General features: G+C 39.2%; 59 protein-coding genes (2 of these 59 only partly in view). 36 read left to right on the top strand and 23 right to left on the bottom strand.

What is annotated here, in order from left to right; translation table 11 throughout:
* The 11 genes from B3600_RS05710 to B3600_RS05660 form a co-directional block, all read left to right on the top strand.
* Positions 1–66, top strand: the end of a protein-coding gene (locus B3600_RS05710) for a YceD family protein (protein ID WP_046672268.1). Its footprint begins 471 nt before the window's first position; the window shows 66 of its 537 coding nt (coding positions 472–537); its start codon lies beyond the left edge, outside the window; its stop codon occupies positions 64–66.
* 14 nt (positions 67–80) lie between these two features.
* Positions 81–272 carry a 50S ribosomal protein L32 gene (rpmF, locus tag B3600_RS05705; protein ID WP_046672269.1) on the top strand — a complete coding sequence of 64 codons (192 nt, stop codon included), beginning with the start codon at positions 81–83 and terminating at the stop codon, positions 270–272.
* Positions 273–378: 106 nt separating this feature from the next.
* On the top strand, positions 379–1,317 hold the full coding sequence (plsX, locus tag B3600_RS05700; protein WP_046672270.1) for a phosphate acyltransferase PlsX: 939 nt from the start codon (positions 379–381) through the stop codon (positions 1,315–1,317).
* Positions 1,318–1,324: 7 nt separating this feature from the next.
* A complete protein-coding gene (locus B3600_RS05695) occupies positions 1,325–2,314 on the top strand; it encodes a beta-ketoacyl-ACP synthase III (protein ID WP_046672271.1) in 990 nt (329 codons plus the stop codon).
* A gap of 74 nt (positions 2,315–2,388) precedes the next feature.
* On the top strand, positions 2,389–2,868 hold the full coding sequence (gene accB / locus B3600_RS05690) for an acetyl-CoA carboxylase biotin carboxyl carrier protein (protein ID WP_046672272.1): 480 nt from the start codon (positions 2,389–2,391) through the stop codon (positions 2,866–2,868).
* Between the two features lie 73 nt (positions 2,869–2,941).
* Positions 2,942–4,297 carry an acetyl-CoA carboxylase biotin carboxylase subunit gene (gene accC, locus B3600_RS05685; protein WP_046672273.1) on the top strand — a complete coding sequence of 452 codons (1,356 nt, stop codon included), beginning with the start codon at positions 2,942–2,944 and terminating at the stop codon, positions 4,295–4,297.
* 76 nt (positions 4,298–4,373) lie between these two features.
* Entirely contained in the window at positions 4,374–5,234 is an 861-nt protein-coding gene (gene tatC / locus B3600_RS05680) for a twin-arginine translocase subunit TatC (RefSeq protein ID WP_070566223.1), read from the top strand.
* A 12-nt stretch (positions 5,235–5,246) separates the two neighbouring features.
* Positions 5,247–5,693 (top strand): ribose 5-phosphate isomerase B, encoded by a 447-nt coding sequence (gene rpiB, locus B3600_RS05675; RefSeq protein WP_046672275.1) that lies wholly within the window; start codon positions 5,247–5,249, stop codon positions 5,691–5,693.
* 179 nt (positions 5,694–5,872) lie between these two features.
* Positions 5,873–7,447 (top strand): M28 family peptidase, encoded by a 1,575-nt coding sequence (locus B3600_RS05670; RefSeq protein WP_159332736.1) that lies wholly within the window; start codon positions 5,873–5,875, stop codon positions 7,445–7,447.
* A 154-nt stretch (positions 7,448–7,601) separates the two neighbouring features.
* Complete coding sequence (locus tag B3600_RS05665; protein ID WP_286752354.1) at positions 7,602–8,534, top strand: J domain-containing protein; 933 nt, start codon at positions 7,602–7,604, stop codon at positions 8,532–8,534.
* Positions 8,535–8,538: 4 nt separating this feature from the next.
* Entirely contained in the window at positions 8,539–8,829 is a 291-nt protein-coding gene (locus B3600_RS05660; protein ID WP_046672278.1) for a chaperone modulator CbpM, read from the top strand.
* A gap of 23 nt (positions 8,830–8,852) precedes the next feature.
* On the opposite strand, the gene B3600_RS05655 is transcribed toward B3600_RS05660, so the two are convergent.
* The 5 genes from B3600_RS05655 to B3600_RS05635 all read right to left on the bottom strand — a co-directional run bounded on the left by B3600_RS05655 (position 8,853) and on the right by B3600_RS05635 (position 13,164).
* A complete protein-coding gene (locus B3600_RS05655; protein ID WP_112373758.1) occupies positions 8,853–9,743 on the bottom strand; it encodes a hypothetical protein in 891 nt (296 codons plus the stop codon).
* A gap of 16 nt (positions 9,744–9,759) precedes the next feature.
* Positions 9,760–11,493: an energy transducer TonB gene (locus tag B3600_RS05650; protein WP_286752353.1), complete on the bottom strand. Its 1,734-nt coding sequence runs from the start codon at positions 11,491–11,493 to the stop codon at positions 9,760–9,762.
* A 31-nt stretch (positions 11,494–11,524) separates the two neighbouring features.
* Positions 11,525–11,893: a BlaI/MecI/CopY family transcriptional regulator gene (locus B3600_RS05645; protein WP_046672281.1), complete on the bottom strand. Its 369-nt coding sequence runs from the start codon at positions 11,891–11,893 to the stop codon at positions 11,525–11,527.
* A gap of 150 nt (positions 11,894–12,043) precedes the next feature.
* On the bottom strand, positions 12,044–12,448 hold the full coding sequence (gene arfB, locus B3600_RS05640) for an alternative ribosome rescue aminoacyl-tRNA hydrolase ArfB (protein ID WP_070566211.1): 405 nt from the start codon (positions 12,446–12,448) through the stop codon (positions 12,044–12,046).
* Complete coding sequence (locus tag B3600_RS05635) at positions 12,445–13,164, bottom strand: DUF1003 domain-containing protein (protein WP_070566208.1); 720 nt, start codon at positions 13,162–13,164, stop codon at positions 12,445–12,447. The genes arfB and B3600_RS05635 overlap by 4 nt, the downstream gene beginning before the upstream one ends.
* Before the next feature lie 361 nt (positions 13,165–13,525).
* On the opposite strand from B3600_RS05635, the gene bshA reads away from it, so the two are divergent.
* The 4 genes from bshA to B3600_RS05615 all read left to right on the top strand — a co-directional run bounded on the left by bshA (position 13,526) and on the right by B3600_RS05615 (position 17,252).
* The gene (bshA, locus tag B3600_RS05630) at positions 13,526–14,668 is read left to right on the top strand and encodes an N-acetyl-alpha-D-glucosaminyl L-malate synthase BshA (protein WP_046672291.1); all 1,143 of its coding nucleotides are present in this window, start codon (positions 13,526–13,528) and stop codon (positions 14,666–14,668) included.
* 73 nt (positions 14,669–14,741) lie between these two features.
* The gene (pyrH, locus tag B3600_RS05625) at positions 14,742–15,446 is read left to right on the top strand and encodes a UMP kinase (RefSeq protein WP_046672284.1); all 705 of its coding nucleotides are present in this window, start codon (positions 14,742–14,744) and stop codon (positions 15,444–15,446) included.
* Between the two features lie 28 nt (positions 15,447–15,474).
* Positions 15,475–16,038: a ribosome recycling factor gene (gene frr / locus B3600_RS05620; RefSeq protein ID WP_070566206.1), complete on the top strand. Its 564-nt coding sequence runs from the start codon at positions 15,475–15,477 to the stop codon at positions 16,036–16,038.
* A gap of 230 nt (positions 16,039–16,268) precedes the next feature.
* Positions 16,269–17,252, top strand: a complete 984-nt coding sequence (locus B3600_RS05615) for a sugar phosphate isomerase/epimerase family protein (protein WP_286752352.1) — start codon at positions 16,269–16,271, stop codon at positions 17,250–17,252.
* Between the two features lie 35 nt (positions 17,253–17,287).
* Here the strand turns inward: B3600_RS05615 and purE are convergent, their stop codons facing one another.
* The 8 genes from purE to glyA all read right to left on the bottom strand — a co-directional run bounded on the left by purE (position 17,288) and on the right by glyA (position 25,451).
* Positions 17,288–17,797 (bottom strand): 5-(carboxyamino)imidazole ribonucleotide mutase, encoded by a 510-nt coding sequence (gene purE / locus B3600_RS05610; RefSeq protein WP_046674039.1) that lies wholly within the window; start codon positions 17,795–17,797, stop codon positions 17,288–17,290.
* Between the two features lie 8 nt (positions 17,798–17,805).
* Positions 17,806–18,948, bottom strand: a complete 1,143-nt coding sequence (locus B3600_RS05605) for a 5-(carboxyamino)imidazole ribonucleotide synthase (protein WP_286752351.1) — start codon at positions 18,946–18,948, stop codon at positions 17,806–17,808.
* A 31-nt stretch (positions 18,949–18,979) separates the two neighbouring features.
* Positions 18,980–19,483, bottom strand: coding sequence for an NADH-quinone oxidoreductase subunit B (locus B3600_RS05600; RefSeq protein ID WP_349676784.1), 504 nt, complete (start codon positions 19,481–19,483; stop codon positions 18,980–18,982).
* Positions 19,484–19,485: 2 nt separating this feature from the next.
* On the bottom strand, positions 19,486–20,076 hold the full coding sequence (locus B3600_RS05595) for an NADH-quinone oxidoreductase subunit A (protein WP_286752350.1): 591 nt from the start codon (positions 20,074–20,076) through the stop codon (positions 19,486–19,488).
* Positions 20,077–20,410: 334 nt separating this feature from the next.
* Positions 20,411–21,751, bottom strand: coding sequence for a signal recognition particle protein (gene ffh / locus B3600_RS05590; RefSeq protein WP_046674043.1), 1,341 nt, complete (start codon positions 21,749–21,751; stop codon positions 20,411–20,413).
* A gap of 133 nt (positions 21,752–21,884) precedes the next feature.
* Positions 21,885–22,580: a zinc metallopeptidase gene (locus B3600_RS05585; RefSeq protein WP_070562330.1), complete on the bottom strand. Its 696-nt coding sequence runs from the start codon at positions 22,578–22,580 to the stop codon at positions 21,885–21,887.
* Between the two features lie 460 nt (positions 22,581–23,040).
* A complete protein-coding gene (locus B3600_RS05580) occupies positions 23,041–23,637 on the bottom strand; it encodes an RNA polymerase sigma factor (RefSeq protein WP_286752349.1) in 597 nt (198 codons plus the stop codon).
* Between the two features lie 542 nt (positions 23,638–24,179).
* Entirely contained in the window at positions 24,180–25,451 is a 1,272-nt protein-coding gene (gene glyA / locus B3600_RS05575; RefSeq protein ID WP_286752348.1) for a serine hydroxymethyltransferase, read from the bottom strand.
* Between the two features lie 285 nt (positions 25,452–25,736).
* On the opposite strand from glyA, the gene B3600_RS05570 reads away from it, so the two are divergent.
* The 7 genes from B3600_RS05570 (at position 25,737) to B3600_RS05540 (ending at position 33,483) form a co-directional block, all read left to right on the top strand.
* Positions 25,737–26,087, top strand: a complete 351-nt coding sequence (locus B3600_RS05570) for a HesB/IscA family protein (protein WP_046674047.1) — start codon at positions 25,737–25,739, stop codon at positions 26,085–26,087.
* A 214-nt stretch (positions 26,088–26,301) separates the two neighbouring features.
* Positions 26,302–29,715 (top strand): isoleucine--tRNA ligase, encoded by a 3,414-nt coding sequence (ileS, locus tag B3600_RS05565; protein ID WP_204990946.1) that lies wholly within the window; start codon positions 26,302–26,304, stop codon positions 29,713–29,715.
* Positions 29,716–29,718: 3 nt separating this feature from the next.
* Positions 29,719–30,105, top strand: coding sequence for a TraR/DksA family transcriptional regulator (locus tag B3600_RS05560; protein WP_046674049.1), 387 nt, complete (start codon positions 29,719–29,721; stop codon positions 30,103–30,105).
* Positions 30,106–30,160: 55 nt separating this feature from the next.
* Positions 30,161–30,811, top strand: a complete 651-nt coding sequence (locus B3600_RS05555; protein WP_070562322.1) for a lipoprotein signal peptidase — start codon at positions 30,161–30,163, stop codon at positions 30,809–30,811.
* A gap of 88 nt (positions 30,812–30,899) precedes the next feature.
* Positions 30,900–31,844 (top strand): M20/M25/M40 family metallo-hydrolase, encoded by a 945-nt coding sequence (locus tag B3600_RS05550; protein ID WP_286752347.1) that lies wholly within the window; start codon positions 30,900–30,902, stop codon positions 31,842–31,844.
* A gap of 182 nt (positions 31,845–32,026) precedes the next feature.
* Positions 32,027–32,941, top strand: coding sequence for an SDR family oxidoreductase (locus tag B3600_RS05545; RefSeq protein ID WP_286752346.1), 915 nt, complete (start codon positions 32,027–32,029; stop codon positions 32,939–32,941).
* A 14-nt stretch (positions 32,942–32,955) separates the two neighbouring features.
* Entirely contained in the window at positions 32,956–33,483 is a 528-nt protein-coding gene (locus B3600_RS05540; protein ID WP_286752345.1) for an acyl-CoA thioesterase, read from the top strand.
* 110 nt (positions 33,484–33,593) lie between these two features.
* Here B3600_RS05540 and B3600_RS05535 read toward each other — a convergent pair whose 3' ends face one another.
* From B3600_RS05535 to B3600_RS05525, 3 genes are all read right to left on the bottom strand, one after another.
* Positions 33,594–34,001, bottom strand: coding sequence for an EVE domain-containing protein (locus B3600_RS05535; RefSeq protein ID WP_112373768.1), 408 nt, complete (start codon positions 33,999–34,001; stop codon positions 33,594–33,596).
* 27 nt (positions 34,002–34,028) lie between these two features.
* Positions 34,029–34,379, bottom strand: coding sequence for a gliding motility protein GldC (gldC, locus tag B3600_RS05530; protein ID WP_046674054.1), 351 nt, complete (start codon positions 34,377–34,379; stop codon positions 34,029–34,031).
* A gap of 357 nt (positions 34,380–34,736) precedes the next feature.
* Positions 34,737–36,107, bottom strand: a complete 1,371-nt coding sequence (locus B3600_RS05525; protein WP_070562365.1) for a DEAD/DEAH box helicase — start codon at positions 36,105–36,107, stop codon at positions 34,737–34,739.
* Positions 36,108–36,283: 176 nt separating this feature from the next.
* Here B3600_RS05525 and B3600_RS05520 point away from each other — a divergent pair, with 176 nt between their 5' ends.
* Together B3600_RS05520 and B3600_RS05515 are read left to right on the top strand one after the other, a co-directional pair.
* The gene (locus B3600_RS05520) at positions 36,284–38,422 is read left to right on the top strand and encodes a S46 family peptidase (protein ID WP_046674056.1); all 2,139 of its coding nucleotides are present in this window, start codon (positions 36,284–36,286) and stop codon (positions 38,420–38,422) included.
* A 118-nt stretch (positions 38,423–38,540) separates the two neighbouring features.
* Positions 38,541–38,720 carry a histone H1 gene (locus B3600_RS05515; RefSeq protein WP_070562307.1) on the top strand — a complete coding sequence of 60 codons (180 nt, stop codon included), beginning with the start codon at positions 38,541–38,543 and terminating at the stop codon, positions 38,718–38,720.
* Between the two features lie 60 nt (positions 38,721–38,780).
* Here B3600_RS05515 and B3600_RS05510 read toward each other — a convergent pair whose 3' ends face one another.
* The 7 genes from B3600_RS05510 to B3600_RS05480 all read right to left on the bottom strand — a co-directional run bounded on the left by B3600_RS05510 (position 38,781) and on the right by B3600_RS05480 (position 47,480).
* Complete coding sequence (locus B3600_RS05510; protein ID WP_286752344.1) at positions 38,781–39,572, bottom strand: GLPGLI family protein; 792 nt, start codon at positions 39,570–39,572, stop codon at positions 38,781–38,783.
* 1 nt (position 39,573) lies between these two features.
* Entirely contained in the window at positions 39,574–42,291 is a 2,718-nt protein-coding gene (locus tag B3600_RS05505) for an outer membrane beta-barrel protein (RefSeq protein WP_286752343.1), read from the bottom strand.
* 253 nt (positions 42,292–42,544) lie between these two features.
* Positions 42,545–43,333, bottom strand: coding sequence for a GLPGLI family protein (locus tag B3600_RS05500; RefSeq protein WP_070562299.1), 789 nt, complete (start codon positions 43,331–43,333; stop codon positions 42,545–42,547).
* Positions 43,334–43,351: 18 nt separating this feature from the next.
* A complete protein-coding gene (locus B3600_RS05495) occupies positions 43,352–46,075 on the bottom strand; it encodes an outer membrane beta-barrel protein (RefSeq protein WP_286752342.1) in 2,724 nt (907 codons plus the stop codon).
* Positions 46,076–46,242: 167 nt separating this feature from the next.
* Positions 46,243–46,614, bottom strand: a complete 372-nt coding sequence (locus B3600_RS05490) for a hypothetical protein (protein WP_286752341.1) — start codon at positions 46,612–46,614, stop codon at positions 46,243–46,245.
* Positions 46,607–47,158 carry an RNA polymerase sigma factor gene (locus tag B3600_RS05485; protein ID WP_070562291.1) on the bottom strand — a complete coding sequence of 184 codons (552 nt, stop codon included), beginning with the start codon at positions 47,156–47,158 and terminating at the stop codon, positions 46,607–46,609. The genes B3600_RS05490 and B3600_RS05485 overlap by 8 nt, the downstream gene beginning before the upstream one ends.
* A gap of 7 nt (positions 47,159–47,165) precedes the next feature.
* Positions 47,166–47,480, bottom strand: a complete 315-nt coding sequence (locus tag B3600_RS05480) for a hypothetical protein (protein ID WP_139144912.1) — start codon at positions 47,478–47,480, stop codon at positions 47,166–47,168.
* A gap of 107 nt (positions 47,481–47,587) precedes the next feature.
* Between B3600_RS05480 and B3600_RS05475 the strand changes: the two genes are divergently transcribed.
* The 12 genes from B3600_RS05475 to trpB form a co-directional block, all read left to right on the top strand.
* Positions 47,588–48,958, top strand: coding sequence for a dipeptidase (locus B3600_RS05475; protein ID WP_286752340.1), 1,371 nt, complete (start codon positions 47,588–47,590; stop codon positions 48,956–48,958).
* A 61-nt stretch (positions 48,959–49,019) separates the two neighbouring features.
* Positions 49,020–49,922: a LysR family transcriptional regulator gene (locus B3600_RS05470; protein WP_070562282.1), complete on the top strand. Its 903-nt coding sequence runs from the start codon at positions 49,020–49,022 to the stop codon at positions 49,920–49,922.
* A gap of 80 nt (positions 49,923–50,002) precedes the next feature.
* The gene (locus tag B3600_RS05465) at positions 50,003–50,983 is read left to right on the top strand and encodes a c-type cytochrome (protein WP_286752339.1); all 981 of its coding nucleotides are present in this window, start codon (positions 50,003–50,005) and stop codon (positions 50,981–50,983) included.
* Positions 50,984–51,014: 31 nt separating this feature from the next.
* A complete protein-coding gene (locus B3600_RS05460; protein WP_286752338.1) occupies positions 51,015–51,485 on the top strand; it encodes a DsrE family protein in 471 nt (156 codons plus the stop codon).
* Positions 51,486–51,489: 4 nt separating this feature from the next.
* Entirely contained in the window at positions 51,490–52,404 is a 915-nt protein-coding gene (locus B3600_RS05455; RefSeq protein ID WP_286752337.1) for a substrate-binding domain-containing protein, read from the top strand.
* A 66-nt stretch (positions 52,405–52,470) separates the two neighbouring features.
* Positions 52,471–53,262 carry a lysophospholipid acyltransferase family protein gene (locus B3600_RS05450; RefSeq protein ID WP_286710145.1) on the top strand — a complete coding sequence of 264 codons (792 nt, stop codon included), beginning with the start codon at positions 52,471–52,473 and terminating at the stop codon, positions 53,260–53,262.
* Positions 53,244–54,002, top strand: coding sequence for an ABC transporter ATP-binding protein (locus B3600_RS05445; protein ID WP_070562268.1), 759 nt, complete (start codon positions 53,244–53,246; stop codon positions 54,000–54,002). Before B3600_RS05450 ends, B3600_RS05445 begins: the two co-directional genes overlap by 19 nt.
* A gap of 122 nt (positions 54,003–54,124) precedes the next feature.
* Entirely contained in the window at positions 54,125–54,346 is a 222-nt protein-coding gene (locus B3600_RS05440) for a DUF2795 domain-containing protein (RefSeq protein WP_028072584.1), read from the top strand.
* A gap of 151 nt (positions 54,347–54,497) precedes the next feature.
* Positions 54,498–54,965 (top strand): hypothetical protein, encoded by a 468-nt coding sequence (locus tag B3600_RS05435; RefSeq protein WP_146752998.1) that lies wholly within the window; start codon positions 54,498–54,500, stop codon positions 54,963–54,965.
* Positions 54,966–55,325: 360 nt separating this feature from the next.
* Positions 55,326–56,315: an anthranilate phosphoribosyltransferase gene (gene trpD / locus B3600_RS05430; protein WP_070562080.1), complete on the top strand. Its 990-nt coding sequence runs from the start codon at positions 55,326–55,328 to the stop codon at positions 56,313–56,315.
* Between the two features lies 1 nt (position 56,316).
* Positions 56,317–56,943, top strand: coding sequence for a phosphoribosylanthranilate isomerase (locus tag B3600_RS05425; RefSeq protein WP_112373782.1), 627 nt, complete (start codon positions 56,317–56,319; stop codon positions 56,941–56,943).
* A protein-coding gene (gene trpB, locus B3600_RS05420) for a tryptophan synthase subunit beta (protein WP_070562076.1) crosses the window boundary here: on the top strand, positions 56,940–57,671 show its 5' portion. It continues 453 nt past the right edge of the window; the window shows 732 of its 1,185 coding nt (coding positions 1–732); its start codon is at positions 56,940–56,942; the stop codon falls past the right edge of the window. Before B3600_RS05425 ends, trpB begins: the two co-directional genes overlap by 4 nt.

Below are 57,671 nucleotides of genomic sequence, written 5' to 3'. Positions count from 1 at the left end.
GAACAAAAAGAAGAAGAAATTATCGACCCACGTTGGGAAGCATTGAGAAATATTAAAAATAACTAAAACAAGAATACGAGATGGCACATCCAAAACGTAAAACTTCTAAATCAAGAAGAGACAAAAGAAGAACACATTATAAAGCTGAAGCTCCAAGCTTGACAGTATGTAAAGAAACTGGCGCAGTTCATTTACCTCACCGTGCATATACTGTAGACGGAAACTTGTACTACAACGGTAAATTGATCATTGAAAATACAGCTGTTGTCTAAGGTAAACCTTTCATAACACCAAAACATCCCAGACAAGCACTATTTTAGAAATTTGCTTTACTTTGGGATGTTTTTTGCGTATTATTGATTTACTAAATAATAACGGATGAAGATTGGTTTAGATATTTTAGGAGGAGATTATGCTCCTAAAGCAACGATAACAGGTGCTATTGAAGCACAAAAACAGCTTACTGGAGACCAAAAAATAGTCCTTTTTGGTAAAACTGAAGAGACTAAACAATTAATCAATCAAGCCGGAGGAAATTCATCTGACTTTGAATATGTGGAGGCTCCAGAAGTCATTGCAATGGGTGAACATCCAACCAAAGCAATAACTCAAAAACCCAACTCAAGTATTGCGAAGGGATTTGAATATTTAAAAAACAAAGAAATTGACTCATTCGCTTCTGCTGGTAATACTGGCGCCATGCTTGTGGGCTCAATGTTCAGCGTTAAAGCTATCCCAGGCGTATTACGCCCTGCAATAGCATCCATTGTTCCCAAATTAAAATCAGGCTTCGGAATCTTATTGGACGTCGGCGCTAATGCAGACTGTAAACCAGAGATGTTGAACCAATTTGCAATCTTGGGAAGTGTCTTTGCCGAACATGTGTTTAATGTATCCAACCCTAAAGTGGGATTATTGAATATCGGAGAAGAAGAAGAAAAAGGAAACATCCTAACAACCTCTACCTACCCCCTACTTAAAGCCAACGACAAGATTAACTTTATCGGAAATGCAGAAGGCCGTGACCTGTTCAGTGACCATGCCGACGTTTACGTCTGTGATGGATTTACAGGCAACGTCGTCTTGAAACTCGCAGAATCATTTTATGTAGTGACGTTGAAAAAAGGTTTTAAAGATGATTTCTTCGACCGATTCAACTACGAGCAGTACGGCGGTAGCCCGATCTTGGGAGTTAATGCTCCTGTCATTATTGGCCATGGTATTTCGACACCTGAGGCCATTAAAAATATGGTTTTATTTTCAAGAGATATGATCGAGTCTAAGTTCATTGACAGCATCAGATCTATTTTCAATTAGAGTATTTATGTCAAAGATTCACGCCGCAATCACGGCTGTAAATGGTTACGTTCCGGATTATATCCTTACTAACAAAGAATTGGAAACAATGGTCGACACCAACGACGAATGGATTGTTTCCAGAACGGGAATCAAAGAGCGTCGCATCTTAAAAGGTGAAGGTCTTGCTACTTCAGATCTTGCTGTACCTGCAGTGCAAGGTTTATTGAAAAAAAGAGGTATAGCTGCTACAGATATTGACCTTATTATCTTTTGTACAAGCACACCAGATATGCTGTTCCCTGCGACTGCAAATATTCTGGCCGATAAAATCGGAGCTACAAATGCATGGGGATTTGATCTTCAGGCGGCTTGTTCAGGTTTCTTGTTCGGTCTGAATACAGGAACACAATTTATCACTGCTGGCACTCATAAAAAAGTCCTTGTTATCGGTGCCGATAAAATGTCTTCGGTCATCAATTACCAAGACCGCAATACCTGTATCCTATTTGGTGATGGTTGTGGCTGTGTATTATTGGAGCCAAATGAAGAAGGCATGGGTATACAAGATGCTATTTTAAAAACCGATGGTTCCGGAGGACAGTTTTTGAATATCAAAGGTGGGGGTTCGCTGAATCCGGCGTCGCATGCAACTGTAGATGCAGGATTACATTACGCTTACCAAGAAGGTCGTACGGTGTTTAAATTTGCAGTAACCAATATGGCTGATGTAGCACATGAGGTTATGGTCAAAAATAACTTAAAGTCAGAAGATATTGCTTGGTTGGTGCCTCATCAGGCCAACAAACGTATTATTGATGCAACGGCAGAACGTGTGGGGCTTCCGGAAGAAAAAGTGATGGTGAACATTCAAAAATATGGAAATACCACCAGTGGTACTATTCCTTTATGCTTGTGGGAATGGGAATCTCAATTGAAGAAAGGAGATAATCTTATCCTTGCTGCTTTCGGTGGTGGTTTCACTTGGGGATCCATCTATTTAAAATGGGCGTATTAGTTGTCCATTTTATGGTATAATTTATTACTTTTGACAGTTAGAATTTTTTAGAAACAAACAAAACCTAGAATACTATGGGTATGGATATCAAACAAATTCAGGACTTGATTAAATTCGTTTCAAAATCAGGTGTGAATGAAGTCTCAATTGAAGAGCAAGATTTTAAAATTACAATAAAAACAAATCAAGAGCCTACGTACGTAACAGCTACTGTTCCTGCTGTTGCTCCAATTGCTGCTCCTCAAGTTGCACAAGCAGCGGCACCAGCTCCAGTAGCTAGCCCTGCAGCACCAGCCGCAAGCGCTGAAGCAAACTTGATCACAATCAAATCACCAATGATCGGTACATTTTACCGTTCGGCTGGACCTGGTAAACCATCTTTCGTCAATGTTGGTGATGATATCAATACCGGTTCTGTACTATGCATCATTGAAGCAATGAAATTATTCAACGAAATTGAATCTGAAGTTTCAGGTAAAATCGTTAAGATTTTGGTAGAAGACGCTCAACCTGTTGAGTTCGACCAACCATTATTCTTAGTTGAGCCTAAGTAATTTACAATTACGTAAATGAATACATGTAGCCTCCAAAGGGCTACATTTTTTGCAAACTTCATAATTCAAGACAATGTTCAAAAAAATATTAATTGCAAATAGAGGCGAGATTGCCCTGCGCATTATCCGTACCTGTCGTGAAATGGGTATCAAGAGTGTCGCAGTATATTCCACTGCCGATCGCGATAGTTTACACGTAAGATTTGCGGATGAAGCAGTTTGTATTGGTCCTCCACCGAGTAGAGACTCTTACTTAAACATTCCGAATATTATTTCTGCAGCTGAACTAACAAATGCAGATGCGATTCACCCAGGATATGGTTTCTTGTCGGAAAATGCTCGTTTCTCAGCTATCTGTGCAGAGTACGGTATCAAATTTATTGGTGCAACTGCAGAGCAGATCGAGAAAATGGGTGATAAATCCCGTGCAAAAGATACCATGAAAAAAGCTGGTGTTCCTACTGTTCCAGGATCCGATGGTTTGATCTCAAACGTAAAAGAAGGTATTACCTTAGCCAATGAAATCGGCTACCCAGTTATCATCAAGGCTACAGCCGGTGGTGGTGGCCGTGGTATGCGCATCATTTGGAAAGACGAAGAATTTGAACCAGCTTGGGATTCTGCGCGTGTCGAATCTGCGGCTGCGTTCGGTAACGACGGTATCTACCTTGAAAAATATGTAGAGGAACCGCGTCATATCGAATTCCAAATTGTGGGTGACCAATTCGGTACAGTATGTCATCTATCTGAACGTGACTGTTCGATCCAACGTCGTCATCAAAAATTGATTGAAGAATCGCCATCACCTTTTATGACTCCCGAATTGAGAGCTGAAATGGGAGAGGCTGCTGTTAAAGGTGCTAAAGCTGTAAACTATGAAGGTGCTGGTACAATCGAATTCTTGGTTGACAAACACCGCAACTTCTACTTTATGGAAATGAACACACGTATCCAAGTAGAACACCCGGTAACGGAAGAAGTCATCAACTTTGATCTGATCAAAGAACAAATTAAGGTGGCCGCAGGAATTCCGATCTCCGGAAAAAACTACGAACCAGGAATGCATGCGATCGAATGTCGTATCAATGCGGAGGATCCTTTTAACAATTTCCGTCCTTCACCAGGTAAAATCACCAACTTCCACTCACCAGGTGGACATGGTGTACGTGTAGATACACACGTTTATTCTGGTTACTCAATTCCGCCAAACTATGATTCTATGATTGCTAAATTGATCACCGTTGCGCAAACACGTGAGGAAGCAATTTGTACTATGGAACGTGCATTGAGTGAATTCGTCATTGAAGGGATCAAAACAACCATTCCTTTGCATTTGAGATTGATGCGCGACCCTAACTTTAGAGCCGGCAATTTCACGACAAAGTTTATGGAAACTTTCGACCTAACGGAATATCCTGCAGAAGATTAAATAAAATTATCTTTACATACATAAAAAATACCATTCTTTACAATAAGAATGGTATTTTTGTTTCCAAACAATTTTTATGAGTACACCTAATTCGAAAGATCTAATACAAGCTATTAAAGATAAAGGGAAGAATATAGAAGCGGAAATGTCTTTTTTTGACCACCTTGAGGTTTTAAGATGGCATTTGGTCCGTTCAGCAATTGCGATCTGTATCTTTGCAGGTATTGCCTTTACATTCTACGATTTCGTATTCAACGATATCATCATGGGGCCAAAGAATCTAAATTTTTGGACCTATCGCATGATGTGTAAAGCCGCAGATGCTTTCAATTTAGCGGACTTCTGTGTCAAGAAAATTCCTTTTAATATCATCAATACCGAACTAGCAGGTCAATTTATGCTTCAGATAAACTCCTGTTTATTGATGGCTTTGATGATGGGATTCCCCTACCTCCTTTTTGAAATTTGGTTATTTGTAAAACCAGCACTGACCGATGTGGAAAGACGGTCTGCACGCGGGTTTGTTTTTTACTCTTCTTTATTGTTTATTTTAGGAGCACTCTTCGGATACTACATCGTTGTACCCTTATCCATCAACTTTCTAGCCAACGTATCCCTAAGTGATGAGATCGTGAACCAGATTACCATTGATAACTACCTTTCTACGATAGCAACGTTAACATTGGGCTGTGGAATTGTTTTCCTACTCCCGATACTGGTATTTATTCTCTCGAAAATAGGCATTATGACCCCTGAATTTATGCGGGCCAGCCGTCGTTATGCAACTGTAATTATTTTAGTGATAGCAGCTATCATTACACCGTCTGCAGATATCATCACCATGTTGACCGTTGCGGCACCAATGTTCTTATTATATGAGATAAGTATCATGGTTTCGGCCGATGTCAAAAGAAAAAAATTAGCACAAGAAAAATAAAATAACAATAAAATGAGCAGCGTAAAGAAAATTGCGATTGGAAGTGACCATGCCGGCTTTGAATACAAAACAGCTTTGGTAAGCTTTTTGAATGAACTGGGTTATGAAGTAACAGACTTTGGAACAAACTCTCCAGATTCAGTTGATTATCCAGATTTCGCACACCCAGTTGCATCAGCAGTAGAAAATAAAGAAGCTGATGCTGGAGTCTTAATTTGTGGAAGTGCAAATGGTGTTGCTATCACAGCTAATAAACACCAAAATATTCGTGCTGCTATCTGTTGGTTGGAGGAAATTTCGGCTTTAGCCCGTCAGCATAATGATGCGAACGTCGTATGTATACCTGCACGTTTTATCGACCTTGACCTCGCTAAAAAGATCGTCAACACATTTATAAACACGGAATTCGAAGGTGGGCGTCACGCTAACCGCGTAAACAAAATAGCTTGTAGCTGTTAGGTAAATTAACATATTTTAAGAAGCGGATGAAAAGCAAATTACACTTTTCATCCGCTTTTTTTTATATATTGTGCAGATAACGACACCTGTTATATCAATCAAGGAGATGATACGCAGCTGATCTGGTTAATTAAATTACAAAATAAGGTACTGAAAGTCACACTAGTAAAAAATAAACAATGAAGAAAATATACAACCTGCTTTGGATAGCATGCGCTCTGATGAGCTGTGCAAATGCACAGGACATAAACAGTAAATATGCCGATGAAATCACGGTAGAATCTACCCAGAAGCATCTGCGCACTTTAGCTTCTGTCGATTTTGAAGGCCGAGGAACCGGCCAAAAAGGCGGACGTCTGGCAGCAGAATATATTGCCAATGAATTTAAAAAATATGGACTTAGTGCACCTGTCAACGGATCCTATTTCCAACCCCTGCAACTAATTCGCAACAGCTTTAAAGTAAAGCAATTTAGTATTAACGACAGGCCCTTCCAGCATGGTAAGGACATTTTCGTCATTGGCAACAACGAGAACAAATTCTTCGAAAGCAATGAAATCGTGTTTATTGGTTATGGCATAGATGATCCCAAGTATTCGGATATCTCGGGCTTGGATCTCCACAATAAGATCGTTATGTTGATCAATGAGAATGAGCCAACAGATGAGAAAGGAAATTCATGGATTAGCAGCAAAAAGACTGCTTCGGACTGGGCAACAACCCGAAATAAAAAAGTCAAAGAGATCCTTAAACACAATCCCAAAATGGTGTTAGCGATCAATAGTCAGCTGTCCCAACTTTTGGAGGATGCGGGAGACCGTGCTATTGAGGGTCGTTACAATTTGGCGGTGGACCAACCAGCGCCGGAAAAGTCGCCAATGATCCCTGTAGTCAACATTACAGACCATGCCGCAAATTATATACTAAACCTGGCGAGAACTAACCTTGCTACTGTTGTTGCAAAGATTAATCGTACGGGAAAACCTAATTCCTTCGTTATTTCAACAAATTTTAAAGCTGAGTTTGGCACCAATGCGGCTGCTTTAGCTGATCCAAACATTCTTGGCTATCTGGAAGGAACAGATAAAAAAGACGAAATCGTTGTGATCGGAGGCCACTACGACCACGATGGAATGGATTCCAAAGGCAATATCTTCTTTGGGGCCGATGACAATGCCTCGGGCACAACAGCCGTCCTTGAGTTGGCACGCGCTTTTTCGAAAGCTAAATCAACAGGAAATGGCCCACGTCGCAGCATTTTGTTCATCACCTATGCTGCAGAAGAAAAAGGTTTACTAGGTTCCAAATTCTATACAGAAAATCCGATATTTCCATTGAAAAACACCGTTGCTTGCATCAATATCGATATGATCGGCCGTGTCGACGACAAGCATCTCAAAGGCAATCATGATTATATCCACGCTATCGGTTCAGATAAATTGAGCTCCGAGTTATATGAGATCAATAAAAATGAGAATGAAAAACATACGAAACTGGAGATTGACTATATGTATGACAATCCAAAGGATCCTATGCGTTTGTACTATAGATCCGATCATTATAACTTTGCCAAGAAAGGTATTCCTTCTGTCTTTTATTTTTCGGGCCTGCATCCGGACTACCACACGCCTGCAGATACCTATGACAAGATCGACTTTCCATTAATGGTAAAACGCGAAAAGCTCGCATTTTACACGGCATGGCAAATAGCCAATAGGGAAAATCGCCTGGTCATCGACAGTAATAAAGAGTAAGGTCAAATTATCGGCTTTATCAAGGATTATTTTGTACAATATAAAAAGCAAGTAAATGATTGTTTACTTGCTTTTTTTATGTACTAAAATGACCTTTAGCATAAACCTTTTATTCACAATTATTGTTATCTTTAATACAAAACAAGTATAATTTATGGCTTTTGTAGATTACTATAAAGTGCTTGGCATTGATAAAACAGCTTCTGCTGATGACATCAAAAAAGCATATCGAAAACTAGCCCGTAAATACCACCCTGATGTCAACCCCAATGACAATGAGGCCAAACAACGATTTCAGGAGATTAATGAGGCAAATGAAGTATTATCCGATCCCGAAAAGCGCAAAAAATATGACCAATACGGTGAACATTGGCAACATGGAGAGGAGTATGAAAAAGCGCAACAACAATACCGCCAGTCACAATCTAACGGAGGAAATCCATTCGGCGCTGGAGGAAATCCATTTGGTGGTGGCGGTTCCCATGAGTACACTGGAAACTTTGATGATGGGCAATTCTCTGATTTCTTCGAACAGATGTTTGGTAGCAGACGCGGAGGAGGCCGCCAAAGTACATTCCGCGGCCAGGACCTTAATGCGGAGCTCAGCTTAACCTTACCAGAAGCTTACACGACACATCAACAGACCTTCAATATCAATGGAAAAAGTATTCGCATCACGATTCATGCTGGCGTGGAGGATGGTCAGAAGATCAAACTGAAAGGTTATGGCGGAGAGGGCATCAACGGTGGTCCAAAAGGAGATCTCTATATCACCATCAACATCACACCTGATGCCCGTTTTAAACGTCAGAGGAATGACTTATACACAACACTTGATATAGACCTCTATACAGCTATTTTAGGCGGTGAAGCAACCTTAGATACATTCGGCGGCAAAGTTAAACTGAAGATTAAAGCCGAAAGTCAAAATGGTGCAAAAATGCGACTTAAAGGAAAAGGATTCCCCTTGTATCGCAAAGAAGGTGAATTTGGCGATCTGTATGTCACATTGAATATTCAAATGCCCAATAATCTATCTGCCGAAGAAAAGGCCTTGTTCCAACAGTTGAAGGATTTAAAACACTAATCTTATGGAAACGACACTCATTAAAGTCATCGACTTCTGCCAGTCCAGAAAGGTTGAAACAACATTCCTGCAAACCATGGAGGAATACGGACTCATACATATTGTCATTCAACAAGAAGAACAATATATTGATGAAGAAGAGCTCCAAAAATTGGAACGCTTTTCAAATCTCTACTATGATCTTGAAGTAAATCCTGCCGGAATTCAGGTTGCCAGTCACCTATTGGAGAAAGTTGAACAGCTCCAAAATGAAATTTCACATTTAAAGAATAAATTGAAAGCCCTGGATTATTGATCCAAGGCTTTCAATTTATTTCGTTAGAATTCGACATCCCGCTCTGTATTCACCTTGGTCTGCCAAACAATCTTGTCCTGCAATGTGGTATATAGAATTTCATAATCCCCTTTACAAGTCACAAAGGAACCATAAAAATCACCAGGCTTCATCACGCGGTAAACAACCAGTTTTCGTTCTCCGCCAACTTCACCATAAGCTTTCATTAACATGTAACCTGTTTTATTCACCTTTTCTTCCGGAATTTTATAATCTAAATGCGAACGGCTACTACCATCATCAGGACATAAAATCTCTGTGCGGCTCGGGGTAAATTTATAACGATCGCGATACATAGCAACATTAGACATCACTACATCCTTCGCCCACGCGATATCGGTAAAATCCTCCGGGAAAAGAAAGATCAGCGACACCATTTTCTCTTGCCAAAGGCGCCCATTAAACGGAATTACAAAATGAAGCAGCTTTTGCCCCTTAAAAGTTGTAGTCGTATAAAAATATCGTCCCTCCTTATTTTGCTCCCGTTGAAAAGAACTTAAATCAAGTAGGTGATTTTTTTTCCCTTTTACATTTGGCGAGTTGTTGACTACAGCAAGCATGTCATACTGATATTTTCCTTCCAGATGTCCAGAAAACAAAACCTGATACGCGGTATCTGAATAGCGTAAATGGCGTAATACACGACGAAATCGATTGTCAACCTGCTTTGCATTAATCGGATTAGTCTTACCTTGCCAATTTTTATCCTCCATAATATCATCCCCGAGGAATACGGTAAGCTCTTTGTTAATATTAACAAAATACTCATCACCTTGTACAGCAAAACCGTTGGGAACCACTTTATAGGACTTACAGGAAGAAAGCATGGCCAAAACCACAATAAAATAGAAAATTTGAATGAATCTGCTCTGCATATTTATGATCTAATCTTTACTTCTTTAAATTTAAACGAATAGGCAATGTGTAAGCCACGCGTACCGGTTTACCGTTAACTAATCCCGGTTTCCATTTTTTCGCACCTTTTAGGAGCTCCAATGCCGCCTCTTTGGTTCCATAACCAAGATCTTTTTTCACATCAACATGGGATAAACTGCCATCCTTTTCGACAATAAAAGCCACTTCAACAATGCCATTAACCTCCCGTTTAATTGCTGCTTCCGGAAAAACAAAATTATCGCCTACCCAGATCATAAAAGATCGCATTCCCCCAATAGGTGTTGGTTGCACCTCAACTTTATCAAAAGTTACTAAATCGGACTGAAAATCCAATGAAAGATTCCAGCGGTCGCTCTCATCTTCCGTCCTTATCGATTTTACTTCCTTGAGTTGTTTTTCCGTCTCTTCACCAGATTCAGCGCCCGGGAATGAATGAGATGACATCCGGACCTTTCTGCCCAATGTGTCAGTTTCCTCCCAATAGTACGTCGTTTTTCCGCCAACGGTAACGGGTAAGGAAAGCAGCGATCGAACGACTTTCCTATTGACGATTGCAGGTTTCCATTTCCCACTTGCTTTTACAGCATTTTCCACAGCGGATGCCAAGCCATAGCCCAAATCATTCTTAGCCTTTATATGGCTCAACTCACCATTTTTCTCCACGATGGCTGTGATGACAATTACCCCGATCATATTATTTTTGATTGCTTCATCACTCACGTGGATTCTACTGCTCAATCCCATGACATACTTTTTCATTCCTCCAACTGGAATAGCCATGATCTCAGGATCTTTGTAGACCTTACTGTCTTCATTTACCTGTCCATTTTTCAGCTCCTCAGACTGGCTCGGCAATGTCTGCTCATCAGTCACAGTTAAGCCATTAACGCTTTCTTCTACATCCGCTACCATAGCCTTGGCCCTACTCGTATTAAAGACCAACGTAGACCCCGCTACCACCAATAACATGGGCAGCACAATCACATATAACAAGCGTTGTCTTTGTACAGATTTATCTTTAAATAACATCGTGATGCGCTGCTTTAAAAAAGAATGATTGGAAAACTCATGTGAAAAAGCCAATTGATCTGTACGTAATGCATGAGCAACCAGCATTTCTGCATAAGCCACTTTATCGGTCGAGCAAATTTCATCTACAATATACTCGTGTTGAAACCTTATTTCCTTTTGAAAGAAATACACAACAGGATTGAACCAATTGAAAATTTTAAGTAGCTCAATCAACAGTAAATCATAGGAATGTCCCTGCTCAGCATGAACCTGCTCATGCCATGCAATATTCTTCTTGTTTTTAATCGATTTCCCAATCACAACCCGATTAAAAAAAGAAAAACTCAGGTACTCAGGAGAAGAACGCAATACCCGAACAAGTTGCCTGATCCGTATCGCCAGGAAAAAAAAGGCGATTCCCACTCCTATCCAATAAATCTTGGCAAGAATATCCAACAGAAAAAGAGGTTTTTTTTCGATCGGGCTCCCGATTTCGACATCCATATATGTTCCTAAGTCGACCTGTGGAATATGATTGGAAATCATTTCCGTCTTGGGTAATTCAATAAAAATACCCACAGGAGCTAATAAGGAAAATACAACCATTCCAATCAGATAGATCCGGTTCCATTGAAAAAAAGTAAGTTTTCTAAAAATCAGTTTGTAGAGCACAAAACTGATAATCAATGAAATATTGACAATCAATAAGTAAATCATAATCAAAAAGTTTATAAAAGGGTATTGGTTGTTATTTATTACGTTCGATGATCGATAAGATGTCATCAAGTTCTTTGATGTCCAGCCTATTCTCTTCCAAAAAATAAGAGAGCATACGCTTGGGCGAATTGTCAAAATAATTCGTTAATAACTTTCCTGTGATACCTTTCTTATATTCCTCTTTTGAAATCTTTGGTAAATATTGATGACTTTTACCAAAAGATTCATGCCTTACAAAGCCCTTTGTTTCGAGAATACGAACGATGGTCGAGACCGTGTTATAGGCCGGTTTCGGCTCCGGAAGTCGATCAATAATTTCTTTGACAAAGCCACGGCCCATCTCCCAGAGCTCTTGCATAATCTGCTCCTCAGCTTTCGTTAACTCTTTAAAATCCTCCATAACTCCTCAGGAATAAAATAAATACCAGAATAATAAATCAATACACAAGTTATAACTAAAATCATAGTTTTACAACTAATAAATTAGTTTAAAATACAAAATACTGATAATTAAACAACTAATTTAAAACAACAAGTGATATTATCATCTTTATTCGTCGAAATTCTTTTTCCTTGAAGCTTTCAATTGAGACTGTTGTTTCTTTCGATCCAGTCTTTTCAGCACACTCGAATACGGAGTTTTGGTTTTTTTACGGGGTTTTGCTGGCACAAGTGCGCCTTCCACTATACGCTTAAAGCGATCGATTGCGATTTCTTTATTACGGATCTGCGACCGATCGATATCGCACTCCAATTGCAGTATTCCTTCTTTATTGATACGGTTTGCCAACGCGTTGAAAATCATTGCTTTTTCTTCAACAGAAGCAGCTGTGGATAGCGCAACATCCCACTGCAACAATACTTTCGATGACACCTTGTTTACATGTTGTCCACCTGCTCCACCCGATCTGGAAAACTTAAACGTAAGTTCTCCTATTACTCCTTCTAAATTCATTTATTTTTAAATGCTTCTTCTATTTTTTCCATCTTTTTTAATAGAAAGCTCAATTTTTCCACTTGATCCCGTTGTACTTCGACAAGTTCTTGTTCTTTGCGGATAATGAGATGATCTATTTTCTCATGCAATTCCCTGATTTCGAGTTCAGCCTTTAAGTTGACCATATAGTCATTTCTTGCACGTTCACGATCCTTATCTTCCTGTCTGTTTTGACTCATCATAATAACTGGAGCTTGCAAAGCAGCTACACAGGACAAAATCAGGTTCAGTAAAATAAAGGGATAAGGATCAAAGCCTTTATTATTTAACCAAAAGATATTGGCCGCAATCCAGACAATCAAAAATAAGACAAAGGAAATAATAAAGGTCCAGCTTCCGCCAAACTCAGCCACTTTATCGGCAACCCGGTCTCCTACGCTGACTGGCTCCATATTATCTCCATCCAAACTTGCGCTGATCACTTTATTTTCCTTAAAACTGTTGATGACCTGCTGATCCAATTGACTTAACTGTCCAGACTCATCTTTCAGAAATTCGGCGATATAAGTTTCTTTAAATCGTGTCAACTCACTTGCGGCGATATACTTGTCCTTACTAAAACCTGGATATTCCTTTTTTATCAGCTTAAAAATGGGTTGTCGGATTGAAGCCCCCAAAATACGTTGTTCCGAAGGAAATTGCTGTCCTGAAATATCACTTATAAAGTTATCCATATACCGATTTAATATCTATTTAAAGATAGTGCTTTTTAACCAATCAAAAAATTCACAAAACTATGGCAATTGGTTTTTGTTATTTTACGCATAAATAGACGAAATTTGCAACACAAAATTCAGGAATAAGCATCTTCAATTTACCTTGTTATCATAAAGTAAAATAAGAGGGCAATTGTCAAGCTAAAGAACTTCGTCGGTGCCACATGAATGAATAGCGTTTGTATGTAATGGACATTGCGAGTCTTGAACAACGACAATCAAAGTACTAACACGAGGTTCCCGGGAGCCTTTTAACAAAAAATAAACAGCGTTTATAACGGGATGCCGTTAAAATATGCGCTCAGACATAATTACGCAGATGAAAATAGGAATTGTTTGTTATCCCACCTTTGGTGGAAGTGGTGTAGTTGCAACCGAACTAGGAAAGGCCTTGGCCGCAAATGGACATGAGATTCATTTTATAACCTATCGACAACCTGCACGTCTGGATTTCTTTTCTGAAAACCTATACTATCATGAGGTAGCTGTTTCGCAGTATCCTCTTTTTGATTTTCTACCCTATGAATCTGCGTTAGCCAGCAAACTGGTTGATGTTGTTCGCTTCGAAAAGTTGGATTTGATCCACGTCCACTATGCCATTCCACATGCATCAGCGGCATTTATGGCCAAACAGATCTTACTCACTACCTACGGCATTAATATTCCTGTCGTGACGACTTTACACGGGACGGATATTACATTGGTTGGCAAAGACAAGAGTTTTAGTCCGGTCGTAACATTCTCCATCAATCAGTCCGATGGCGTAACCGCTGTATCACAGAATCTGAAAGATCAGACGCTTCAATATTTTGATATTACGCGCGATATCAAAGTGATTCCCAACTTTATTGACCTCGACAGATTTAGCAATAAAGATCGGTCACATTTCAAAAAAGCCATTGCCCCCGGCAATGAGCGTATATTGGTCCATACGTCCAACTTTAGAAAAGTCAAAAATACAGAAGATGTCATCCGTATTTTTAAGAAAGTACATGATGTTATCCCTTCCAAATTATTGATGGTAGGTGACGGCCCTGAGCGTCGAAATGCAGAAGAGCTATCCAGAGAACTTGATGTATGCAAGGACGTCCGTTTCTTGGGGAAACAGGATGCAGTGGAAGAAATACTGTCTGTATCAGATCTATTTCTGATGCCTTCAAGTTCGGAAAGTTTCGGTCTTGCGGCTTTAGAAGCCATGGCTTGTCAAGTTCCAGTTATCTCTTCCAATACTGGAGGGTTACCTGAGCTGAATGAAAACGGCGTCACTGGATTTCTCAGTGCTGTTGGTGATGTTGAAGATATGGCAAAGAATGCGATTTATATCTTGGAAGATGGAGAGCGCTTAGAAAAATTTAAGGAAGCGGCATTAAATCATGCGAAAAAATTCCAATTGTCCAATATTATGCCTTTATATGAACAGTATTACGGAGAAGTCATTAATCAAACAATAAAAGCACAATAAATATTATTTTAGGCTTAAGGGATAAAAAAAATATTTTATCTTTGACCTTTGGAAAATTTCCAAAAAAACAATTATGAAATACAAACGTATCTTATTAAAACTTAGCGGTGAATCCTTAATGGGTGACCAAAGCTACGGTATCGATATTAACCGTGTATCACAATACGCTAATGATATCAAAGAACTTCACGATCAAGGTCTAGAAATTGCAATTGTTATCGGTGGCGGTAATATATATCGTGGTCTAAGCGCCGAAAAATCAGGCATGGACCGTGTTCAAGCAGACTATATGGGCATGCTTGCCACAGTCATCAACAGCATGGCACTTCAAGATGCGCTTGAGAAAGTTGGGAAAAAGACACGTTTGCTTACTGCGATCAAAATGGAGCAAATCTGCGAACCATTTATTCGCAGAAGAGCTGTACGCCATTTGGAAAAAGGCCGTATTGTTATTTTCGGAGCTGGTACAGGAAACCCTTATTTCACAACGGATACCGCTGCATCTTTGCGTGCAATCGAAATCAATGCGGATGCCGTATTGAAAGGAACCCGTGTGGATGGTATTTACACCGCAGATCCTGAAAAAGATCCTACTGCAACAAAATTTGAAGAAATATCATTCACAGAGGTTTATGAGAAAGGATTAAATGTTATGGATATGACAGCCTTTACCCTTTGTCAAGAAAACAAATTACCGATCATCGTATTTGATATGAACAAACCAGGCAACTTATTGAAACTTGCTAATGGTGAACATGTCGGAACTGTGGTTAAATAATTTAAATCTGTAAAAAACGTAATCTTATATGAACGAACTAATTTCAATTGAATTGGACGATTGTAAAGACAAGATGTCCAAAGCAGTTGCTCACACCGAATCCGAATTAACTAAAATTCGTGCGGGTAAAGCTTCTCCATCGATGTTAGATGGAATTTCAGTAGACTATTATGGTAGCGCCACTCCACTTTCACAAGTGGCCAACATCAATACAACTGATGCACGGACTATTGTTATCCAACCTTGGGAAAAATCGCTCATCAACGCAATTGAAAAAGCTATCACTGACGCTAACCTAGGAATCAACCCACAGAATGACGGTATCGTTATTCGTCTGAATATTCCTCCTTTAACAGAAGAAAGAAGACGTGATTTGGTTAAGAAAGTAAAAGAAGAAACTGAAAGAGGCCGTATTGGTGTACGTAATATCCGTAAAGATGTCAACGAATCCATCAAAAAATTAAAAAATGACGGCGCTTCTGAAGATGAAATCAAAACTGCTGAAGGTGAAGTTCAAAAATTAACAGATGCATTCATTGTAAAAGTTGATAAATTGGCTGAGCTGAAAGAAAAAGATATCATGACTGTTTAAGTTTTCCTACTTGAATAGAAAAAAGGTCTGAAAAATATTCAGACCTTTTTTATTGGTGTGAAGAACTCCGCACTCCTCCCCTAAAAAGAACTCTTCCCAACCTACAAGACATTGACCTTCCAAAAATTTTATGGGTTAAGATTCAGCATACACTTCAAAAATATTCCCTGTTGTACCATTGATTTCTGAACAAATAATTGTACATTGTACACTAACAAGTAATCAATTATATGATGAACAATTCTCGTCGTCAATTTTTAAAGCAAGCTGGAATAGGTCTTTCGGCAGCTTATCTGGTGCCCAACTTTATATCTTGTCAAAATAAAGCCGGTGCAATCAGCGACAATCCATTACAGAATATAGGCGTACAGCTGTATTCCATTCGCGATTTAATGGATAAAGATCCGAAAGGATCTTTGGAACAAATTGCCAAAATTGGGTATAAACATGTTGAGCTCTATGGGATAGACGCCACAGCCAAGCAGTTCTGGAAATTGCCTTACAAAGAGTTGAAGAAAATATTGGATGATAACGGTCTAAAAACACATTCAGGCCATTACGATATGTCCAAATACCTCAGTAAAGCGCATACCGACAAAGAAGATCTTGCGGCTTATTTTGATGCAGCAAAAGAACTTGGTCAAGAATATGTAATTGCTCCTGTGACACCGATGTTTGATCTGAATGCATTGAAAAAAGATGATTATCTCTATGCTGCCGAGCAATTGAATAAAGCTGGTGAACAGGCTAAAAAATTGGGTCTAAAAGTTGCCTACCACAACCATTTCTGGGAATTTAGGGATCTGGGCAATAATACGACCGGTGAAGAGGTGATGTTAGCATTCACTGAACCTGATTTGGTCGATTTTGAATTAGACCTTTTCTGGGCAGAAAAAGCGGGTAAAAACCCGATAGCCTTGTTTGAAAAATTCCCCAACCGTTTTAAACTATGGCATGTCAAAGATATGGATAAAACAAAATCCAATCCCATTGAATGGCCCAAAGATGGAAAATTGCCGATTGAGCAAATCTTCAATGACATCAAGTATACCGAAGTGGGGACCGGAAGCATCAACTTCCCTGAAATCGTCAAAGAAAAGAATAAAGCCGGACTTAAATATGCATTTGTCGAGCAAGACAATATCTATATGCCAAATAAGATCGAAAGTCTCAAAAAAAGTTACGATTATGTTCAGGCAAATCTTACAAAATAAAAAAAGNNCTTTTTTTATTTTGTAAGATTGTCAGCTTAGAATTCGGTATCTTCGACCTCTACTGCGGTCTCGATTACTTTTCTCGCCAACTCTTCTTTAAATTCGATGATATTCTTGCTGATTGTTTCATCATGTGTACCCAGAATCTGAGCTGCCAATATACCTGCATTCTTCGCCGCATTTAAAGCGACAGTTGCTACAGGAATACCATTGGGCATCTGAAGGATAGAAAGTACCGAGTCCCATCCATCAATGGAATTTGATGATTTTACAGGTACGCCTATTACAGGTAAATGTGTAATTGAAGCGACCATTCCGGGCAAATGCGCCGCACCACCCGCTCCAGCAATAATAACTTTCAAACCACGAAATGCTGCATTTTTGGCATAATCAAACATACGTTGTGGTGTACGATGTGCTGAGACGATCGTTACCTCAAATTCCACCCCAAGGGTTTTGAGCACATCTATCGCATCCTGCATAACAGGAAGATCTGATTTGCTTCCCATGATAATGCCTACCTGGGCCTTATTATTGACTGACATAGTATTGTTTAAGCTTTAACTTTTAATATTTCTTGTACTTTTCTTGCATTGGAGATCGCTTTCTCCCGGTCATCATTGATAATACAAACATGGCCCATCTTACGGAATGGCTTCGTATATTTCTTTCCATATAAATGGATATATACGCCTTCCATTGCCAACACCTCTTCTACACCCTCGTATTTGGCCAATCCTTCATAGCCAGGTTCACCTAACAGGTTAATCATAACGGCGTTCGTTCTGCATCTGGTATCACCTAACGGTAGATTGAAGATAGCTCTTAAATGCTGTGCAAATTGCGACACATAATTACCCTCTATGGTCTGGTGACCACTATTATGCGGACGCGGAGCCAATTCATTGACCAGAATATCACCATTTTTCGTTAGGAACATCTCTACAGCCAATATACCCACGATCTGTAGATCATCGGCAATCTTTTTTGCTATAGCCTCTGCGCGTTGTTGGATCTCTACACCATACAAAGACGGCGCAATCAAAAATTCCACCAAGTTAGCCTGAGGATTAAATTCCATCTCTACCATTGGAAATGTAGACACCTCACCTTTATCATTCCGGGCAACAATGACCGCAATTTCTTTTTCAAAATCTACCCATTCTTCAATTAAGCTGGGTTCTTCGAAAGCATCTTGTATATCTTGTTGGTTAACAATCTTCTTTACCCCTTTCCCATCGTATCCATCCTTACGCAATTTCTGGATATAGGGTAAGTTTAACGAGGCATTCACTAAATTATCTTTATTGGATATCAATTGAAATGCCGAAGTGGGGATATCATTTTGTTTAAAAAATTGCTTTTGCAGACCTTTATCTTGAATCAGACGAATGATACGTGATTGTGGGTACACGATAACGCCCTCGCCTTCCAGTTTCTCTAAAGCATCTACATTCACCTTCTCAATCTCGATCGTGATCATGTCCAAATCCTTACCGAAATTATAGACCGTTTCAAAATCGCCCAATGAACCACATTCAAATTTATTGCACAACTTGCGACAAGGAGCATTCTTATCCGGGTCCAATACATGAACATTTACATTGTAATTAATGGCTTCCTGGATGAGCATTCTTCCCAGTTGACCACCGCCAAGAATACCCAATTGCAATTCACCATAAAAATCTTTTGCCATAATTGATTTAAAATCTTATAAAATTTATCTTTTAAGCTTTTGCGCTGAACAATTGCTCACCCAACAAGCTTTCTTTGTCTATCTTTTTTTGCAACTCAATAAAAGCACCAATTAATGCCTCGGGACGTGGCGGACAGCCCTGGACATAAACATCCACAGGGATCACTCGATCTACCCCTTTGACCACATGATAACCATGCTGCCAATATGGACCGCCACAGTTGGAGCAAGAGCCCATCGAGATAACATATTTAGGATCGGGCATCTGTTCATATAGTTTCTTGATACGATCGGCCATCTTAAAAGTAACCGTTCCAGCAATAATGATCACGTCGGATTGCCGTGGAGAAGGCCTTGGGAATACGCCCATCCGGTCTAAATCATACGTTGAAGCCATTGCCCCCATCATTTCAATGGCACAGCAAGCAATACCAAAGCTCATGGGCCACATTGAAGACAACCTTGCCCAATTCAGCAAATCATCTAATTTGGCAACAATAACACCATTATTCTGCAATTGACTATCTAAACTCATGCTTACTCAGGTTTTTTAAATCGATGTTTAAAGGCTGGTTTCGGCGTCGACACCTGTTCATCTGTCGTCGTTTTGTGCGCGACAGCATCTTCTACAATCCGTGCATAATCACGCACCTGATACGTCCTGCTATTCAGGCTTGCATAGGCACTATCCGGGATAGCCACAGGAACTTTAGGTAAGGACACATTCGGTTTAACCCATTCCAAATCGCCCTTTTTCCAGACAAAAACCAATCCTAAAATTAAAATGCCAATGAACATAGCCATTTCAATCATGGTAAACCACCCCCATCTTCCATCTGCCGCAATATATTCGGACTGTCCAAATACAGTGGCCCATGGAAAAATAAAAATAAGTTCTACATCAAAAAGTAAAAATACAAGGGCAATAACATAGAACCGTGGATTAAACTGAACCCAAGAAGAACCAATGGGATCCTCTCCACATTCGTAAGTACCAGATTTGATGGGATTATTCTTTTTCGGAGAGATTAAACGTGCTAGAAAAATGGTCGCACAGACTAACAGCGCCCCTATCAGCAGAATGATAAGGATTTTGCCGTATTCCGATAATTGCGCGGGGTCATCCATAATAATTACAAATTTAACAAATATTTCGTTTACTCGGGTGAGGAACTTGAAATTACGAATTATTTCTTTAAAAACAGTTCGAATTTTAAGGCACTAATGCCCCGTATCCGGTCTGCAAGTAGTCCCCAATTCATCTGGTGCAGCACTTAGCAGCAATCGAAACTTAATCGAAAGAGCAATGCCATGTTCAAAACCTTCATGACTTTGCAGACACCAACAGCAATGAAAGCGGACTGAAGGTTCTTTCTGGCCAATAAGATCAGACATTTTCAGAAAAAAAAGAGGGCATCGTATAAAACGATGCCCTTCTTATGATGTAACTATTCTCCAAAAATTACATTTTTCCTGGCATTTTGGGCATATTACGCATCAATTTAGCCGCCATCGCCGGATTAGACATCTGCTTCATGACTTTACGCATATCACCAAATTGTTTCAATAACTTATTCACTTCATTAATATCAGTACCTGATCCCTTGGCAATACGTAAACGACGTTTTTGATCAATGACATCTGGGTTTTCGCGTTCAAAAGGTGTCATGGAATCGATAATCGCTTCAATGGGTTTGAAAGCATTGTCATCGACTTCAATATCTTTCATTGCTTTCCCAACGCCAGGGATCATTCCCATGAGGTCTTTCATATTACCCATTTTCTTGATTTGTTGAATCTGGGATTTAAAATCGTTGAAATCGAATTTATTCTTACGGATTTTCTTTTGGAGCTCTGCGGCTTGCTTCTCGTCAAACTGTTGCTGTGCACGTTCCACTAAGGATACCACGTCACCCATACCCAAAATACGAGAGGCCATACGATCAGGGTGGAATACATCCAATGCATCCATCTTTTCACCTGTACCAATAAACTTGATAGGCTTATTAACGACAGATTTAATCGATAAAGCTGCACCACCGCGTGTATCACCATCCAACTTAGTCAATACTACACCTGTAAAGTCCAGACGGTCGTTGAACGTCTTAGCTGTATTCACGGCATCTTGACCAGTCATTGAATCCACAACAAATAGGATTTCGTCTGGCTTTGTCGCCTCTTTAACTGCTGTAATCTCCACCATTAAAGGCTCATCGATGGCCAAACGACCGGCTGTATCAATGATTACGACATTATTTCCATTGCGTTTTGCTTCTTCCACACCGGCTTTGGCAATCGCAATAGGATCGTTAGATTCACGATTCACATACACTGGTACGCCCACTTGTTCGGCAAGCACTTCCAATTGATCGATCGCTGCAGGGCGGTAAACGTCACCAGCCACCAACAATGGTTTTTTATTCTTTTTATCTTTAAGGTACAAGGCCAACTTACCGGAGAAAGTTGTTTTACCAGCACCATTCAAACCCGCAATTAGAATGACTGTTGGATTTTTTCCAGTCTCAAGCTCCGTAACAGATCCGCCCATCAAAGCTGTCAACTCATCGTTCATGATCTTCGTCAACAATTGGCCTGGGGAAATACTTGTCAGTACATTTTCGCCTAAAGCTTTTTGTTTAACATCGTCGGTAAAAGTTTTGGCAGTTTTATAATTCACATCGGCATCCAACAACGCTTTGCGAATTTCTTTCATCGTTTCTGCAACGTTGATCTCGGTAATACTACCCTGTCCTTTTAATACTTTAAAGGCCCTATCTAACTTATCTTGAAGATTTGAAAACATAAAATCTGAATCTTATTCTATATAAACAGCAAAGTTAAAAAAATTGTCTATAGTAACCTCATTAACACCCCATAAAAAATGCGACTATGAAAAATAATCGCATTTTTGTAGGATAAAGTTACAATATCCGTATTTAATCACTTCTACGGCCACCGAATAAAATAGACGCATAATACAAAAGTGTTACCAACGCACTTAACGCCGCTACGACATAAGTCATCGCTGCCCATTTCAAAGCATCTTTCGCACCGTCATGTTCTTCGCCATTATAGGTTACACCAGCATGGTTTAACCATTCCAGTGCGCGGTTCGACGCATCAAACTCTACGGGCAAGGTGATAAAAGAAAACAGGGTCGTAATAGCCAAAGCCCCCACTCCAACAGCTAAAAGCCAGGGGTTACCCCCTTTGGAAAAAGCAAATAGCATAACACCCAGCATCAATACCCATGATGTCATTTTAGACGCTACATTTACCATCGGAACCATTGCCGAACGGAATCCCAACCATTTATAGGCTTTGGCGTGCTGTACAGCATGGCCACATTCGTGCGCCGCTACTGCTGCAGCTGCAACACTGCGGCCACTGTAAACTTCAGGACTTAAATTTACGGTTTTATCTGACGGATTATAGTGATCTCCCAAGCGATCTGGAATAGACACTACCTTTACATCATATATACCGTTATCATTTAACATTTTTTGCGCAATCTCAGCTCCAGACATCCCATTGCTCAAAGGCATTTCGGCGTATTTCTTAAATTTGTTTTTGAATCTTGTTTGGACAATCAGGCTTACCACCATTATTCCAATAAATAAAATCAAGTACATAGCTATTCAATCGTTTTATTTTATTATATGACTATCAAACCTTATTCCAATCGTCGAAAAAAGGTATATGCATGAATTTCTAAGATAAAAAAAGTCTTTGACCTGACAAAAAGAACAGGTTCTTCTGATCTCCACATGACATAATTGCCAGATCATTTGGGCAGATAACTCCATTATCAGCTTCGTACAGTGAAACACCTGCGCTATTTAACAAGAATCCAAGATGTAGTCTCATCGGTGAGTATTGGAGATGCGTTTTATTTCAAGTTCGATCAGGGAGCTTATTATTGAAGCAAATGGCTTTTGAAAACACGATGCTCAACGGATTGTAGCCTTGCTATACTATTAAGACAAAGATGAGAAACTAAGACAAAAGACGAGAAACTACAAAAGCGTCGAGACTTCCTATGGCTCCAATTAGCAATGCAAATAAAAAGGGGCATTAAAAATGCCCCCTTTATTATAAATAGCCCATTTGCAGGGTAAGATCAGTACCTTCAATCATTTTACGTAAATTGCTCAATGCGTAGCGCATCCTCCCTAAAGCAGTATTGATACTTACTTCGGTTATCTTCGCAATATCTTTAAAACTCATATCACAAAAGTGACGCATAATAAGCACTTCTTTTTGATCGTCCGGAAGCTTTTGAATCATTTTTTTAAGGTCGACATCAACCTGCTGTTTGAGCATTTTTGACTCTGCGCTTTCATCACTAAATTCGAGCACCTCAAAAATATCAAACCCGTCGGCATTCACAATATTCGGAGCACGTTTTGCTTTTCTAAAAAAGTCAACAATCATATTGTGCGCTATACGTATAGCCCAAGGTAAAAATTTACCTTCTTCATTATATTTACCGGATTTTAAGGTGTTGATGATTTTTATGAAAGTCTCCTGGAAAATATCTTCAGCAAGATATTCATCCTTTACTTTCATATATATGGAAGTATATATTTTCGATTTATATCGATTCAACAATGCCTCTAGACCGGACTCTTGGCCACCGACATACATTTGGATCAACTCTTGATCGCTTTTACTTTTTAAAAGTCTCATACGTCACTTACTTTTTTGGCAGTTCGCAAATAAATTATCAGTTCTGTGTTAAAATGTAAATGTTTGCCGTATAAACTATCCTTTCTTATTGTAAAACAATCAATTAATCTAAAACCAAATTACCGTAAAATAAATGAGTAATCAAATTATTACAATTTATTTTAAGATTTTTTAACATTTAAAAATAAGTTATCTACCTCATAATTCCAAAATAAAGGTTCTTCGACCACAGTACGCCCCTTCAGACAAGATGGAATAACAACCTCGAACAGCTCCAAAATAACAAGTTTTAAAGTTACTACTTCATACGGACTTTATAGGGAGCTAATAGGGACCTTATAGGGACCTCATTCGGATGAATACCTATAAAATCCGTTTAAAGTCCGTATAAGATTGTTGTTAAGTTCGTCTAAAAAGTTAAGTTGATACGAGACTGTAACGGAACTATCCTTTCTAAAATGGCAGTAGAAAAAAAGACGGGATAAAAAAAGCGGAACCACCGCATCGGTAATTCCGCTTTTTCTATTCCTATGGAAAAAGTCTTATTTATACAATGGGAACTCAGCCATCATTGCTTTTACTTTACCATGGATCAAATCCAGTTGCGCATCATTAGATGCATTTTTCAATGCCTCATCGATCAATTCACCGATTTGAATAATTTCATTCTCTTTAATACCACGTGTAGTGATTGCAGCAGTACCAAAACGTACACCTGAAGTCACAAAAGGAGAACGTGTATCGAAAGGAACCATATTTTTATTTGTTGTGATACCCGCTTTACCCAATACAGCTTCGGCTTCTTTACCAGAAATATCTTTATTGCGTAGATCCACCAACATCAAGTGATTGTCTGTACCACCAGAGATGATCTTATAATCTCTTTCTACAAAGAATTGCGCCAATGCAGCTGCATTTTTCTTTACCTGAACGATATATTCCATATACTCATCGGATAAAGCCTCACCATAAGCGATTGCTTTAGCAGCGATTGTATGTTCTAAAGGACCACCTTGTGTACCTGGGAATACAGCTAAATCCAATAATTGTGTGATTGTACGGATTTCACCTTTAGGTGTTTTGATACCCCATGTATTTTCAAAATCTTTACCGACCATGATCATACCACCACGAGGGCCACGAAGCGTTTTGTGCGTCGTTGTTGTAACAATATGGCAATGTGGAAGTGGATCATTCAATAAACCACGCGCGATTAAACCTGCAGGGTGAGAAATATCTGCCATCACGATAGCACCAATTTCGTCTGCAACTTTACGGATGCGTGCGTAATCCCAATCACGAGAATAAGCAGAAGCACCACAGATAATCATCTTTGGTTTTTCACGAAGCGCTGTTTCTTCCAATTGCTCATAGTCAATTAAACCAGTGTCTTCTTTTACACCATAAAATAATGGTTGATAGATCTTACCCGATAAGTTCGCTGGCGAACCGTGTGTCAAGTGACCACCGTGAGATAAATCAAGACCTAAAATTTTGTCGCCAGGTTTGATTGTCGCCAAAAAAACAGCCGCATTTGCTTGAGCACCAGAGTGAGGCTGAACATTTACCCATTCTGCGCCAAATAATTGTTTTGCACGGTCAATTGCGATGGTTTCGATCTCATCCACAACTTCACAACCTCCATAGTAACGTTTTCCTGGGAGGCCTTCTGCATATTTATTTGTCAACACTGAACCAGCAGCTTCCATCACTTGTTTTGAAACAAAGTTCTCTGAAGCAATTAATTCAATACCTTCTTCTTGGCGTTTAAGCTCATCAGCTATTAAATTAAAAATGGCTTGATCTCTTTCCATTGTTTTTAAATGTTGTAAAGTAAATTTTGTAGTTTATTTTAATGCCTCAAAGATAGCATATTCCATAAAGAATATCGACAAAAAGCCATATTTTATTAAATGTTCTTAGAAAAACAGCCTTATTAATGCGAATTACCTAATTAGGTCGGGATCATTTTATGGTACTATCGGACAAAATAAGCGGACAAAGAATTGAATGTTTCGAAAATGTCAAAAAATCCAGGTCAAGCAATTTGCCGTTAAAAAAATGTATTTTTGTATTGGATTGGCTAAAACACTATTACAATGAGTACAGAACATACAGCAGTTGCTCCTGTTTCTTTAACAGAGGGGGCAATCAAGGAACTAAATAAATTAAAGGATCAACAAGAAATCTCTGATGATTTTGGTTTACGTGTCGGTGTTGAAGGCGGCGGTTGTTCCGGTATGAGTTATATCTTGGGCTTTGACCAGAAAAAGGACGGCGATAACGAATACGAAATTCAAGGAATCCGCATCTTTATGAACAAAGCACATGGCCTATATCTTGCCGGAATGGAAATCGACTTCAAATCGGGACTCGATGCAAGGGGCTTCACATTTAATAACCCCAATGCAACAAGTACCTGCGGATGTGGAAGCAGTTTTTCAGCATAACTGAATTTCAGTACAAATGAAATAAGAAAGGGACTGCCATAGGTAGTCCCTTTGTCGTAGTAGACACCACACTCATTTTTTGTCGGTTGATCGAGGAGAGATTTCAAAAAGTTCGACCTCGATTTAATGAGATTAGTACAACAAAGCCCTCTTTCATTTTCCATCATAAATCACTAAATTAGCGACCTTTATAAAAGAAGCATACAACAGTCTGATGTACAAAGAATATAAGCAGTTAAATTTACCCGAGATAGGTAAAGAGATTTTGACCCGTTGGGAACAGGAAAAAATATTCGAAAAAAGTATCAATAATCGTCCTGAAAGCAAGACCTATACATTTTTTGAAGGTCCGCCTTCTGCAAATGGCATGCCGGGGATTCACCACGTGATGGCACGTACGATTAAGGATATTTTCTGTCGTTACAAGACTTTGAAAGGTTACCAAGTGAAAAGAAAAGGCGGCTGGGATACCCATGGCCTGCCCATTGAACTTGCTGTCGAAAAAGCTCTTGGAATCACAAAAGAGGATATCGGCAAAAAGATTACCGTAGAACAATATAATGACGCTTGTCGCAAGGAGGTAATGAAATATACCGATGTATGGAATGACCTAACCACCAAAATGGGGTATTGGGTTGACCTTGAACATCCTTATATTACTTACAAGAATGAATACATCGAAACTTTATGGTATTTATTGAAAGAACTTTACAAAAAAGGTCTTTTGTACAAGGGTTATACGATACAGCCTTACTCTCCGGCAGCAGGTACGGGATTGAGTTCACATGAACTTAACCAGCCCGGCACCTATAAAGATGTGAAAGATACCACTATCGTTGCAGAATTTAGACTGATCAAAAGTCAGCTTCATCCAGCTATAGAAAAATTAGTTGACGACGATGCGGAGGATGTTGCATTCATTGCCTGGACCACCACACCATGGACTTTACCATCCAACACAGCTCTGGTTGTAGGCAAGAAAATAAATTATGTGAAGATCCGAACGTTCAATAAATATACCGGTGCGCCTGTATCCGTCGTATTAGCGAAAGATCTGATCAGCAAACATTTTAAAGCAGAAGGCGAAAATGCATCCTTCCAAGACTATAAATTGGGCGACAAAGTAATTCCTTGGGAGCTTGCAGCAGAATTTGTGGGCGAAGAGCTTGTTGGCTTGCGTTATGAGCAATTGTTGCCTTATATCACCAGCGAGGATTTACAAGAAAATGCTTTCCGCGTTATTCCAGGCGACTTTGTTACGACCGAGGATGGTACGGGTATCGTCCATGCAGCCCCTACGTATGGTGCGGATGACTTTCGTGTCGCAAAAGAACATGGCGTACCGGGCATCTTGGTAAAAGATGAAAACGGAAAAGAGGTTCCTACTGTGGACCGTACGGGACGTTTTGTAAGTGAAATCACCGATTTTGCCGGAAGATTTGTCAAAGAGGAATATTACAGTGCAGAGGAACGTTCAAAAGAAGATTTCAAACCCACAGACGTGTTGATCTCTATCAAACTAAAAGAGGACAACAAAGCTTTTGATGTCAAAAAATATGAGCACACCTATCCACATTGTTGGCGTACAGACAAACCTGTTCTTTACTATCCGCTAGACAGCTGGTTTATCCGCACCACAGCAGTGAAAGAAGATTTGGTTGCCTTAAATAAAACCATCAACTGGAAACCTGAAGCAACCGGTACTGGACGCTTTGGAAACTGGTTGGAAAACCTGGTAGACTGGAACCTTTCGCGTTCACGTTATTGGGGAACTCCACTTCCTATCTGGCGCTCAGAAGACGAAAATGAAGAGGTTTGTATCGGTTCCTTACCTGAATTAAAGTCTTTATTGGAAGCTTCTTTGACCTCCGATATTCTGTCTGAGGATGAAAAAGCGAAAAATAAAGCTTACTTGGATAAATTCGATACCGAACAATTGGACCTTCACCGTCCCTATGTAGACGATATCGTCTTGGTTTCTGATGCCGGACAAAAGTTATTCCGCGAACCTGACTTGATCGACGTTTGGTTTGATTCGGGTGCCATGCCCTATGCACAATGGGGACTGGATCACGAAAAATTAGCCAAAGGGGAACAATTTCCTTTTAAAGCTGGATTCGATCATGCATACCCGGCAGACTTTATTGCTGAAGGGGTTGATCAAACACGGGGCTGGTTTTTCACCTTACATGCGATTTCTACGATGATGTACAAATCGGTTTCCTTCAAAAACGTCGTTTCCAATGGCCTGGTATTGGATAAAAATGGAAATAAGATGTCCAAACGCCTGGGCAACGGTGTGGATCCATTCTCGACGATCGATCAATACAGTGCCGATGCAACACGCTGGTACATGATCAGCAATGCCGCTCCATGGGACAACCTTAAATTCAATATGGAAGGGTTGGATGAAGTCCGTCGTAAATTTTTTGGTACTTTATATAATACCTATGCTTTTTTTGCATTGTATGCCAATATCGATAAGTTCTCCTATGCAGAATCCGATATTGCGTTGGAGAAACGTCCTGAAATTGATCGTTGGATTATCTCCTTGTTAAATTCGTTGACCAAGGAAGTAGACGAATACTTGGCGGATTACGAGCCTACAAAAGCAGCGCGTGCTATTCAAAACTTTGTTGATGAACATCTCAGCAACTGGTATGTCCGTCTTTGCCGTCGTCGCTTCTGGAAAGGAGATTATACAGAAGACAAAATTTCGGCCTATCAGACACTTTATACATGTCTTGATACGATTGCGAAATTGATGTCGCCAATATCACCTTTCTTCTCGGACAGGTTATTCCTGGATTTGAATGCAGCAACGAATAAGGAACAAGTTGAATCTGTTCACTTGGCGAATTTCCCGGTTTACAATGAAAGTCTAGTCGACAAAGATCTGGAAGAACGTATGGCGTTAGCGCAGGACATCTCGTCTTTGACACTTTCCTTGCGTAAGAAAACCTCCATCAACGTACGTCAACCATTAAACAAAATTTTGGTTCCGGTACTTGATAGTGCCTTCCAGGAAAAGGTAGAAAAAGTAAAAGATCTGATACTTTCGGAGACGAATATCAAAGATATCGAGTTTATTACGGACACCACCGGTATCATTAAGAAAAAAATAAAACCAAATTTTAAAGCTCTTGGCGCGAAAGTTGGTAAGGATATGAAGTTAGTTTCTTCGTCTATCCAATCGTTGACTATAGATCAAATAAGTTCATTGGAATCAACAGGCGAATTGGCCCTAGCAGGCACGCCATATACGATTCTATTGAGTGATGTAGAAATTATAGCAGAAGACGTCGAGGGATGGCAGGTAGCGAACCTAGGTAAATTGACCGTAGCATTAGATGTACATATCACCGAAGAATTGAAAAAAGAAGGTTTGTCAAGAGAATTGATCAACCGCCTACAAAATCTAAGGAAGGATAAAGGATTAGAAGTAACTGATAGAATTAACGTAAAGTTAACAGCTGCTTCAGAAGTGGTCAATGCTGCCAACGAAAATTTATCGTATATTTGCACCGAAATTCTGGCCGATTCATTGGTATTTGAAGATTCACTAACTGAAGGAGAGACCATCGAGATCGATGGCAAAGAACTTAAGGCATTAATCCAAAAAAATTAAATTATGGCAAACAACAACGAGAAAACACGCTATAGCGATTCAGAATTACAAGAATTCAAAGATATTATCTTGGACAAGCTTAGAATAGCAAAAGAAGAGCTTTCCTCGTTGACCGCAACGCTAAATAACAGTAATGCTAATGGTACCGACGATACTGCTGGAACGTACAAGACATTGGAAGACGGTTCAGCTACTTTGGAAAAAGAGCAAACAAACCAATTGGCTGCTCGTCAAAAGAAATTTATCGACAACCTAGAAGCAGCGTTGGTGCGCATCGAGAACAAAACGTATGGTATCTGTAGAGAAACAGGGAAACTGATTCAAAAAGAACGTTTGAAAGCTGTTCCACATACAACGTTGAGCATCGAAGCGAAAAACAAACAATATTAATTTTAGGCATTAAATATATGGTCTTTGTTTAGGCAAAGACCATTTTTATAACACAATGAAGGGTTATACGAAACCGATCGCGCTTATTGTCGCGATACTTTTAATAGACCAATTGTCGAAGATCTGGGTTAAGTTATCCATGACAATCGGACAAAGCCACCATGTATTGGGCAAATTTTTCCAGATTCATTTTATTGAAAACAATGGAATGGCCTATGGGATGGAATTTGGCGGTGATTATGGAAAATTATTTTTGACGGTATTTCGTATTTTAGCCGTAGCGGGTATTGGATACGGCCTGCATTACATGATCAAAAATAAGTACAACCGGGGTTTCATCTTAAATGTTGCCTTAATTCTTGCCGGTGCACTTGGAAATATCATCGATTCTGCTTTTTACGGTGTCATCTTTAGTGAAAGCACCTGGTATGATAAAGCGAGTTTGTTTCCAGCAGGTGGTGGTTATTCTTCCTTCCTACACGGGAAAGTAGTCGATATGCTTTATTTCCCATTGATTCAAGGTAACTTCCCTTCTTGGGTGCCCTTTTGGGGCGGTGAAGAGTTTCTCTTTTTCCGACCTGTATTTAACATTGCAGACTCGGCGATTTCTGTTGGGGTGGTTTTAATCCTGTTATTTCAAAAACGGTATTTCAAAACCGAAAAAGAAGAAAAATCCAGCATACACAGCGAAATCGTTGAAGATTAACGAAATATTCCTTAAAAGCCTTGTTAATCGCAAGGCTTTTATTTTTTTTACATATAACCCAATACAACTTCTAAACTCTACTATTCGCATGAAAAACATTAGTCTACTTCTGACACTTTGCTGCCTACTAGGAATCCAAATAGCACAGGCGCAGCAGATCGAAGTTTCCAACTTAAAGAAACATATTTATTACCTCGCTGACGACAAAATGCAAGGACGAGGAACGGGCAGTAAGGAAGTCTTTAAAGCTGCAGATTATATTGAAAAGGAATTCAAAAAATACAAACTTGAGCCTAAAGGTGAAAAAGGCTACCGCCAATCCTTCAAAGCCAAAGTCTGGAAGGTAAAAGTTGCAGACAGCATTCGCAATGCAGATAATATCATTGGATTTCTTGACAATGGTGCCGACTTAACAGTTGTTATAGGCGCACATTACGATCATCTGGGAACAGGTCGTCAAGGAAGCTCAAAGGATTCTTTAGGAGTAGGCAAAATCCATAACGGAGCCGACGATAATGCCTCTGGTACTGCTGGTTTATTGGAGCTCGCACGTTACTTTAGCAGCAACAAGCAAAAAGAACCTTACAACCTATTATTTATCGCTTTCGGGGCAGAAGAATTGGGATTAATAGGTTCCAAATATTTTACGGAACACCCTACGCTCCCATTGGAGAAAATCACAGCCATGCTGAATATGGATATGATTGGCCGTTATAATCCCAGCAATGGCCTTGCTGTAATCGGCTATGGAACAAGCAGTCAATGGCCGGCTATATTCAAAGATGTTCAAGCACCTATAAAATTTAATCTTAGTAAGGATGGTAATGGCGGATCTGACCAAACTTCATTCTACAAAAAGAATATACCGGTGTTATTTTTCCATACTGGTGGACACCCAGACTACCATATGCCGACCGATGATGCCGATAAAATTGATTACAATGCTTTAAAAGCCATTTTAGATCTAGAAAAAACAGTGGTTGAAAATATCATGAAACAATCCAGTAAAATGGACTTTATATGGACCAACTAAAACAAAAAAAGCGGATTTGTCTTTAACAGCAAGTGATAATCTAGCTTTTTATATGCTCAAATGCTATAACAGAGATTAGTCAACGAGTTTGTAGACATACACGAATAAACTAAACAGCGCACTTAAGTCCCTGCAAACGAGTCTTTATAAACGGGTGCTTGGATATCATTTAATTATTGTTGATGAAAAAAATACTAGTGACAGGATCCAATGGATTCCTCGGCCAAAAAGTCGTTGATTTACTTGCTAAAAATGACCAATATGATGTTGTTGCCATTTCGAAGGGTCCAAATCGCAACCCGAATCAAGTGAATTATACTTTCTATCAAGTAGATCTATCGGATCGGGAAAAACTGACAGATTTTTTAGCTGCACAAACTTTTGATGCAATTGTACATACAGCAGCCATGACAAGTGTGGAAGCTTGTGAAGCAGATCAAGCCGCATGTCAATCGCTTAACGTCGATCTTGTGGCCTATCTTGCCTCCTATTGTACTACACATCAGACTCAACTGGTCCACTTATCTACGGACTTTGTATTTGATGGCAAAAAAAATACGCCTTATGATGAAACAGATCTCCCCAATCCACAAAGTGAATATGGGAAAAGTAAATATGCTTCCGAACAAGTGCTTGCACAATCGGGCTGTCATTATGCTATCCTTCGCACAATATTAGTCTATGGGATCAATGCTGACCCCAATCGTTCGAATCTCGTATTATGGGCTAAAAGTAAGTTGTCGCAAAATGAGCCCATAAAAGTAGTCAATGACCAATGGAGAATGCCTACCTTTGTGGATGATTTAGCTTATGCTTGCCAACTCGCTATTGACAGAAAAGCGCAGGGAATATTTCATATTTCAGGAGCAGAATTAATGTCGATCAATGAGGCAGTCTACAAAATTGCAGACTACTGGCAGCTAGACAAAGGACTGATTTCAGAGATCAGTGCTGCCAGCATTGGACAGGCGGAGAACAGGCCACGGCAGACAGGCTTTGATCTGACTAGATCTAACGCTGAATTGAGTTATGTGCCGACGTCATTTATGGATGCTTTGGCAATCATAGATCATCAATTCAAAACGTTTGGACGATAATGACAAATAATGATATGATAGAGAAATTTGCGCGAGAGTCATACACTGAGATGAACGAATTGGTATTACCCAACGACACAAATACTTTTGGGAATTTGATGGGTGGCCGTTTATTGTATTGGATGGATATCTGTTCGGCTATTGCTGCTCAAAAACACTGTAGCAATGTCGTCGTCACAGTATCTGTTGACAACGTATCTTTTAAGCGCTCCATTAAACTGGGTGAGGTCGTCACGATACAAGCTCAAGTAACACGTGCGTTTAATAGTTCTTTGGAAGTACGCATGGAAATTTTCGCATCTAATTTACCGGAAGGCACCCGTGTAAAAACCAACGAAGCTTATTATACCTTTGTTGCTGTTGATGCGGATAACAACCCCAAAGCTGTGCCGGTACTAATTCCTGAAACAGAGATAGAACACAAAGCTTACGAAGATGCATTACAACGAAGAGAGCTGCGCCTTATTCTCGCGGGGAAATTAAAGCCTGAAAATGCAAAAAAATTAAAAGCGCTGGTCAGTCTTTTTAGCCAAAAGAATTAATACCTAATTTTTATGGCTTACATACCGTGCAAATAATAAAAAAGGGAAAACAGCTTGTTTTCCCTTTTTTGTTATATCCCCATACACTGGGTTTATTTATTTGCGGTAGTTTACTCGTTACCGAGCGCTAAAATCCGATCAAACTCCTCCGGCTTCAACGGCATCACAGACAGACGCCCCTGTCTGACCAAAGCGATATCCTGCAACTGCGCATCAGCCTTAATGGTTTCCAACGTAACGGATTTCTTCAGCGTCTCTACAGGTGCCAGATCCACAACGACCCAACGCTCGTCATCTGTTGTCGGATCCTGATAAAATTCCTTGACGACTTTGGCCACGCCGACAACTTCTTTTCCTTCATTGCTATGGTAGAACAGGACCAAATCACCTTCTTTCATAGCTTTGATATTATTCCTAGCTTGGTAATTACGAACACCATCCCAAAATGTACGGCCATCTTTATTAAATTGTTCCCAGCTATATTTAAATGGTTCAGATTTTACTAAGAAGTATTGCATGGTCAAATTTCTGTTAAGCGTTTAAAACTATTGTTGTGGCATTAAAACTTCCATTTTATCTGCAAAATGCGCACAGTAATCACGCAAGTCGCCAATAACCTTTTCTGCCATTGGATCACCGCCTGAAGAACGGATAAAGGAGTCGCCCAATGTTTGAAGTGTTTCATAGAAAAAACGTTTCATCTCATCGTAAGGCATATCTTTAGTCCAAAGATCGATACGCATTGAATTTTTATAATGTGAATCCCATAGGGCTAAAAACATGGCTTTTGCAGGTAATTCCTCTGCATTATTTCCATCTGTAGACGACCACATGATATTTTCAGGCACGTTGTTTTCATCTAACGCTACCTGTAATTTTATTTCAGCTTTTTTCATTTTAATATTATTGAGCTATTTTTATTGAGCTATGTTTTTTGAAACAGAGACTATATTTGTCATCGATTTACAACCTAACTCGTCTTTATTTTTAAATTTTACCTTTTACCCAAAGGTAACTTTAACAATTAAACTGGTGACACAAACGACTATCAAAAATGCCAATTGTAATAACCACATTTTTTTATTTGGCTTTACAAAGACCCTAAATACAATATCAATGACTGTCAATATCAACAACAATAGGATAAATGCACCCCATGTAAATAAGGCCTTTTCATCATTGGGGTTTTCCATAACAAACCAGGCAACAAGGCATGCACTAGCGATATTTAGTGGTGTAAAGCGCACAATAAATTAACGTTTTTTAAAATTACGATTTGCTCCCCCCGATTTTCCACCTGCAGATTTACTTTTACTTTTTGCTCTTGGTTTAAATCCCGAAGCTCGTTGTGCCTCGCGCACTTCTTTCTGTTTGATAACGTATTTTTTCTCGTGAAAAGCACCTTGGAAATCAGGATCATCTTTTCGCTTTTGATTATCAATCTCGCGCGCAATATCCTGTTTTTCATGAAAAGGTGTTTTCTCGATAAAGACATCCTCTGGGAGTGCGTGCACAGGGATACTTTGCTTGATCAATTTTTCGATTTTGCGAACATAATATTTCTCGGCCTCATTACAGAACGTGATGGCGTCCCCCTCATTGAACGCTCGCCCGGTACGTCCAATACGATGTACGTAATCTTCAATAACAATAGGTACTTCAAAGTTGATCACATGGCTTACATTAGAAACATCAAGTCCTCGCGCCGCCACATCCGTTGCGACCAAAATCCGGATATTTCCTTCCTTAAATGCATTAATAGAGTTGATGCGTGTGTTCTGGCCTTTATTGGCATGAATAACACGAACCTCATCTTTACCATATTTGCGTTCCAAAAAGTGGAAAACATTATCTGCTACCTGCTTTGTTTTACAGAAAACAATCAATCGGCTAAACGCTTCATCATCTTTTAGGAGATGTTGAAGTAAATTCAATTTTGTCTTTTGGTTGGGAACGATATAGAGCGCCTGGCTTACCGTCTTCGCTGGTGTAGCTTGTTCGGACACTTCAATAACCGTCGGAAATGCTAAGAAATCGCCTGCAATTTTGCGGACAAGCTCACTCATTGTTGCTGAGAACAGTAAGTTCTGCCGTTTGCGTGGCACAATTTCAAGCACGCGATGGATCTTACTGATAAAGCCCATATCCATCATCTTATCGGCCTCATCTAAGACCAAAAATTTAAGTGACTTAACGCCAATATGTCCTTCCAGGTACAGGTCCAAAAATCGACCCGGAGTTGCAACGATAATATCCACTCCTTTTTCGAGTGCTTCTATTTGAGTTTTTGGCCCTAATCCACCATAAAGTACCACTGAACGCAAATCAAGATAAGTAGAAAACAGTTTAATATTTTCTTCGATTTGCATGGCCAATTCCCTCGTTGGTGTCAAAATCAACGCACGCGCATCATTTCCCTGAGCATACTTTAGCTTCATCAGCATGGGCAAAACGAACGCCGCCGTTTTTCCAGTTCCAGTCTGAGCGATACCCATCACATCCTGACCGGCCAATATTGGCGTAATTGCCTTTTCCTGGATCTCTGTCGGTTGTTGATACCCCGCCTCCGCTATCGCATTTAAGATCTGTTTATTGAATTTAAAATTTTCAAATGATTGCTGCATCTTGCAAAGATAAGGAAAAGAGTCCATTTGACTTTCCTTGACAACCAATACGGTACACATTTACTTTCAATTGACATAAAAATTGGCAAAAAGCATATTATAAAGTCTAATATTTTGGTTTTTAAGAGAATTAAAGCATTTTTGTACTGTATAAACAAACTTTTTATCAGGTTGATATGAAAAAATTATGGATGTGTTTGTTGTTCATCACAACAAGCTTTGCTGCATTTGCCGATGAGGGAATGTGGTTTTTAATGTATCTAAAGCGTCTGAATGAGTCAGATATGCAGAAAAAAGGACTTCGCTTAAGTGCCGAAGAAATCTACAGCATTAACCACTCGAGCTTAAAGGATGCAATCGTACAATTCAATGGTGGCTGTACCGCTGAGATCGTTTCTGATCAAGGATTGGTATTCACCAACCATCACTGTGGATATGGTGCTATTGCAGAACTTTCTACACCAGAAAATGATCATTTAACAAATGGTTTTTGGGCCAAATCCAAAAATGAAGAGTTAAAACCTAAGTCTCTATCGGTTCGCTTTTTTGTGCGTATGGATGATGTTTCAAAACGAATCTTAGGTTTGGTCAACAACAAAATGTCTGAAGATGAACGTAAAAAGATCATTGCTGCTGAGACTGCTAAAATCCAAAAGGAAAATAGCGAAAATGGCAAGTATGTGGTTGAAGTAAAATCGTTCTATCAAGGCAATGAGTACTATTACTTTGTATACCAAGATTACAATGACGTTCGGTTGGTGGGCACGCCTCCAAATAGCATCGGTAAATTTGGTGGTGATACCGATAACTGGGAATGGCCCCGTCATACCGGAGATTTCTCGATTTTCCGCGTATATGCTGATAAAAATGGGAATCCCGCAGAGTATGCACAAGATAATGTTCCTTTGAAACCAAAACATTTCCTACCTGTCAGCTTAAAAGGTGTTCAAGAAGGAGATTTTGCAATGATCTTAGGATATCCAGGTCGCACCAATCGTTGGATGCCTTCTGGTGGCATCAACCAAAATGTTAAATTCGCTTATCCAGCTTGGGTAGAAGCTTCTAAAACAGGTATGGATGCCATGAAAAAATTCATGGACCAAGACCAGGCAGTCAAATTGAACTACGCTTCGAAATACTCTCAAGTAGCGAATTACTGGAAAAACCGTCAAGGAATGATTGACGCTTTGACATTACATAAAACGGCGGAAGCGAAAGCAAAAGACGAAGCTAAATTTGACAAATGGGCAAATAAAGCTGCTAACAAAGCAGAGTACGGTGATGTCATCAAAACAATCAACGAATTTTATGCTTCGACAAACGAGAAAGCTAGACATGACAATTATTTAATGGGCATGCTGCGTTCTAGCGCAATGGCAGCGTTACCGTATACAATCGGATCCGGTTTAGAAGTTTATGCTGCTGGAGATGAAGCAAGAAGAAATGCTATTCTTCCTCGTTTAAAGTCGGCCATCGATGCAGGTTATGAAAAAATGTATATGCCGCTTGAAGAGCAGGTATTGATTGACGAATTGAATCTTTACGCTAAAAAAGCAGGAAATATTGCACCATATATTGCAGAATTGGCGGCTAAAAACAATGGCGATTTTACGGCGTATGTCAAAGAATCTGTGAAGAACAGCATCTTCGCTTCAGCGGAACGTTTGAACAATTATCTGGCTACCCCTAACGCTGAAATCTTAGCCAATGATCCATTGTATAAACTTTCTTCGGCCCTACTTAACAGATACCGTCAAGTAGATCCTAGCTGGAAAGCACAAGACGACAAATTTGAAGGTGCTTATCGCAAATATGTTGCTGGTGTATTGGCTTCTAATCCAAAAGGTAAATTCTATCCGGATGCGAACAGTACTTTACGTTTAACTTACGGCTCGATCAAAGGCTTACCACAAGACCCGCGTAACGATGCTGACAAGAACTTTTACACGACGTTAAAAGGTACTATTGCAAAATACAAAAAGGGCGACGAGGAGTTTGATTTGCCACAGCGTTTGATGGATCTGTACAATAATAAGGACTATGGCCGCTATGCGGACAAAAAAGGACATTTACCAGTAAACTTCCTAAGTGACAATGACATAACAGGCGGAAACTCAGGTTCACCAGTGATAAATGGCAACGGTGAATTAATTGGCCTAGCTTTTGATGGTAACATTGAAGCAATGGCTGGTGATGTGATCTTCGACCATAAGCTACAACGTACAATTTCAGTTGATATCCGTTATGTATTATTTATCATCGATAAATTTGCAGGTGCAACTAACATTATTGACGAACTTAAGATTGTTGAATAGTTTTTTTTAAGCTTTTTCGATAAAAAAAAACGAAATTTATTTTCTATTTGATTCGTTTTTGTATATTTAAGGAGTGTTTAGGAAAAACCATAAAAACTAAAATTATAATTATAAAAAAATGGAAAACTACGTAAAATTAAAAGAGTTAGTAGCTTCTATCGAAGCTGATGCAGACAAGTTCTTCAACAATGGTAATTCTGCAGCTGGTACACGTGTACGTAAAGGATTACAAGAAATCAAAACCTTAGCACAAGAACTTCGTAACGAAGTTACTGCTAAGAAAAACGACGGAAAATAGTCTTTTTCGAAGTTAGACATAAAAAGGGCCTTTCACATGAAAGGCCTTTTTTGTTGGCTTTTACAGAAATGTACAGGCCATCACCAAATTATAAATCTTAATACCCAGGTAATCACCGAAAGAGGCCTTCAGTTTGTCATAAACCTGCTGCCTGGTCAAGGGTTTATCTTTCTTTTTCAACAATGTTGCCGATGAAGGATTTACAGCGCCCAATTCCACCTTTGTCGCAAACATATTGTAATGTAGTTCTGGAACGGCCAAACCAAGGATCATCCCCGGTAATCCATTAAAGGCCGAAGGACCTCCCGAAACAGGGATTTGATCCGTATAAAAAGCAACGGCATAGATGGAATCCAATACAAGTCCATTGGCCCTGCGGCAGGGATAACCTGCAATTTCACGGTACTCATTCGTAATTTTCCACTTGATCTTCAATGTCGAATCCGCCACGACAACCCTTTCCCCACCTAACTCAAAGACAGAATTAAAGGCTTTACTTTTCAGATTCTGATAGCCACTTATCCCCGACTCAAAAATTCCAGAGCGCATCAAGCCACTAACAACGTCCGAATACTCTTCAGCAATATGCTCATAGAGCACCTCATCATTGGAGAAGGTCAGTTTCTTTTTCAACACCTGATTTTCGGGAATCTGCCCCATCATTTCTTTGATGGAGTTTCGTGTATCCTCGTCTTTTGCATAAGTTGCATAGCGTTTGAGCAGGTTTTTAAGAAACACAGTCTTGTCATACGTAATTGTTCCTTGTGTAGGAAAATAAGCATATTGTCCAACAGCTGTAGCTTCCCAGAAAAAGAACAGCAATAGGACGAGTAAATTTTTGATATCTTTCATTTTATTTCGATTTTACGAGCATTTTATTTATTTCCCAAGTGAGCTTAACCATATAATATCTACTGATTGTATTGTATCGGCGTTCCGTCAGTAGTGTTCCATTTTGACTTCTGTCAAAACCCACATTCTGTTTGAAGAGGTCATTAACCATAAAGGTCAATTCGAGCTTTTCATCTTTTCGGAATTTTTTTGACAATGCAGGGCTCAGCACAAATCGTTCAAATTTTTTACTGTACACCGCCGTGGGTGCCTGATACGTATAGCTAAAATCTGCCCGCACAATAAATTTAGCCGGAAGAAAATACTTTAGGTTTCCTTCAGATGAAAACGTAAATCCCTTACTATCTTCCATTGCACCGATGGAATTGTCTTGTATAAGATATCCTGGAGACAATTCAATACCAAAGTCCAAGCCTTTGGTGGTCGATCGCTGTAGACTATAATTGATCGCATAACGCTGCACTTTGGCATTCGCCAAAACAGTATTGACATAGTTATAATTGTTGCTGAAAGATACCGATGGACCGCCACCATGTCTCAATTGAATTTTTTTCCATAATTTGCCGTAATACATTGGCCTGATGCTAATTTGATTATTGCTGTTATGATTCAAATTTCCCCAGACAAATGTCGTCTTGCCCAATGAATCAATCGTTGTATTTTGCACCAAAGCATTGTTGGTACGTGATGCACTCAAAAATATACCTATAAACTTATCTTCCAACACGGAATACGTTCTAAAGCTTAGATTCAAATTATTGGTGTAGGAGGGTTTCAAATTTTCATTACCTAGATATTCATTCAAAGGGTCCAAATTCGACCGGAGTGGCTGGATCTGATTCAAAGAAGGCAAACCATTGGTACCCTGATATTCCAGATTGATCGATTTATTTTTTTGTATTTCATAATTAACATTAGCCACCGGATTATAGACAAAAAAAGATCGTGAGAGTCTCGAATTTTCCATCCGGTTTAACTGTGACAGATTACTGTTTTCGAACTTATTCGAGACATTGATCACTAGCTTTTCCAGGGGTTTATAATTAATTGCGAAATTATAGGTGTTTTTTATCGTTTTATATAAGAAATCATTGCTATACAAACTATCTAGCCTATCAAAAGTACCGGTATGCTGATTTTTATCGAAAGATCTAACTGCGTTGTTATTTCTGTTGAGATTCAATCCATATTCAAAAGAAAGGATCATCTTTTTTGAAATCGGTTCGGAATAAGCGAATTCACCGCCCGTGGAAAAAGAGCTGTTTTTCACAAATTTCTTCTGGTCGAGAGTCGAATCTCTTTCAGCATTCCCTTCTTTGTAAAATTTGAGTTTAGAAAACAAATCTTGCTCACCATCCTGTTTATTACCTGATGTAAAATAGTTGAATGATAACGAACGGCCTTTCTTTTTAAAACGTCTTACATAGAGTGCTGAGGCATTATACTGTTCTGACTTAGAATCGTTCGTAAACTTCCGCATGTTATTGTTGATCTTTTGATCAAATTGATTTACAGTAGTTGATTGCGTCTCCGAAGAACTTTTATCATGTCTTTTGTTTGCACCTGCCCAAACCGTTAAATCCGACATGGAATCGACCTTAAATTCGTATTTCAAACCAATATTATGCTTTCTGTTTTCGTTTGATGCCAATGTGCTGCTATTGCTTGTTAATATCGTGTCACGTGCCGCATTGCGTGTGAACACGTTGCGATCTAGATCGACATCGGATCGGAGATGCTTATAGTCGATCCGCCAAGCATGTTTTTTGTTAGCGGTTTTATCCGAATATAAAAATCCTGTATTCAAGGATTTGGGAATACCTTCGCCATTAAAATTATCACCGCCATCGTAATCTCCCCCCATACTATTCACTTCATCATAGCTGAGACCGGTCTTCCCGGTATTGCTTGCAATCAAATAAGCCGAAGCTTTAAACGATTGATTAAAATAGTTCAAAAAGCCCTGTCCAGCGTAGAATTTATCGCTACCTCCACCGACATCAACTTTTCCGAATATTCCGCGTCTAGCTTCCTCTTTTAGTTTCACGTTGATTGTCTGTGTACGTTCACCGTCATCAATTCCTGTTTTCTCAGCCTTATCAGACTTTTTTTCATAGACCTGAATTTTGTCAACCATATCAGAACGAATATTCCGGCTTACCAAAATTGGATCGTCACCAAAGAACTCCTCCCCGTCAACAAGCATTTTCTTCACTGTTTTTCCTTGTGCAGTGATTTTTCCAGAGGCGTCGACGGTAATCCCAGGTAAGACTTTCAGCAAATCTTCAACTTTGGCATTTTTTTCCACTTTAAAACTTCCAGCATCATATTCCGTTGTGTCCCCCTTAATACTAATGGGTACCCGCCCCATAACAATTACCTCTTCCAATAGGGTTGCGCTACTGGTCATTCCAATAGATAGGTTATTGTAATGCTGCCCTGGCAAGATCTCTGCATAATATTCACCATACTTCGGATAGGTGACAATGATAAAATATTGTCCAGTATCAGGACGCTCAAGAGCGAACTTACCATTTTCATCCGAACGGGTAAAATTGGTCAAAATAGAATCTTTGGCTGTTAACAACATAATGGTTGCATTGTGCAGCTTAAGCTGATCTTTTACATCACTGATTTTTCCTTCAATTCGCGATTGAGCATGAACTATTCCGCAGAAACAGAATAAAATAAGTAAAAGTAGTTGCCCCACTCTTTTCATAATATGGTTTTGGATAGTATATAATTATATAAATAATAAAATTCGTGCACAAAACTAATATTTTGTTTCAGTTAATTTCAGTTTATCCCAAAAAAAATACAAGCAATAAAAAGGTATTAAAAAATAAAACAAACAATTGACTAACAATGCAATACAAACTAAAAACCATAAAAAAAGCTCTTCTTTTGAAGAGCTTTTTTATCTAAACAGTTAGAAATATGCAACATATTGTATAAACAGCATGCTGTGATCTTTATAAATTGCCAAGTTCCATAATAAATTGAACAGTTTCTTTATTCATGTGTTGAGACAGCACACTTGTAATCTGATCTGTCATGGCCTTTCTTGTCATTCGTTTGACTTTGGTATTCTCGAATTTCTTTTTGTCCATCACTACGGTGTTGCTGAGTTCAACTTTTGTTGCAAAATAGGAAACGTGCTGACTAGGTACAACCAAGCCTAAAATCATTCCGGGGAGACCATTGATGGACTCTGGGCCACCACTGATCGGAATTTCATTGCAGTAATATCCAATGACATAAATGGAATCCGGTGTAATACCATTGGCTCTCCTGCAATTGTACCCAGCGATCTCACGGTATTCATCGGTGATTTTCCATTTGATACGCTTCATGGAATCCTGAACAATAATTTTTTCACCTACAATATCATTGTATCTCAAAAAAGATCGGTTGGACATATTTGAAAGTGTGGATGCATCAAAGTCTAGCGCAAGCATCATAATATACTGCTTAATCTCCGCATCCAGGCTCTCGTCTTTTACCGACTCAAACAAAGTCTCCGTGGTATTAAATTTCATAGACTTCTTTAACACGGCACTTTCTGGTAATCTCGGTATTATACGCTCAAAAAATTGTTTTGAGTTATCATCGGCTTTAGCGATGAATTTTTTACTTACGATATTCTTCATATACATCGTCTTATCGTAGGAAATAGTTCCCGATCGACCAAACAACGTATACTGTGCTTTAAGACCAAAGGCTGAACAACAGAAGAAGAGAAAAAAGATATATTTTAACATTGTATTTCGCTTAATATTTTATAAAAACATTTTTGTAAAATCCCATGATAGTTTAAGCATATAATATCTGCGTATCGTATCATATCGACGTTGCGTAAAGACAGAAGTCGATGCCGAACGACTAAAGCCCTTGTTTTGGTTAAGAACATCATTGATCATAAAATCCAACACCAACGATTCATTTTTCAAGAATTTCTTGCTTACACCCGGATGCAACAAAAACTGCTCAAACTTCTCATCAAAAGCTTTGGTCGCTGCCTCATAGGAGTAGGTATAATTCGTGTAAACCTTAAATGTTTTGTTGAAGAAATACTCCACACTTCCGTTGGAAGCGAATACGAAACCATTGCTATTGGTATTGCGTTCCAAACTTGATTTCATCAAACGATATTGTGGACTAAAGTTCAGGTCAAAATTTAAACCTGTCTTGGTATCTCTTTTAAAATTATACGTAAAATTAAAGTTCGTCGTATTTACTTTATTCAATTGGTGATTGAACATGTTATAGTTGTCACTCATATTCACATAAAACTGTGGCGAGTTGGACAAGCCAAGTTTTTTGCTCAACTTGAAATAAACTCCAGACCATACGTTCAGCGAAGTATTTGTCTTACCATCAACATTATTCCAAGTATATGTATTGATTCCTTTTAGTGTATCGATATTCTGCGTAATCGGATTCTTTTCGGTAGAAATATTACCGCCGACATACACGTAATTCCCGGTCAACACACGGAACGAATTATAATTCAGATTCAATGAATTTCTAAACGAAGGTTTTAGGTTTTCATTTCCCAAATAGCGATTAATCTGGTCTGAGTTGTCTAATATCGGTTGGATCTGGCTCAAAGAAGGCAATTGATTTTTACCAGTATAATTCATCCATAACCCCTTAGTTTTTGTAAAGGAATAGCCTGCACTTACATTTGGATTGTAAGTAAAGTAACTTCTTGTAATCCCCTCGCTTGTATAGTTATTGAACTGTTTCAATTTGTCATTATTGAAATTATTAGCCACAGTGAACTTAAATTTTTCAGTTGTATGGACTATAGCCAATTTGTACCTATTGCTGCTTCTATCAAAATCATAGTTATTACTGAAACGACGATCCAATTGCGTGTAATTTCCCTCTCCATCCTTATTGAAAGACTCCACGATGGAACTACTATTACTTTGCTCAATTCCAGTTCCCACAACAAGGTTCCAAATTTTGGACAAAGGTTCGGTATAGGAAATTGAAGCGCTTAGCACATCACTTGTATTGTTACGTACCTTACTTTGATCTGTAGTTGAATCTGTTTTTAAGCTATAATTTCTCAGGTCAGAATTTAAATGCCCAGTACCTTTCATTTCATTTCTTTTCCATTGACCATCAAATGTAAAAGAACGTCCCTTTTTCTTGAATTTATGGGTAAAATAGGTACTCAAGTTGAACTCGTTGATATTATTTTTCACCAATTCCCTTGTATTCTCGGCAATGGTTGTGTCTGCGTTTTGGCCAAACTGATAAGCTTCACGTTTGTTATCTGACCAAAGATTCTTTCTTGATGCTCCACCTCGTATGGTTAGGAGATTTAACGAATCTAATTTCAGGTCATATTTCAGATTCGCACGATGCTGGTCATTTTCGGAATCTATATTCTTCACCGATTTGTTATTGATCAAACCTGTTGTAATCGTCTCATCATTTCCATCACTGCTCAATCTTCCGTATTTATAGTTAATGTTGACTGTATGTTTATCTTTATCAAATTTATCCGAGAAGTTAACGCCCGAATTTATGGCTTTAGGTACACCAATAACTCCTTGTCCAGAAAAAGGATCCGTAAAATTAGACCAGCTCATCGATCCGTCATCACCATAGGATACACCTGAATCACCACCATACTTTTGGGCATCCTGCCAGTTCATGCTCGTGGTACCATTATTACCGAAAAGCCCATAAACTGATATTTTTTGCGAACCCTTAAACTTGTTCAACATCAATTGCCCCATATAGTAGTCGTCGGTTCCACCACCAAGAAGCGCTTTTCCGAACATGCCATTTTTAGAGCCTTCTTTTAGCTTTACATTGATAGTTTGCTCACGCTGACCATCATCCACTCCTGTTCGCTCTGCCTGCTCGGATTTTTTCTCGTAAACCTGAACTTTATCCACCATATCCGATCGGATGTTGCGCGTTACCAGCGTTGGATCATCGCCAAAAAATTCCTCGCCGTCTACCAATACTTTTTTGACTGTTTTACCTTGTGCAGTAATCTTTCCAGATGCATCAACCGTGATGCCGGGCAAAGCTTTCAACAGGTCTTCAACTTTGGCATTCTTCTCAACTTTAAAACTGCCGGCGTCATATTCCGTGGTATCACCTTTAATTGTAATGGGAATACGTCCCGTAACGATGACTTCTTGTAATAATGTAGCTGTGTTTGTTAGACCAATAGCCAATTTGGAATAATCCACACCGGATTGGATCTCCGTATAAAAATCACCATACTTAGGGTAACTCACAATAAGCACATAAGATCCTGTATCGGGCTTGGCTAAGGAAAATAGACCATTTTCATCAGACCGGGTAAAGCCTGTTAATATAGAATCTTTAGCAGTCAATAGCATAACTGTTGCGTCTGATAACTTTAGTTGGTCCTTTACATCACTTATTTTTCCAGCAATCTTGGATTGACCCAAAGCCAGACCAGGAATAGCAAAAATGAAAAATAAGAGCATTTGTAAAACTCTTTTCATAAAAATTGTTGGATAGTAAATTAATATCAATATAACATTAGTAGATAAAACCAATGTTTTGTTACAGTAAATTTAATTTTATTTCTAAAAAAACTAATTTTGGCCCACGCCCCCACTATTTGAACGAAATAGGAAGTCCTTTGTACAAAAACTCAGGTCCTATACCTTTACTCAAAAAAAGATTTTTTGCTAGACTTGATAATGTTCTGTTGCATATTGATCAACCGCCACAACTGCAGACAAAAGAAGCATATCAATAGGGCAAAAGATATTTGACAAGCTATCGCACTATAATTTTTAAGATCCGTGGTTATATCTGCAACTTCAATTTTGGCCATCAGATAATTATTTAACAGGATTCCGCAAACAGTCCCAAGGAGAAAAAATGTAATCGCATACTTTTTATTTGACAGGGCTTTTTCTTTATCTTTCTCAAGCGCTAAGATGCTGCCCATGATCCGTTGTTCAAAATCGTCGAATGGCATTTCTATTTTGCTCATTTGCATAACCCTTCTGAATTTTTCCTGCTGCTTATCCATAATACTCTGCTTTTTTAATTAACTGACTCAAGATGATCTGCATATTTTTACGGGCCCGGTGTAAGATCACTTTTGTATTTGCCAATGTCCAGCCCATAATTTCCTGAATTTCATCCATAGACTGTTCTTCTAAATAAAATAAACGTAATGCAACAGACTCCCGGGCGGGCAGGATAGTGAGTGCATCGTTGATCATTTCTTTTCTTTCATGCGCGATTATTTCATCCAATACAGAATCCTCATGCGATGTGTCATGGTGGGAAAGATCAAAATTGACCAGGTCCAGTTTCTTATGTCGAACGGCATTAAAAGCCACATGCACCACAATCCGGTAAAACCAGGTACTAAATTTAGATTTCCCTTTAAAGGAAGACAGCGATTGATAGCATTTTATAAATGCATCCTGAACGGCATCTTCTGCCAAATGCTCTTCCTTCACAATAGAAAGAGCGACAGAAAATGCCATATCCTTATACGTTTTTATAAAATAACGATAAGACTCCACATCACCTGACAGAACTTTTCGAATATAGATTTCATCCATTGGCGGGTTAAATATCGCGTTTTTTATCCAATCGGTTAGCAATTATCATCGCAACTCCTGCAGAAATAATCAAAATTGCTACGGCAAGTGAATCTGGCAAGTCTGTATTGATATAGTTATCCAAAATCCCGACAATGAACAGGCCTACTCCGATACCAAGGACCAAAATTCCTGGTTTTTGCCAATCCAAAGACTCCTTTTTCCTACTTTCGCTAGGTAGGTGTACTGTGGCACTTCGATAACGCATAATAAAATAAACACACAAGGTAATACACGTAAATAATCCGACGCCCAAAACGGCTGCTACTGATTGCTTTTCCATAATTATTTGAATTAGTTTTTACATTAGTCACGGCTATTCCCGAAAAGGTTACAACAAATTGAGTTAAATGTGTCGATTTGTGTAAATTTGTTTCAAACACAAACAATATGCAAAACATTAAAGAATATGTAGAAGCAAACAAGCAACGTTTTTTAGATGAGTTGTTTGATTTATTGCGTTTACCATCAGTAAGTGCCGATCCTAAATTTAAAGGAGATGTGGAAAAGACTGCTGACTTTGTTGCTCAGAAATTGCGTGAAGCCGGAGCCGACAATGTAGAAGTCTGTCCTACCGCTGGTAATCCAATCGTTTATGGAGAAAAAATTATCGATCCGGCACTTCCTACAGTGTTGACATATGGTCACTACGATGTACAACCTGCTGATCCTTACGAGCTGTGGGATACCCCTCCTTTCGAACCGACGGTCCGTGATGGCAAAATTTATGCACGTGGTTCTGCCGATGATAAAGGTCAGTTTTATATGCATGTAAAAGCCTTCGAATACATGATTAAAAATGATGCTTTAGCATGTAACATCAAATTTATGATTGAGGGTGAAGAGGAAGTAGGCTCAGTCAATTTGGGCACGTTTGTTAAAGAAAATACAGAGAGACTGAAAGCAGATGTTATCGTTATTTCTGATACCTCGATGATCAGCATGGAGCAACCTTCTTTAGAAACTGGCTTACGCGGCCTTTCTTATGTTGAAGTTGAAGTTACGGGGCCTAATAGAGATTTACACTCCGGCGTATATGGTGGAGCAGTAGCCAATCCGGCGACGATATTAGCAAAACTGATTGCATCATTACATGACGAAAACAATCATATCGCTATCCCTGGATTTTATGATGATGTTGTCGAATTGACTGCCGAAGAACGCAAAGCATTAAATGAAGCACCTTTTGACATTGAAGAATACAAAACAGACCTGGGTATCCAAGATATCTGGGGAGAAAAAGGTTTCACAACATTAGAACGCACCGGTATTCGACCAACCTTGGAGGTAAATGGTATCTGGGGTGGTTATATCGGTGAAGGCGCCAAAACAGTACTTCCATCAAAAGCGAATGCGAAAATCTCCATGCGTCTTGTACCAAACCAAAACTCTCAGCGTATTACGGAGCTTTTCAAAAAACATTTTGAATCTATTGCACCAGATTATGTGAAAGTTGAAGTAAAGCCCCATCATGGTGGTGAGCCTGTCGTGACACCGACCGACAGCATTGCTTACAAAGCTGCAGAGAGAGCGCTACATGAAACATTTGGTGTTCAACCGATCCCAACTCGGGGTGGCGGATCTATTCCAATCGTTGCTCTTTTTGAGGAAGTATTGGGTTTAAAAACAGTACTTCTAGGCTTCGGTTTGGATAGTGACAACCTGCACTCGCCAAATGAAAAATATGGTATTGAGAATTACCTAATGGGAATTTCAACAATACCTTTATTTCATAAATATTACGCGGAACTAAGCAAATAATTTAGTTTTTCATTAGATAAAGGGTTATTTTTAAATTTTAGAAATAACCCTTTATCGTTTTATGGATTTTGACTTCCGCTTAATTGTATTTTACACTGCTGCTCAGCACCTTAACTTCACCAAAACGGCCGCTGCCCTTTTTATCTCGCAACCAGCAGTAAGCAAAAACATCCAAGAACTAGAAAAGAAACTTGGCGTACCACTCTTCGAAAGAAAGGGTAACAATCTTAATTTAACCGATTCAGGTCAAATTCTTTATAAATATGCCCAACAGATTATCAATCTATACAATCAGGCGGGCCAAGAAATACAGGAATTGCAAGAAGGACGAAAAGGAAATCTGGTGTTGGGAGCCAGCACAACCATCTCCCAATATGTTTTACCCGCTCTACTTGCTGATTTTCTATCCCAATACCCCAACAACCGTATTCAGTCTTTTCAATCCAATAGCCGCAGTATTGAGGAACAGCTTATTGATAAAACATTGGATTTAGGTATCACGGAGGGGTCTACCGACAACCGGGCCCTGAAATACATTCCTTTTATGAAGGATGAACTGGTTCTTGTCACAAATAGCCAAAACCCACTATTAGATCAATTAAAAAATCCAGTATTATCCGATATCACACGCTTACCTTTGGTACTACGCGAGCAGGGCTCGGGTACACGAACAATTATTGAGAACGCACTAAAAGATAACCGCATCAATCTATCCGAAGTACAGATAGAAATGATCTTACCTTCAACAGAGAGTATCAAAGGCTACCTTGCCCGTCGCAACAGCTTTGCTTTTTTGTCAATTCATACGGTGCAAAAAGAAGTGTTAAATAATTTATTGACCATTGTCGATATTCCACAATTGACAATAGAACGTTACTTCTATTTTACCCATTTATATGGAGGACTTGCCGGTACGCCCAACCAGTTTCTGCAATTCTGTCTACGGCAAAACTTCAAGTTATAACCAAATGTTATGTCTCATAAACAAACTTCGTTTTAATTCCAGGTTGGAGCCGCATAGATTTGTACAAATGAATTAGCGGAATGGATTATAAAAAACTTACAAATTACTTAAAGGCACTCAGCTGGATCATCGTCGCATTGGTCATTACTTGTACAACTTTATGTGTGTTTCCACTCAAACATGAGAATCGGAAAAACCAAGCAGATGCTATTGATATACACAACGACTCCCTTATTACACACGTTTCCCAATTTAAGGAAATCTCCTTCAAAGATAGCCCCGAAGGTGAAATGGCCAGTTATGGTGAAAAGCTAATTAAAAACACATACGATTATTTTTATGATGGTGAAGTCAAGATTGGAAACAAGCTGGCCTGTAGCAGCTGCCATCTTAATGGCGGCACAAAGGCTTTTGCTGCTCCTTACGTCGGGCTCACCAATGTCTTTCCAACCTATATTGGACGAGAAAATAAGATTGAATCACTTGAAGAGCGCATCAATGGTTGTTTTGAGCGGAGTATGAATGGTCGAGCTATTCCCGAAAACAGCAAGGAAATGAGGGCTATTGTCACCTATATCAAGAACATCAGCGTGAATACAGTTAATAAAGGTCGGTTGGCAGGCCAAGGATTTATAAAAATGGATATTCCCAACCGTGCGGCGGACCTGAAACATGGTCAAGTGGTCTTTGAGAACAAATGTGCCAGTTGTCATGGACGAGATGGACAGGGGCTGCCTCAAACAGCTGGCAAAGGATATCAATATCCACCCTTATGGGGTAAAGACAGCTACAATGATGGCGCGGGGATGGCACGATTGCTTACCGCGGCCCGTTTTATCAAAGCGAATATGCCTTTAGGCGCAACTTATGATGCACCTCAGTTGAAAGACGACGAAGCCTATGATGTGGCGGCGTATATCAATTCTTTCGATAGACCTCAAAAAACAGATAAGCAATTGGACTATCCTAATCTAAGCAAAAAGCCCAAAGATAGCCCCTATCCACCTTATGCCGATAACATTAGTATAGAACAACATAAACTCGGACCTTTTAATTTTTAAACATACATATCCCTTTAAATCAATAATAAATATGAAAAAACAATTTACAATCGCTTGTATTTTATTAGCGATAATGACTATTCAAGCGAAAGCACAGGACAATAAATTGTTGCTCGATAACCATCAATACAGCGGTGCCGTTGCGAAGAAAAAAGCGTATAAAGCTATCTATCAACTGGACAGCAATGATCCAAAAACAATTGAAAAAGCAATTCGCAATATTAACAATGTCTTGAAGGACCCGCGATTAAAAGGACGTTTACAAATTGAACTGGTTGGATTTTCTGGCGGTACCGAAGCCTACCTAAAAAAGAACAGCCAATACGAGAAACCCTTGAAAGATCTCGTCGAGAAAGGTGTGATCGTCGCGCAATGCCTGAATACGTTGGAAGAGAAACATATTGCCAAAGAAGAGCTATTTGATTTTATAGGTTATGTTCCTAGCGGAAATGGTGAATTAATCTTACGCGCAAATGAAGGTTGGGTTATCGTTAAACCATAGTATAATGAGAAATTTTCTACTGCTTGGTCTAACAATAGCATTATTGGGTGTCCAGGAAATTAAGGCACAAGAACATCTTTTTGATCCGCCCTGGAATACTCCACCAGAATCGGCGCTAAATTTTACGGTACCTGGGATAGACAATATTCCAGATTTATATGGTGATATCGAGAATCCGCAGCTTACCGTTTTTTTCGCTGGCAATCAATTTATGGTCGTCGATGATCTACTCGCATCATTCAAACAAGAATACCCACAATACGAACGTATTTTTGTTGAAACACTGCCACCAGGCATTTTAGCCAAGCAGATTAAAGGCGGTTCAATTACGATAGGCAATCTACGCATTACGCATAAACCCGATATTTACACGGCGAGTAAACGGGCGATCAACGAAATGGCAGATTATTTTAGCCATACGCAGGTGTATTGCTATAACAATATCTGTTTGATGGTTCCAAAAGGAAATCCCGCTAATATCAGCACATTGAATGATCTAGGGAATGACAAAGTTCGTATCAGCATGCCTAATCCCCAATGGGAAGGAATTGGGGAGCAGATCAAAGCATCCTATAGAAAAGCCGGGGGCGAACAACTCGTCAAAAAAATCATGGAAGATAAGGTCAACGACGGCAGCACTTATCTGACTAAGATCCACCATCGCGAAAGCCCCATGCGTGTATTGTATGGACAGGCTGATGCGGCTCCAGTTTGGGCTTCTGAAGTCGTTTATCAAAAACTAATTGGCCATCCTGTCGAAGGGATTACCATTCCTGATGCGCAAAATACAACCGCAACTTACGTTGCTGCAAAATTGAAAAACGCACCGCATACGCAGGCTGCAGATGACTTTTTAAAATTCATGGACTCGCCAACAGCCAAGCGTATTTACAAGAAGTATGGTTTTACAGTAGACTAAAAAAGAAAATGGATAATTAATTATCCATTTTCTTTTTTTACTTTAGGTCAAAATTAGTTGACTTGTATGATCCTATTGCTCAAAAAACTCCATCGGTATTGGTATTTTATCAGCGTTCTACTTGTTTTTCTTCTGTTTTTCCCTTACATCTATTTTTTAGCACGACGTCCCGAAAAAAATTATGCTCGGATTGCCCGTATGCGACGCTGGGTATCAGTTGGTGGTTCGGCCTTAGCTGGTGTATTTTTTAAGGTGAGCTATGAATCAAAAATAGATTGGAACCGTTCCATGGTATTGTGTCCCAATCATACTTCGGTCTTGGATATAACAGCCCTTACCTACTTGTGCCCAGCTCCTTTTTCATTTATTGGAAAAGCTTCCCTGCTTAAGAACCCGGTTACACGCATTTTTTTCAAAACAATAGATATCCCGGTCACAAGAAGAAGTAAAGTATCTTCTTTCAAGGCTTTTCAACGTGCCAATGAACTCGTCCGAAGCGGAAGAAGTGTGGTTATCTTCCCAGAAGGAAAAATCGACGATGGTTTCCCCCCACAGATTCACGCATTTAAATCCGGAGCCTTTCGAATTGCTATTCAGAATGACGTTCCCACAGTACCCATTATTATAGAAAATGCCTGGGATATCTTTTTCGATGACGGATCGAAAAGAGGGTCTCGGCCGGGAATAGTTAAAATACATGTATTCAAGCCGATAGAGACTAAAGATTTTAACGATGATAATGCATCGGAACTAGAAAAAGTTGTATATGACAAAATGCATTCCTATTGGATTATGAAGAATAAATCGTATTTTCATAACCTAGAGAACCTCCAAAAAATATGTCAGGAAAGATCTTAATCGAAATCAAGGATATTGCCAGAGAGTACCAAATTGGTGCAGAAACAATTCATGCCTTAAGCTCCGTTACACTCAACATCCATAAAGGAGAATTTGTTGCCTTAATGGGGCCTTCAGGATCAGGCAAGTCCACGTTAATGAACATTCTCGGTTGTTTGGATACCCCTAGCCGGGGAGAATATATCCTCAACGGGATTAATGTGAGTGACATGACTGACGATGAACTCGCCGAAGTAAGAAACAAAGAAATTGGTTTTGTCTTTCAAACGTTTAACCTATTACCAAAGAATACAGCACTTGAAAATGTTGCACTTCCCCTAATTTATGCGGGCTATAATAAAGTTAAACGTGAGGAAAAAGCTACTGCAGCATTGGAAAGTGTCGGCTTAGGACATCGTATGGATCATAGGCCGAACGAGCTCTCAGGAGGACAACGACAACGTGTGGCTGTTGCAAGAGCGTTGATCAACGATCCATCCATTATACTTGCCGATGAGCCAACAGGAAACCTTGATACCAAAACGTCTATTGAAATTATGGGTCTACTGGAAGAAATTCACTCCAAGGGCAATACCATTATCCTAGTGACTCATGAAGAGGATATCGCATTACATGCACACCGTATTGTACGCATGCGAGATGGCTTGATCGAAAATGATTATCCAAATCCTGATATTAAATCCGTGTCCCCAAGACTTAATGCGTTAAACGAAAAGGGAAGTGATTTTGAGAATATCTAAAAATATTATAACGTTAAAAATCAACTACTTACATTAAAACCACAAAAATAACACGTGATTTACTTGCTTAAATTAAATTAAATCATAGTTTTGCGAAAATAGAGAACTTAAATTGTTTTTATATGTATTGGACATTAGAATTAGCTTCGCATCTAGAAGATGCACCATGGCCAGCAACAAAAGATGAATTAATCGATTACGCTATTCGTTCGGGTGCACCTGTTGAGGTGATTGAAAACTTACAATCTCTTGAGGACGATGGTGAGCCATATGAAAATATCGAAGAAATTTGGCCCGACTATCCAACAAAAGACGATTTCTTCTTCAATGAAGATGAATACTAAAAAATAAAAAACGCCTTTTTAATAAAGGCGTTTTTTATTGAAAACATCCCCCTCTTTTCGGAGACACCTCAGTATGGTGTATACCGATTAGCTCCCGAGTTTTTTTATTCCCTGGTTTTAATCCATTTAGATGAAGCTAAGTCTTACAGATATGAAGATAAAATTAAAGCTATTGTTGTTCCTATTGATTAGCTGTATGGTCAGCCAAAGCTTATTTGCTCAGGAACAACAAACATCCAATGAATATATTGTTGTTTTAAAAAGGTTTGTCCAACGTTTACATGATCCTAGTCTAGCTACTGATATTATACTAAGTCAAGATCTAATCACATCAAAAAAACTAAACGAAGACCTGCAAGAATACTTATTGGCAAGCATCGATGAAATCAGGATAAATGTACAGAGCAAAAATATCAACCAACTGGAATATCTTAGCTTTGCTCAAGCGGGAAGAAAAGAAACAAGTGATATCGATCTCGAAGGTATTGATCCACAACAAGTCTACTTTGTCAAATACCTCAAGCGTTTTGTATTTGCTGCCGTTATTCGTGATAGAAAAATAGCTTCTTTTACATTAGTCTCTAAAGGTAACAATAAGGCCCATTTTGTATTCTATTAATTTTCATCTTGTTTTCATCGCCCCATTTTATCAGATACCTGCTCTTATAACCCTTAAATATCACGCTCAGGCTTACATAAATGCGCGCTTATCAGGTTTTATTTTACAGCATATTTGTGAGCAATATTAAGCCAATGATGCTTTCTTAAAAATTTTTCAATAAAAACACTTGCATTTTATAATTCTATCAACCATATTTGTATTAATAAAAACAACAATGATAACAACTGTCTCAAATAAAGCTTGGTGGTGGCACAACGAATAACGTTGTGGCAAATTCCTATTGCATTATTTGATTAATACGTCAAGATATGATGGGCTTGCCTAAATAAGGTAAGCCCTTTTTTTATTTAAATTACCATGAAAGAAATTTTAGCGCATTTATTTGAATACAAGACATTTTCTCGGCAAGAGGCCTACGAGATTCTAACCAACATTGCCATGGGCAAATATGACAGCCACCAAATTGCGGCATTTATGACCGCTTATGGTATGCGCAGCATTCGCGTTGAAGAGCTTGGAGGGTTTAGGGATGCGATGTATGATTTATGTCTCAAACTGGATTTTGATGGTTATGATTTAATTGACCTTTGCGGTACAGGTGGGGATGGTAAAAATACCTTTAATATCTCGACAATAGCATCTTTTATCACAGCTGGGGCTGGTTACCATGTCGCAAAACACGGTAATATCGGGGTATCTTCGAGCTGTGGTTCTTCCAATGTCATGGAATATTTAGGCTATCAATTCAGCAACGATAAGGCTGAACTACAACGCCAGCTTGATGAAGCCAACATCTGTTTTCTCCATGCACCATTGTTTCACCCTGCAATGAAAACTGTTGCCCCGATACGTCGTGCATTGGGTGTTAAGACTTTCTTTAACATGCTAGGGCCATTGACAAATCCTTCCAATCCTAGATTTCAGTCTGTTGGTGTATTTAGTTTAGAATTGGCAAGACTGTATGGTTATTTATACCAAAACACCAACAAACAATATTCCATTATTCATGCTTTGGACGGTTATGACGAGATATCCATGACCGGTGATTTTAAGTTAATCAACAACCAAGGGGAAAATTACTACAACATGGAAGAGCTTGGTTTCACCCCAGTCTCAGCCCAGGAGCTGACAGGAGGTGAAACGATAGCGGATGCCGCCCACACATTCTTATCGATATTGAACAATCAGGGTACAGATGTGCAGAACAATGTTGTTTTGACCAATGCCGCATTTGCGATCAAGACCTTTAACCCCGAAAAATCTTTTGGCGACTGTTTTTATGAAGCAGAAGGTTCATTGATGGGAGGTAAAGCTTTACGAAGTTTCCAAAAACTAATCAAAAAATAAAATGGCGGTCAAAGTAAAAGTCTGTGGTATGAAATATCCCGACAATATAACCGCTGTAGCTTCCTTGGGCATCGATTATATGGGATTTATATTTTATGATCAATCCAAACGTTATGTTGGTCAAAGCTCCTCCGCATACATTAAGGAGCTTGACGGTCTAAGCAAAGTCGGCGTTTTCGTCAATGCTAGCCTCTCAGCAATTCTAGATAAAATAACTGAATTCCAACTAAATGTAATTCAATTGCATGGCGATGAATCTGTCGAATTCTGTCTTGAATTGAAAGAAAAATCAGGGGTTATCATCTTGAAAGCCTTCGGAGTTGATCAAAACTTTGACTGGATACAGCTTGATCCTTACGCTAAAGTTGTGGACTACTTTTTATTTGATACCAAAAGTAGTTCCTATGGTGGTACAGGAGTACAATTTGACTGGTCCCTATTGGACCAATACAAACTTACTACCCCCTATTTTCTCAGCGGTGGTTTAGATCCCGAAAATATCAAAACAGCGCTAGAAAGAAATGATCCACGACTATATGCCCTGGATTTAAATTCAAAATTTGAAGTAGAACCCGGCTTAAAAGATATTGCGCTATTAAGCCACAGTATAAATACAATTAAAAAATGAGTATATATCAAGTCAATGAAAAAGGATATTATGGTCCCTTTGGAGGAGCCTATATCCCTGAGATGCTCTATCCAAATGTGAAAGAGCTACGTGAAGAATATCTCAAAATTATCGAAGAAGAGAGCTTTCAGGAGGAATTTAACCAACTGCTCAGCGATTATGTCGGACGTCCTTCTCCATTATATCATGCCAAGCGTCTATCTGAAAAATATGGAACTACGATTTACTTAAAACGGGAGGATCTTAACCATACCGGAGCGCATAAAATCAACAATACCATTGGCCAAATTCTATTAGCGGAACGCCTGGGCAAAAAGCGCATCATTGCGGAGACAGGCGCAGGACAGCATGGCGTAGCCACAGCGACCGTCTGTGCACTCAAAGGTATACAATGTGCAGTGTACATGGGAGAAGTTGATATTCAACGTCAGGCTCCAAATGTAGCACGGATGAAAATGATGGGTGCCGAAGTTATTCCGGCAACATCAGGGTCCAAAACGCTAAAGGATGCTACCAATGAAGCTTTGCGAGATTGGATCAACAATCCTGTCGACACCCATTATATCATTGGGTCTGTTGTGGGACCACATCCTTATCCCGATATGGTTGCTCGCTTTCAGTCTATTATTTCTGCCGAAACGAAAAAACAGCTCTTGACAAAAACAGGAAGAGAAAATCCAGATATTGTATTGGCCTGTGTCGGTGGAGGCTCCAATGCGGCAGGTATG

Source organism: Sphingobacterium sp. UBA2480 (assembly GCF_002341965.1).
Lineage (GTDB): Bacteria > Bacteroidota > Bacteroidia > Sphingobacteriales > Sphingobacteriaceae > Sphingobacterium > Sphingobacterium multivorum.
This window is presented reverse-complemented; position numbering and strand designations above follow the sequence as displayed.

Coding starts and splice junctions, on each gene's coding strand:
- rpmF (WP_046672269.1), top strand. CDS start 81: ATGGCACATCCAAAACGTAAAACTTCTAAATCAAGAAGAGACAAAAGA.
- plsX (WP_046672270.1), top strand. CDS start 379: ATGAAGATTGGTTTAGATATTTTAGGAGGAGATTATGCTCCTAAAGCA.
- B3600_RS05695 (WP_046672271.1), top strand. CDS start 1,325: ATGTCAAAGATTCACGCCGCAATCACGGCTGTAAATGGTTACGTTCCG.
- accB (WP_046672272.1), top strand. CDS start 2,389: ATGGGTATGGATATCAAACAAATTCAGGACTTGATTAAATTCGTTTCA.
- accC (WP_046672273.1), top strand. CDS start 2,942: ATGTTCAAAAAAATATTAATTGCAAATAGAGGCGAGATTGCCCTGCGC.
- tatC (WP_070566223.1), top strand. CDS start 4,374: ATGAGTACACCTAATTCGAAAGATCTAATACAAGCTATTAAAGATAAA.
- rpiB (WP_046672275.1), top strand. CDS start 5,247: ATGAGCAGCGTAAAGAAAATTGCGATTGGAAGTGACCATGCCGGCTTT.
- B3600_RS05670 (WP_159332736.1), top strand. CDS start 5,873: ATGAAGAAAATATACAACCTGCTTTGGATAGCATGCGCTCTGATGAGC.
- B3600_RS05665 (WP_286752354.1), top strand. CDS start 7,602: ATGGCTTTTGTAGATTACTATAAAGTGCTTGGCATTGATAAAACAGCT.
- B3600_RS05660 (WP_046672278.1), top strand. CDS start 8,539: ATGGAAACGACACTCATTAAAGTCATCGACTTCTGCCAGTCCAGAAAG.
- B3600_RS05655 (WP_112373758.1), bottom strand. CDS start 9,743: ATGCAGAGCAGATTCATTCAAATTTTCTATTTTATTGTGGTTTTGGCC.
- B3600_RS05650 (WP_286752353.1), bottom strand. CDS start 11,493: ATGATTTACTTATTGATTGTCAATATTTCATTGATTATCAGTTTTGTG.
- B3600_RS05645 (WP_046672281.1), bottom strand. CDS start 11,893: ATGGAGGATTTTAAAGAGTTAACGAAAGCTGAGGAGCAGATTATGCAA.
- arfB (WP_070566211.1), bottom strand. CDS start 12,448: ATGAATTTAGAAGGAGTAATAGGAGAACTTACGTTTAAGTTTTCCAGA.
- B3600_RS05635 (WP_070566208.1), bottom strand. CDS start 13,164: ATGGATAACTTTATAAGTGATATTTCAGGACAGCAATTTCCTTCGGAA.
- bshA (WP_046672291.1), top strand. CDS start 13,526: ATGAAAATAGGAATTGTTTGTTATCCCACCTTTGGTGGAAGTGGTGTA.
- pyrH (WP_046672284.1), top strand. CDS start 14,742: ATGAAATACAAACGTATCTTATTAAAACTTAGCGGTGAATCCTTAATG.
- frr (WP_070566206.1), top strand. CDS start 15,475: ATGAACGAACTAATTTCAATTGAATTGGACGATTGTAAAGACAAGATG.
- B3600_RS05615 (WP_286752352.1), top strand. CDS start 16,269: ATGATGAACAATTCTCGTCGTCAATTTTTAAAGCAAGCTGGAATAGGT.
- purE (WP_046674039.1), bottom strand. CDS start 17,797: ATGTCAGTCAATAATAAGGCCCAGGTAGGCATTATCATGGGAAGCAAA.
- B3600_RS05605 (WP_286752351.1), bottom strand. CDS start 18,948: ATGGCAAAAGATTTTTATGGTGAATTGCAATTGGGTATTCTTGGCGGT.
- B3600_RS05600 (WP_349676784.1), bottom strand. CDS start 19,483: ATGAGTTTAGATAGTCAATTGCAGAATAATGGTGTTATTGTTGCCAAA.
- B3600_RS05595 (WP_286752350.1), bottom strand. CDS start 20,076: ATGGATGACCCCGCGCAATTATCGGAATACGGCAAAATCCTTATCATT.
- ffh (WP_046674043.1), bottom strand. CDS start 21,751: ATGTTTTCAAATCTTCAAGATAAGTTAGATAGGGCCTTTAAAGTATTA.
- B3600_RS05585 (WP_070562330.1), bottom strand. CDS start 22,580: ATGTACTTGATTTTATTTATTGGAATAATGGTGGTAAGCCTGATTGTC.
- B3600_RS05580 (WP_286752349.1), bottom strand. CDS start 23,637: ATGAGACTTTTAAAAAGTAAAAGCGATCAAGAGTTGATCCAAATGTAT.
- glyA (WP_286752348.1), bottom strand. CDS start 25,451: ATGGAAAGAGATCAAGCCATTTTTAATTTAATAGCTGATGAGCTTAAA.
- B3600_RS05570 (WP_046674047.1), top strand. CDS start 25,737: ATGAGTACAGAACATACAGCAGTTGCTCCTGTTTCTTTAACAGAGGGG.
- ileS (WP_204990946.1), top strand. CDS start 26,302: ATGTACAAAGAATATAAGCAGTTAAATTTACCCGAGATAGGTAAAGAG.
- B3600_RS05560 (WP_046674049.1), top strand. CDS start 29,719: ATGGCAAACAACAACGAGAAAACACGCTATAGCGATTCAGAATTACAA.
- B3600_RS05555 (WP_070562322.1), top strand. CDS start 30,161: ATGAAGGGTTATACGAAACCGATCGCGCTTATTGTCGCGATACTTTTA.
- B3600_RS05550 (WP_286752347.1), top strand. CDS start 30,900: ATGAAAAACATTAGTCTACTTCTGACACTTTGCTGCCTACTAGGAATC.
- B3600_RS05545 (WP_286752346.1), top strand. CDS start 32,027: ATGAAAAAAATACTAGTGACAGGATCCAATGGATTCCTCGGCCAAAAA.
- B3600_RS05540 (WP_286752345.1), top strand. CDS start 32,956: ATGATAGAGAAATTTGCGCGAGAGTCATACACTGAGATGAACGAATTG.
- B3600_RS05535 (WP_112373768.1), bottom strand. CDS start 34,001: ATGCAATACTTCTTAGTAAAATCTGAACCATTTAAATATAGCTGGGAA.
- gldC (WP_046674054.1), bottom strand. CDS start 34,379: ATGAAAAAAGCTGAAATAAAATTACAGGTAGCGTTAGATGAAAACAAC.
- B3600_RS05525 (WP_070562365.1), bottom strand. CDS start 36,107: ATGCAGCAATCATTTGAAAATTTTAAATTCAATAAACAGATCTTAAAT.
- B3600_RS05520 (WP_046674056.1), top strand. CDS start 36,284: ATGAAAAAATTATGGATGTGTTTGTTGTTCATCACAACAAGCTTTGCT.
- B3600_RS05515 (WP_070562307.1), top strand. CDS start 38,541: ATGGAAAACTACGTAAAATTAAAAGAGTTAGTAGCTTCTATCGAAGCT.
- B3600_RS05510 (WP_286752344.1), bottom strand. CDS start 39,572: ATGAAAGATATCAAAAATTTACTCGTCCTATTGCTGTTCTTTTTCTGG.
- B3600_RS05505 (WP_286752343.1), bottom strand. CDS start 42,291: ATGAAAAGAGTGGGGCAACTACTTTTACTTATTTTATTCTGTTTCTGC.
- B3600_RS05500 (WP_070562299.1), bottom strand. CDS start 43,333: ATGTTAAAATATATCTTTTTTCTCTTCTTCTGTTGTTCAGCCTTTGGT.
- B3600_RS05495 (WP_286752342.1), bottom strand. CDS start 46,075: ATGAAAAGAGTTTTACAAATGCTCTTATTTTTCATTTTTGCTATTCCT.
- B3600_RS05490 (WP_286752341.1), bottom strand. CDS start 46,614: ATGGATAAGCAGCAGGAAAAATTCAGAAGGGTTATGCAAATGAGCAAA.
- B3600_RS05485 (WP_070562291.1), bottom strand. CDS start 47,158: ATGGATGAAATCTATATTCGAAAAGTTCTGTCAGGTGATGTGGAGTCT.
- B3600_RS05480 (WP_139144912.1), bottom strand. CDS start 47,480: ATGGAAAAGCAATCAGTAGCAGCCGTTTTGGGCGTCGGATTATTTACG.
- B3600_RS05475 (WP_286752340.1), top strand. CDS start 47,588: ATGCAAAACATTAAAGAATATGTAGAAGCAAACAAGCAACGTTTTTTA.
- B3600_RS05470 (WP_070562282.1), top strand. CDS start 49,020: ATGGATTTTGACTTCCGCTTAATTGTATTTTACACTGCTGCTCAGCAC.
- B3600_RS05465 (WP_286752339.1), top strand. CDS start 50,003: ATGGATTATAAAAAACTTACAAATTACTTAAAGGCACTCAGCTGGATC.
- B3600_RS05460 (WP_286752338.1), top strand. CDS start 51,015: ATGAAAAAACAATTTACAATCGCTTGTATTTTATTAGCGATAATGACT.
- B3600_RS05455 (WP_286752337.1), top strand. CDS start 51,490: ATGAGAAATTTTCTACTGCTTGGTCTAACAATAGCATTATTGGGTGTC.
- B3600_RS05450 (WP_286710145.1), top strand. CDS start 52,471: ATGATCCTATTGCTCAAAAAACTCCATCGGTATTGGTATTTTATCAGC.
- B3600_RS05445 (WP_070562268.1), top strand. CDS start 53,244: ATGTCAGGAAAGATCTTAATCGAAATCAAGGATATTGCCAGAGAGTAC.
- B3600_RS05440 (WP_028072584.1), top strand. CDS start 54,125: ATGTATTGGACATTAGAATTAGCTTCGCATCTAGAAGATGCACCATGG.
- B3600_RS05435 (WP_146752998.1), top strand. CDS start 54,498: ATGAAGATAAAATTAAAGCTATTGTTGTTCCTATTGATTAGCTGTATG.
- trpD (WP_070562080.1), top strand. CDS start 55,326: ATGAAAGAAATTTTAGCGCATTTATTTGAATACAAGACATTTTCTCGG.
- B3600_RS05425 (WP_112373782.1), top strand. CDS start 56,317: ATGGCGGTCAAAGTAAAAGTCTGTGGTATGAAATATCCCGACAATATA.